The 57,671-nt window shown below is 68.0% G+C and carries 44 protein-coding genes and 1 pseudogene (1 of these 45 running past the window's edge); 17 read left to right on the top strand and 28 right to left on the bottom strand.

The features are described 5' to 3' along the window. A protein-coding gene (locus tag EAT51_RS18590) for a M14 family zinc carboxypeptidase (RefSeq protein ID WP_130518552.1) crosses the window boundary here: on the bottom strand, positions 1-1,372 show its 5' portion. It extends 401 nt beyond the left edge of the window; the window shows 1,372 of its 1,773 coding nt (coding positions 1-1,372); the start codon lies at positions 1,370-1,372; its stop codon lies beyond the left edge, outside the window. 157 nt (positions 1,373-1,529) lie between these two features. On the opposite strand from EAT51_RS18590, the gene EAT51_RS18585 reads away from it, so the two are divergent. Genes EAT51_RS18585 through gpmA form a run of 3 tightly spaced genes read left to right on the top strand, consistent with a single transcriptional unit; the run spans position 1,530 to position 4,553 of the window. Continuing rightward, entirely contained in the window at positions 1,530-3,104 is a 1,575-nt protein-coding gene (locus EAT51_RS18585; RefSeq protein ID WP_130518550.1) for a POT-type proton-dependent oligopeptide transporter, read from the top strand. A 35-nt stretch (positions 3,105-3,139) separates the two neighbouring features. After that, positions 3,140-3,745 (top strand): rhomboid family intramembrane serine protease, encoded by a 606-nt coding sequence (locus tag EAT51_RS18580; protein WP_130518548.1) that lies wholly within the window; start codon positions 3,140-3,142, stop codon positions 3,743-3,745. 58 nt (positions 3,746-3,803) lie between these two features. Beyond that, positions 3,804-4,553, top strand: coding sequence for a 2,3-diphosphoglycerate-dependent phosphoglycerate mutase (gpmA, locus tag EAT51_RS18575; RefSeq protein ID WP_130561894.1), 750 nt, complete (start codon positions 3,804-3,806; stop codon positions 4,551-4,553). 761 nt (positions 4,554-5,314) lie between these two features. Here gpmA and EAT51_RS18570 read toward each other — a convergent pair. Beyond that, positions 5,315-5,527: a hypothetical protein gene (locus tag EAT51_RS18570; RefSeq protein WP_130518544.1), complete on the bottom strand. Its 213-nt coding sequence runs from the start codon at positions 5,525-5,527 to the stop codon at positions 5,315-5,317. A gap of 212 nt (positions 5,528-5,739) precedes the next feature. Between EAT51_RS18570 and EAT51_RS20690 the strand changes: the two genes are divergently transcribed. After that, positions 5,740-6,012, top strand: a complete 273-nt coding sequence (locus EAT51_RS20690; RefSeq protein ID WP_228257996.1) for a GNAT family N-acetyltransferase — start codon at positions 5,740-5,742, stop codon at positions 6,010-6,012. 66 nt (positions 6,013-6,078) lie between these two features. Further along, the gene (locus EAT51_RS18560) at positions 6,079-6,915 is read left to right on the top strand and encodes a DUF3298 and DUF4163 domain-containing protein (RefSeq protein WP_228257995.1); all 837 of its coding nucleotides are present in this window, start codon (positions 6,079-6,081) and stop codon (positions 6,913-6,915) included. Positions 6,916-6,960: 45 nt separating this feature from the next. Here EAT51_RS18560 and EAT51_RS18555 read toward each other — a convergent pair whose 3' ends face one another. Continuing rightward, entirely contained in the window at positions 6,961-7,296 is a 336-nt protein-coding gene (locus EAT51_RS18555) for a DUF3175 domain-containing protein (protein ID WP_130518538.1), read from the bottom strand. Positions 7,297-7,533: 237 nt separating this feature from the next. Between EAT51_RS18555 and EAT51_RS18550 the strand changes: the two genes are divergently transcribed. Continuing rightward, a complete protein-coding gene (locus EAT51_RS18550; protein WP_130518536.1) occupies positions 7,534-12,039 on the top strand; it encodes a DEAD/DEAH box helicase in 4,506 nt (1,501 codons plus the stop codon). A gap of 65 nt (positions 12,040-12,104) precedes the next feature. Here the strand turns inward: EAT51_RS18550 and EAT51_RS18545 are convergent, their stop codons facing one another. The 7 genes from EAT51_RS18545 to EAT51_RS18515 form a co-directional block, all read right to left on the bottom strand. Then, positions 12,105-12,554, bottom strand: coding sequence for a GNAT family N-acetyltransferase (locus EAT51_RS18545; RefSeq protein WP_130518534.1), 450 nt, complete (start codon positions 12,552-12,554; stop codon positions 12,105-12,107). Positions 12,555-12,679: 125 nt separating this feature from the next. Next, entirely contained in the window at positions 12,680-12,907 is a 228-nt protein-coding gene (locus EAT51_RS18540; protein ID WP_205965180.1) for a hypothetical protein, read from the bottom strand. Positions 12,908-13,097: 190 nt separating this feature from the next. Continuing rightward, positions 13,098-13,628, bottom strand: coding sequence for a hypothetical protein (locus EAT51_RS18535; protein ID WP_130518530.1), 531 nt, complete (start codon positions 13,626-13,628; stop codon positions 13,098-13,100). A gap of 436 nt (positions 13,629-14,064) precedes the next feature. Beyond that, positions 14,065-14,424 carry a hypothetical protein gene (locus EAT51_RS18530; RefSeq protein WP_228257994.1) on the bottom strand — a complete coding sequence of 120 codons (360 nt, stop codon included), beginning with the start codon at positions 14,422-14,424 and terminating at the stop codon, positions 14,065-14,067. A gap of 124 nt (positions 14,425-14,548) precedes the next feature. Beyond that, positions 14,549-14,791, bottom strand: coding sequence for a hypothetical protein (locus tag EAT51_RS18525; RefSeq protein ID WP_130518528.1), 243 nt, complete (start codon positions 14,789-14,791; stop codon positions 14,549-14,551). Between the two features lie 84 nt (positions 14,792-14,875). Further along, positions 14,876-18,367 carry a transcription-repair coupling factor gene (gene mfd / locus EAT51_RS18520; protein ID WP_130518526.1) on the bottom strand — a complete coding sequence of 1,164 codons (3,492 nt, stop codon included), beginning with the start codon at positions 18,365-18,367 and terminating at the stop codon, positions 14,876-14,878. Between the two features lie 83 nt (positions 18,368-18,450). After that, positions 18,451-19,032 (bottom strand): GNAT family N-acetyltransferase, encoded by a 582-nt coding sequence (locus tag EAT51_RS18515; protein WP_130518524.1) that lies wholly within the window; start codon positions 19,030-19,032, stop codon positions 18,451-18,453. A gap of 775 nt (positions 19,033-19,807) precedes the next feature. On the opposite strand from EAT51_RS18515, the gene EAT51_RS18510 reads away from it, so the two are divergent. Beyond that, the gene (locus EAT51_RS18510) at positions 19,808-22,099 is read left to right on the top strand and encodes a TonB-dependent receptor (RefSeq protein ID WP_165422724.1); all 2,292 of its coding nucleotides are present in this window, start codon (positions 19,808-19,810) and stop codon (positions 22,097-22,099) included. A 3-nt stretch (positions 22,100-22,102) separates the two neighbouring features. On the opposite strand, the gene EAT51_RS18505 is transcribed toward EAT51_RS18510, so the two are convergent. Continuing rightward, positions 22,103-22,960 carry a 23S rRNA (adenine(2030)-N(6))-methyltransferase RlmJ gene (locus tag EAT51_RS18505; RefSeq protein WP_130561891.1) on the bottom strand — a complete coding sequence of 286 codons (858 nt, stop codon included), beginning with the start codon at positions 22,958-22,960 and terminating at the stop codon, positions 22,103-22,105. A 35-nt stretch (positions 22,961-22,995) separates the two neighbouring features. Here EAT51_RS18505 and creB point away from each other — a divergent pair, with 35 nt between their 5' ends. Together creB and creC are read left to right on the top strand one after the other, a co-directional pair. Beyond that, a complete protein-coding gene (gene creB / locus EAT51_RS18500) occupies positions 22,996-23,679 on the top strand; it encodes a two-component system response regulator CreB (RefSeq protein ID WP_323052894.1) in 684 nt (227 codons plus the stop codon). A gap of 3 nt (positions 23,680-23,682) precedes the next feature. Further along, entirely contained in the window at positions 23,683-25,122 is a 1,440-nt protein-coding gene (creC, locus tag EAT51_RS18495) for a two-component system sensor histidine kinase CreC (RefSeq protein WP_130561889.1), read from the top strand. 133 nt (positions 25,123-25,255) lie between these two features. Here the strand turns inward: creC and EAT51_RS18490 are convergent, their stop codons facing one another. The 9 genes from EAT51_RS18490 to EAT51_RS18450 form a co-directional block, all read right to left on the bottom strand. Continuing rightward, positions 25,256-26,335 carry an SAM-dependent methyltransferase gene (locus tag EAT51_RS18490; RefSeq protein WP_130561888.1) on the bottom strand — a complete coding sequence of 360 codons (1,080 nt, stop codon included), beginning with the start codon at positions 26,333-26,335 and terminating at the stop codon, positions 25,256-25,258. 253 nt (positions 26,336-26,588) lie between these two features. Continuing rightward, positions 26,589-27,371, bottom strand: coding sequence for a DUF1295 domain-containing protein (locus EAT51_RS18485; protein ID WP_130518512.1), 783 nt, complete (start codon positions 27,369-27,371; stop codon positions 26,589-26,591). Then, positions 27,368-28,663 carry an SAM-dependent methyltransferase gene (locus tag EAT51_RS18480; RefSeq protein WP_130518510.1) on the bottom strand — a complete coding sequence of 432 codons (1,296 nt, stop codon included), beginning with the start codon at positions 28,661-28,663 and terminating at the stop codon, positions 27,368-27,370. The genes EAT51_RS18485 and EAT51_RS18480 overlap by 4 nt, the downstream gene beginning before the upstream one ends. Continuing rightward, positions 28,660-29,463 carry a DUF1365 domain-containing protein gene (locus tag EAT51_RS18475; protein WP_228257993.1) on the bottom strand — a complete coding sequence of 268 codons (804 nt, stop codon included), beginning with the start codon at positions 29,461-29,463 and terminating at the stop codon, positions 28,660-28,662. Before EAT51_RS18475 ends, EAT51_RS18480 begins: the two co-directional genes overlap by 4 nt. A gap of 68 nt (positions 29,464-29,531) precedes the next feature. Then, positions 29,532-30,779 carry an NAD(P)/FAD-dependent oxidoreductase gene (locus EAT51_RS18470; protein ID WP_130518506.1) on the bottom strand — a complete coding sequence of 416 codons (1,248 nt, stop codon included), beginning with the start codon at positions 30,777-30,779 and terminating at the stop codon, positions 29,532-29,534. Continuing rightward, on the bottom strand, positions 30,776-31,774 hold the full coding sequence (locus tag EAT51_RS18465; RefSeq protein WP_165422723.1) for an acyl-CoA desaturase: 999 nt from the start codon (positions 31,772-31,774) through the stop codon (positions 30,776-30,778). Before EAT51_RS18465 ends, EAT51_RS18470 begins: the two co-directional genes overlap by 4 nt. Positions 31,775-31,819: 45 nt before the next feature. Next, positions 31,820-32,623 (bottom strand): anti-sigma factor, encoded by an 804-nt coding sequence (locus EAT51_RS18460; RefSeq protein WP_130518504.1) that lies wholly within the window; start codon positions 32,621-32,623, stop codon positions 31,820-31,822. Further along, complete coding sequence (locus EAT51_RS18455) at positions 32,620-33,189, bottom strand: sigma-70 family RNA polymerase sigma factor (RefSeq protein WP_130518502.1); 570 nt, start codon at positions 33,187-33,189, stop codon at positions 32,620-32,622. The genes EAT51_RS18460 and EAT51_RS18455 overlap by 4 nt, the downstream gene beginning before the upstream one ends. 79 nt (positions 33,190-33,268) lie before the next feature. Then, complete coding sequence (locus EAT51_RS18450; protein ID WP_130518500.1) at positions 33,269-33,649, bottom strand: DUF4345 family protein; 381 nt, start codon at positions 33,647-33,649, stop codon at positions 33,269-33,271. 339 nt (positions 33,650-33,988) lie between these two features. Between EAT51_RS18450 and EAT51_RS18445 the strand changes: the two genes are divergently transcribed. Continuing rightward, complete coding sequence (locus EAT51_RS18445; RefSeq protein WP_130561887.1) at positions 33,989-34,420, top strand: hypothetical protein; 432 nt, start codon at positions 33,989-33,991, stop codon at positions 34,418-34,420. 71 nt (positions 34,421-34,491) lie between these two features. On the opposite strand, the gene EAT51_RS18440 is transcribed toward EAT51_RS18445, so the two are convergent. Then, positions 34,492-35,214, bottom strand: coding sequence for a pirin family protein (locus EAT51_RS18440; protein WP_130561886.1), 723 nt, complete (start codon positions 35,212-35,214; stop codon positions 34,492-34,494). A 122-nt stretch (positions 35,215-35,336) separates the two neighbouring features. On the opposite strand from EAT51_RS18440, the gene EAT51_RS18435 reads away from it, so the two are divergent. Continuing rightward, positions 35,337-36,239 carry a LysR family transcriptional regulator gene (locus EAT51_RS18435; protein ID WP_228257992.1) on the top strand — a complete coding sequence of 301 codons (903 nt, stop codon included), beginning with the start codon at positions 35,337-35,339 and terminating at the stop codon, positions 36,237-36,239. A 459-nt stretch (positions 36,240-36,698) separates the two neighbouring features. Here EAT51_RS18435 and EAT51_RS18430 read toward each other — a convergent pair whose 3' ends face one another. The 5 genes from EAT51_RS18430 to EAT51_RS18410 form a co-directional block, all read right to left on the bottom strand. Then, positions 36,699-39,818 (bottom strand): efflux RND transporter permease subunit, encoded by a 3,120-nt coding sequence (locus tag EAT51_RS18430; RefSeq protein WP_130561885.1) that lies wholly within the window; start codon positions 39,816-39,818, stop codon positions 36,699-36,701. A 7-nt stretch (positions 39,819-39,825) separates the two neighbouring features. Beyond that, positions 39,826-40,992, bottom strand: coding sequence for an efflux RND transporter periplasmic adaptor subunit (locus EAT51_RS18425; protein ID WP_130561884.1), 1,167 nt, complete (start codon positions 40,990-40,992; stop codon positions 39,826-39,828). 432 nt (positions 40,993-41,424) lie between these two features. Further along, a complete protein-coding gene (locus EAT51_RS18420; protein ID WP_130561883.1) occupies positions 41,425-43,929 on the bottom strand; it encodes a PepSY domain-containing protein in 2,505 nt (834 codons plus the stop codon). A 36-nt stretch (positions 43,930-43,965) separates the two neighbouring features. Further along, positions 43,966-46,080, bottom strand: a complete 2,115-nt coding sequence (locus EAT51_RS18415; protein WP_130561882.1) for a TonB-dependent siderophore receptor — start codon at positions 46,078-46,080, stop codon at positions 43,966-43,968. A gap of 209 nt (positions 46,081-46,289) precedes the next feature. Beyond that, the gene (locus EAT51_RS18410; protein WP_130518486.1) at positions 46,290-47,663 is read right to left on the bottom strand and encodes a chloride channel protein; all 1,374 of its coding nucleotides are present in this window, start codon (positions 47,661-47,663) and stop codon (positions 46,290-46,292) included. A 108-nt stretch (positions 47,664-47,771) separates the two neighbouring features. Here EAT51_RS18410 and EAT51_RS18405 point away from each other — a divergent pair, with 108 nt between their 5' ends. Continuing rightward, the gene (locus EAT51_RS18405; RefSeq protein WP_130518484.1) at positions 47,772-48,185 is read left to right on the top strand and encodes an H-NS histone family protein; all 414 of its coding nucleotides are present in this window, start codon (positions 47,772-47,774) and stop codon (positions 48,183-48,185) included. Between the two features lie 160 nt (positions 48,186-48,345). Further along, positions 48,346-49,383, top strand: a complete 1,038-nt coding sequence (pyrC, locus tag EAT51_RS18400) for a dihydroorotase (protein ID WP_130561881.1) — start codon at positions 48,346-48,348, stop codon at positions 49,381-49,383. A gap of 444 nt (positions 49,384-49,827) precedes the next feature. On the opposite strand, the pseudogene EAT51_RS18395 reads toward pyrC, so the two are convergent. Further along, a pseudogene (locus tag EAT51_RS18395) lies at positions 49,828-50,652 on the bottom strand (IS5 family transposase); the annotation flags it as partial. A gap of 23 nt (positions 50,653-50,675) precedes the next feature. Between EAT51_RS18395 and EAT51_RS18390 the strand changes: the two are divergent. Next, complete coding sequence (locus EAT51_RS18390; RefSeq protein ID WP_228257991.1) at positions 50,676-52,196, top strand: DNA methyltransferase; 1,521 nt, start codon at positions 50,676-50,678, stop codon at positions 52,194-52,196. A 1-nt stretch (position 52,197) separates the two neighbouring features. Here the strand turns inward: EAT51_RS18390 and EAT51_RS18385 are convergent, their stop codons facing one another. Continuing rightward, complete coding sequence (locus EAT51_RS18385; RefSeq protein WP_130518479.1) at positions 52,198-53,049, bottom strand: tyrosine-type recombinase/integrase; 852 nt, start codon at positions 53,047-53,049, stop codon at positions 52,198-52,200. Positions 53,050-53,476: 427 nt separating this feature from the next. Between EAT51_RS18385 and EAT51_RS18380 the strand changes: the two genes are divergently transcribed. Genes EAT51_RS18380 through EAT51_RS18370 form a run of 3 tightly spaced genes read left to right on the top strand, consistent with a single transcriptional unit; the run spans position 53,477 to position 57,592 of the window. Next, positions 53,477-54,589, top strand: coding sequence for a tyrosine-type recombinase/integrase (locus EAT51_RS18380; protein WP_205953553.1), 1,113 nt, complete (start codon positions 53,477-53,479; stop codon positions 54,587-54,589). A 1-nt stretch (position 54,590) separates the two neighbouring features. After that, entirely contained in the window at positions 54,591-56,099 is a 1,509-nt protein-coding gene (locus tag EAT51_RS18375; protein ID WP_228257990.1) for a site-specific integrase, read from the top strand. Next, positions 56,096-57,592, top strand: a complete 1,497-nt coding sequence (locus EAT51_RS18370) for a hypothetical protein (protein ID WP_228257989.1) — start codon at positions 56,096-56,098, stop codon at positions 57,590-57,592. Before EAT51_RS18375 ends, EAT51_RS18370 begins: the two co-directional genes overlap by 4 nt. Positions 57,593-57,671 lie beyond the last annotated feature (79 nt).

Here is a 57,671-nt window from a genome sequence, read left to right as displayed (position 1 = left end):
AGGTCTTGTCGAAGTCGATGCGCGTGGCGCGGTAGGCCTGCGCCGGCGCATCCAGCGCCGCGTCGAGGCGGCGGTACTGCAGCCCGTGCGCGCGCAGCCGCGGCTCGACCATCGGCGCCCAGGCGACCGGCACCAGGTAACCGGCGCGCGGCGCGGTGGTGGTCACCGCCGGCTCCATGGTGTCGCGCAGCGGGATGTGCCAGACCTGTGGGGTGTCTTCGTCGTAGCGGGTCATCAGCCCGCCGGAGACCTCCGAGGGCGTGCGCGTATAGGCATAGCCGAGGAAATCGATCATGCGCGGGGTGTCGTTGGCCTTCCAGTCCAGCACCTGCGGCTGGCCGCCGAGCCGGGTGGCCGCCTCATCGGCCGCGGCCGCATCGCCGCGCCAGGCCGCGCCGTGCACGGCGGCCTGCTGCAGCACGGCGACGATGGCGTTGCCGGTGATCGCCACGCGCTGCGGATAGCGCAGCCAGGAGTGCGTCTCCACCAGCACGCCGAAGCGGTTGCGCAGTTGGAAGTAGCCGTGCGAGAAGCGCGGCGGATAGATCTCGTCGGCGAACCCGGCCGCCGGATTGTCGTTCTCGGCCAGCGAGGGATAGAACGGCAGGGCGTGCGAGCCCTGGCGGTCCAGCTGCGCGATCATCGCCGCGCGCAGCGCCTGGCCGTCGCGCTGCAGGGTGGCATCGCCCTCGTGCGAGGGCTCGACCTGCACCGAGATGTCGTGGCGGAACTTGGCCCCGTCGGTGACATGCAGGTCCATGGCGATCAGCGGGTCCCAGGCATCGACCAGGGCCAGCATCGCCTGCATCTCCGGCGCGTCGGCCTTCATGTAGTCGCGGTTGAGGTTGAGGTTCTGCGCGGTGGCGCGGAAGCCCATTTCTTCCGGGCCGCGCTGGTTGGGGCGATTCCAGGGTCCGAAGCGCTCGTGCCCGTCGGCGTTGAACACCGGTACGAACAGCCAGACCACCTTGTCCAGCGTGCCCTTGGCGCGCTTGCTCTCCAGCAGCTGGCGGGCGACGAGGAAGCCGGCGTCCTTGCCATCGATCTCGCCGGGATGGATGCCGCCCTGGATCAGCACCACCGGCAGGCCGCGGGCGCGGGCCGCGGCGGGATCGAGCGCGCCGCTGGTGGAGATGGCCATGGCGTGCAGCGGCCGGCCCTCGGGCGTGGTGCCGAAGTCGAAGCAGCGCACCGCCTGCGGCCAGCGCGCGGCGAAGGCGGCGCACAGGCGCCCCACTTCCTCGTAGCGGCCGGTCCTGGTGAAGCCGGAGGCTTCGGAGGCGCTGATCAGCGCCGCATCGCTGGGCGCGGCGGCGACCGGCGCCAGGGGACTCAACAGCAGACAGGCGAGCAGGGCGGGGCGCAGGCGCATCGGGACGGGCAGGGTTGGTGTAAGGGGCGGCCATCATGCCAGCGATGCCGCGCGCGCCGGCCCGCGCGCGCGGGTGGGGAAGGTCTGACAGGGTGGTCAGCCAAGCGCGCTGGGGCGCTCGCTAAGCTGGCGCACGATTTTTTGCCGTCGAGTTCCCATGCACGCCACCTCGCCCCCGGCCCGCCTGCCGCGCCAGATCCCCTTCATCATCGGCAACGAAGGCTGCGAGCGCTTCAGCTTCTACGGGATGCGCAACATCCTGACCTCCTTCCTGGTCGGCACCCTGCTGCTGCATGCGCCGGAAGCCGATCGCGCGGCGATGGCCAAGGACGTGTTCCACAGCTTCGTGATCGGGGTGTACTTCTTCCCGCTGCTGGGCGGCTGGCTGGCCGACCGCTGTTTCGGCAAGTACAACACCGTGCTGTGGTTCTCGCTGATCTATTGCGCCGGCCACGCGTGCCTGGCGATCTTCGAGCACGACCGGCAGGGCTTCTACACCGGGCTGTTCCTGATCGCGCTGGGCTCGGGCGGGATCAAGCCGCTGGTGGTGTCCTTCGTCGGCGACCAGTTCGACCAGTCCAACAAGCATCTGGCGCGCAAGGTGTTCGACGCCTTCTACTGGATCATCAACTTCGGCTCGTTCTTCGCCTCGCTGCTGACGCCGATCCTGCTGCGCAGCCATGGGCCGGCGGTGGCCTTCGGCGTGCCGGGGGCGCTGATGCTGATCGCTACGCTCGTGTTCTGGCTGGGCCGGCACCGCTACGTGCACGTGCCGCCGGCGGCGTCCGACCCGCACGCCTTCCTCAAGGTGGTGCGCAGCGCGCTGCTGGCCCGCGCGCGGGGGCAGGGCAGGCCCGGGCTGGCCCTGGCGGTGTTGGGTGCGGTGCTGGCCGTGGGCGCGCTGGCGGCCACGCCGGTGCTGGGCTTCGTGGCGGCCGCGTGCCTGGCGCTGGGGCTGGTGATCGCCTTCGGCGGGGCCGGGGCCTCGCTGCAGCTGGAGCGCGCGCGGGGCATTCATCCCGATGCGGCGGTCGATGGCGTGCGCGCGGTGCTGCGCATCCTGATCGTGTTCGCGCTGACCACGCCCTTCTTCTCGCTATTCGACCAGAAGGCCTCGACCTGGGTGCTGCAGGGACAGGCCATGCAGATCCCGCATCACCTGGCGTGGTGGCCGAGCTGGCTGGTCAAGGACGCCGCGCAGATGCAGGCGCTCAATCCGCTGCTGGTGATGCTGCTGATCCCGTTCAATGCGCTGGTGCTGTATCCGCTGCTGCGCCGGATCGGCATCGAGCCCACGCCGCTGCGGCGCATGGGCGCGGGCATCGCCCTGGCCGGCGTGGCCTGGGTGGTGGCTGGACTGCTGCAGCTGGCGCTGGATGGCGGCCACCCGGTGTCGCTGGCCTGGCAGACGCTGCCCTATGCGCTGCTGACCCTGGGCGAGGTGCTGGTCTCGGCCACGGCGCTGGAGTTCGCCTACAGCCAGGCGCCGGTGGCGATGAAGGGCGTGATCATGGCCTTCTGGTACCTGGCCACCACCTTCGGCAGCCTGTGGGTGCTGCTGACCAACGCCGGCGTGCGCAACGCCACCGTGACGGCGCACATCGGCGATACGGGCCTGAGCGAGGCGGCGTTCCTGATGTTCTTCTTCGCCGGGTTCGCCTTCCTGGCGGCGCTGGCCTTCGCCGGCTACGCACGGCGCTATCCGATGCAGGACAATTACCGGGCCGCCTGACCCGCGCGCGCCTTCGTCCCGCTTACAGGAACCGCATGATCACCCTGATCCTCATCGCCATCACCGTGGTCGTCTCGCTGCTGGCCTTGAACAACCGCCGCGTCGCCGACCGCCTGATCCTGTGGCCGCCGGCCATCGACAAGCTCCACCAGTACGACCGGCTGATCACGCATGGCTTCATCCATGCCGACTTCATGCACCTGTTCTTCAACATGCTCACGCTGTTCTTCTTCGGTCGGCAGATCGAGGGCTTCATGGAACAGCAGACCGGCACCTGGTGGGCGTATCCGCTGTTCTATCTGTCGGCGCTGGTGATGGCGATCCTGCCGACCTATCTGAAGCACCAGAAGGACCCCAACTACTTCAGCCTGGGCGCCTCGGGCGCGGTGTCGGCGGTGCTGTTCGCCTTCATCCTGCTGGCGCCGTGGTCGCAGATCCTGGTGTTCGTGATCCCGATGCCGGCCATCCTGTTCGCCGTGCTCTACGTGGTCTACAGCATCTGGATGGACCGCCGCGGTGGCGATCGGGTCAACCACAGCGCGCATCTGGCCGGGGCGGCCTACGGGATCATGTTCATGCTGATCATGGAGCCGCAGGTGCTGCAGCACTTCCTGGCCGAGCTGAGCCGCCCGCGCCTGTAGCCGCCCCGCGCTGGCCGTACAATCGGCGCCCCCTGACAGCTTCGCGGAGAACGACCCAGTGAGCCGAACCCTAGTCCTGCTGCGCCACGGCCAGAGCGAGTGGAACCTGTCCAACCGGTTCACCGGCTGGGTCGACGTGGATCTGACCGAGCAGGGCCGCGCCGAGGCGGCCGCGGCCGGCAAGCTGATGAAGGACGAGGGCCTGAAGTTCGACGTGGCCTACACCTCGGTGCTCAAGCGCGCGATCCATACGCTGCAGGGCGCGCTGAAGGAGATGGACCAGGACTGGCTGCCGGTGCACAAGAGCTGGCGCCTGAACGAGCGTCACTACGGTGCGCTGCAAGGCCTGGACAAGGCCGAGACGGCGGCCAAGCACGGCGAGGAGCAGGTCAAGATCTGGCGCCGCTCCTACGACATCCCGCCGCCGCCGATGGAGGCGGCCGATCCGGGCCATCCGGCGCAGGACCGGCGTTACGCCATGCTCGACCGCAATGCGCTGCCGGCGACCGAGTCGCTGGCCACCACGCTGGAGCGGGTGCTGCCGTACTGGCACGACGCCATCGCGCCGGCGCTCAAGGACGGCAAGACGGTGCTGGTGACCGCGCACGGCAACTCGCTGCGCGCGCTGTACAAGTACCTCAACCATGTGAGCAAGGAAGAAATCCTGGAGCTCAACATCCCCACCGGCATCCCGCTGCTGTTCGAGCTGGACGACCAGCTGCAGGTCAAGTCCTTCCGCTACCTGGGCGACCCGGAGGCGGCCAAGCGCGCCGCCGAGGCGGTGGCCAATCAGAGCAAGGCCAAGTAATAGCGAGCGCGCCGCTGAGGCGGTAACCCGGAGTAAGGCCGATAGTAGCGGTCCAGGGTGGGGCAGGTGGCAGCGGTCCAGGGTGGGGCAGGTGGCAGCGGCGGCGGCTTGGGTTGGCGGCGCGATCGTAAGCCAGTTTCTCCAGCAGGGTCGCTCCGCTCGACGCGGAGCGCGGCGGTTGCGCTTCGTGGCTTCGGAAGGGCAGCGGGCCGGCGGGCGGTGTCCGCTTTTCCCTCGATCAGGGCATCCTGCCCTGACTCGGGCGCTCGGCTTCCTGCCTCGCTAGGCGCGGTCACCGCCCGCCGGCCCGCTGCCGCGCGCGTCGGGTGCAGGTACTTCGGGTTGAAGAAGTCTTGATCTTTCGGGTCGCAGGCCTTGTTTGGCAGGGCTCCCACTTGTAGAGCGGAGCTTGCTCCGCTGCTTTTCGACCGGATCATCGGCAAGCCCCAGCGGAGTCCCCGAGATGGGATTGCCACAAGCTCCACTCTACAAGGATGCTGAGGCTTGATCCGAGAGACAGTTGTCCCACAGAAGCAGGGTTTCACCGAAGGAGGCTCCCGCTGAGGTGCGAGCCTCGGGCCATCCCAAGAATCGGCCAGGGGGCTGGCCGAGGGTCAGCACTCGGCTGGGTCGAGGCGGTTGGGGAAGCCTGTTCAGACTCGTGCTGACCGGCCACGCGCCCCGGAAAAGCACAAAAAAAAAACGGGCAACCCCCGTTGCCCGTTTCCAATGGTGAAACGCGAATCCGGTGGCGCGGCTGATCAGGACCCTGCCAGCGCGCTCTTGCTTTGATCGAACGGAACATCGTCGCTGCCATAGGACGAGAGCAGGCGCTCGTACACGGCATTGTTGAGCCGCTCGAACTCCCAGTCCTGGGTGTTGCCATTCACGGAAAGCTGATACAGGCCTTCGAGCAGGGTGAAATCGCTGGACGACACGCCCGCCACGCCGCCCGCCTCTTCGATCTGACTCATCGCACGTCCCCCTAGCTGATTCGTCGCTTGGTTCGTGGGGACTGCATATGCAGCTTCCGTGCCAAAATTCGACGCCGCGTGGCGGGGCGTCACGGGGCCGCATCCGCCTTCCAGGCGGCGCGAAAGTGACGCGCTGGGTCAGACCCTGCCATGCGCCGGTCTCACGCCGGGCGTGGCAGGCTGTGCGTCCTCTCAGCCAAGGTCAGCGCCCCGTGCCCGACGTCCAACATGATCCCGCCGCCGGTAAGTTCTTCCTGGACAAGGACGGCCAGCAGGCCGAGGTGGAGTATCGCCGCCACGGGGCGCAGATGGTCATCACCCACACCTTCGTACCCGACGCGCTGCGCAACCGCGGCCTGGCCAGCGAGCTGGTGCGCGCGGCGCTGGACCTGGCCAGGAACGAGGGTCTGAAGGTCGTCCCGGTGTGCAGCTACAGCGCGGACTTCCTGCAGCGCCATCCCGAGTACGCCGATCTGCGGGCCTGAAGGCCCGCCCTGCAGGCCCGCGCGCCGCTACACTCCTGCCGTTTTTTGCAAGAAGGAATGACTTCCATGGGTACAGGAAAGACCATCGTCCCCGCACTGCTGGTGGCGGGCCTGCTGGCCGCATGCAGCCCGTCGTCGACACCGCCCCAGGCCAACGCGCCGGCCAACGGAACGACACCCGCCAGCACCGCGCCTGCCGCCTCGCCGCCGCCGGCCCAGGCCGCGCTGGCTGACGTGGCCGAATCCGACCCGCGCTATGTCATCGGCATCAGCTATCCGCCGCAGATCAACCAGTACCCGGGCCTGGCCAAGGCCGTCGGCGATTACGCCGGGGCCGCGCGCCAGGGGCTGATGGAGGCGGTGAAGGACCTCGGCCAGGAGAAGCCGACCGCGCCATACGAGCTGTCGCTGGCCTTCGACATGGTCGCCAACACGCCCGAGGTGGTGGCGGTGTCGGGTAACGGCAGCCGCTATACCGGTGGGGCGCACGGCGAGCCGCTGGTGGCGCGCTTCACCTGGCTGCCGCAGCGGCAGACGCTGCTCACCACCCAATCGCTGCTGACGCAGGGCAAGGGCCTGGAGGCGGTCAGCAGCTATGTGCGCGAACAGCTGCATACCGCCGCCTCGCTGCGCAACGACGATCCCGGCATGTCGCCGGAAGACCGCGCCAGCCTGCTGCAGTCGGCCACCCAGATGATCGACGAGGGCACCGCGCCCAAGCTGGAGAACTTCCGCCTGTTCCAGCCGGTGATGAACGCCGACGGCAAGATCACCGCGCTGCGGTTCGTCTTCCCGCCGTATCAGGTCGGGCCGTACTCGGACGGCACCCAGACCGTGGACGTGCCCGCGCAGGTGCTCGCGCCCTATCTGGCGCCGGAAGACGCCGGGCTGTTCGTCAAGTAAGAGGAGGGCGGGCCCCGCGCTGCGGATCGCCCGCGCCGCTTTGGATCAGGCGGCCGCCTTGCGCGGCTTGCCGTAGAGCGCCCGCAGTTCGTCCTTGGCGCGCTCCAGGATGTCCAGCCGCTGCCGGGGCAGGGTGCTGCCGGCGCGGTTGATGTAGAAGACCAGCATCGACATGGCCGAGCGGAAGGGCGGCGCCTTGCGCCGGGTGCTGGCCTCGGCCGCACGCTTCAGCGCGTGGGCGATGTCCTTCGGGTCGTCCTGCTCGAAAACGCCGGGCTTGAGGTCCAGCGAATGGCTGGTTTCGGTGACGTGCTGTGACCAGCGGGGGTCCTGGTGATGCTCTTCTTCCTGGGATGGGTGGGCGTGTTTCAGCGTCATCATCGTTCTTGCTCCTGTTCGCGCTCAGTCGGGGGATGCCGGGGCGCAGCACGTAGGACGCTATCGATGAGGACCTAAAGAAAACGCGAACTGACTGTTGCGAAAGTCTTTGCGTTGCGTGGGGTTCCGAGGCACCTGTCCCATTTCTTGCTCTGCATCGCATCACAGGCCGGCCTTCCGGGCGTGTTGACCGCCGCCCTGGATGTCCCCATCTTGGGTTCACGCTTCCGTGCGAACGCCATGCCCGCCTTGTCCTTCCATCCCGCCGTCCAGCGCTGGTTCGCCGGGGCGTTCCCGTCGCCGACGGACGCCCAGGTTCAGGCCTGGCCGGCGATCCAGTCCGGCCGGCACACGCTGGTGGCCGCGCCGACCGGGTCGGGCAAGACGCTGACCGCCTTCCTGGCGGCGCTGGATGCGCTGGTGCGCGAGGGCGTGGCGGCCGGCGGCGCGCTGCCGGACGAGACCCGGGTGCTGTACGTCTCGCCGCTCAAGGCGCTGTCCAACGACATCCATCTGAACCTGGAAGCGCCGCTGGCCGGCATCCGCGCCGAACTGCACGCGCTGGCGCTGCCCGATGTGGCCATCCGCACCGCCGTGCGCACCGGCGACACCCCGCAGCGCGAGCGCGCAGCCGCGCGCAAGCTGCCGCCGCACGTGCTGGTGACCACGCCCGAGTCGCTGTACGTGCTGCTGGGCAGCGAATCGGGCCGCGCCTCCCTGCGCCACGTGCGCACCGTCATCGTCGACGAGATCCACGCCGTGGCCGCCAGCAAGCGCGGCAGTCACCTGGCGCTGTCGCTGGAGCGCCTGGCCCACTTGTGCCAGTCCCCACCGGTGCGCGTGGGCCTGTCGGCCACGCAGAAGCCGATCGAGGAAGTCGCACGCTTCCTGGTCGGCAGCCGCCATGTGCACGGCGACACGCCGGACTGCGCCATCGTCGATATCGGCTACACGCGCCAGCGCGATCTGGCGCTGGAACTGCCGCCCACGCCGCTGTCGGTGGTGCTGTCCGGCGACCAGCTGCAGCAGATCCACGAGCGCATTGCCGCGCTGGTGCGGGAGCACCGCACCACGCTGGTGTTCGTCAACACCCGGCGCATGGCCGAGCGCGTGACCCGGCATCTGGGCGAGCTGCTGGGCAAGGACGCGGTGGCCGCGCACCACGGCAGCCTGGCGCGCGAGGCGCGGCTGCTGGCCGAACAACGCCTCAAGGCCGGCCAGCTGCAGGTGCTGGTGGCCACTGCTTCGCTGGAGCTGGGTCTGGATATCGGCGATGTGGACCTGGTCTGCCAGATCGGCTCGCCGCGCTCCATCGCCACCTTCCTGCAGCGCGCCGGGCGCTCCGGCCATGCGGTCGGCGGCACGCCCAAGGCGCGGCTGTTTCCGCAGTCGCGCGATGAGCTGGTCGAATGCGCCGCGCTGCTCGATGCCGTGCAGCGCGGCGAACTGGACGCCCTGCATCTGCTCGAGGCACCGCGCGATGTGCTGGCCCAGCAGATCGTGGCCGAGACCGCCACCCAGGACTGGGACGAGGACGCCTTGTTCGAACTGGTGCGTGGCGCCTGGCCCTATGCGCGGCTGACGCGGGAGGCCTTCGACGCGGTGGTGCGCATGCTCTCCGAGGGCTTCGCCACCCGCAACGGCCAGCGCGCCGGCTACGTTCACCGCGATGCGGTCAACGGCCGCCTGCGCCAGCGCCGCGGCGCGCGCATGACGGCGCTGACCAGCGGCGGCACCATCCCCGAGACCGGCGACTACAGCGTGCTGCTGGAACCGCAGGCGCAGACCATCGGCACGGTCAACGAGGACTTCGCGGTCGAGAGCCTGGCCGGCGACGTGTTCCAGCTGGGCAATACCAGCTATCGCATCCTGCGCGTGGAGCCGGGCCGGGTGCGGGTGGAGGATGCGCGCGGCGCCGCGCCCAATATCCCGTTCTGGCTCGGCGAGGCGCCGGGCCGCACCGACGAACTCTCACAGGCGGTCTCGCGCCTGCGCGCGGAGGTGGGCGAAGCGGCCGAGCAGGGCGGACGCGAGGCCGTGCTCGCGCTGCTGCGCACGCAGCTGCGGCTCGACGCCGAAGCCGCGCGACAAATCGCCGATTACCTGGTCGCCACGGCGACCGCGCTGGGCGCGCTGCCGACCCAGCAGCAGCTGGTGATGGAGCGCTTCTTCGACGGCAGCGGCGGCACCCAGCTGGTGATCCACAGCCCCTACGGCAGCCGGCTCAACCGCGCTTGGGGCCTGGCGCTGCGCAAGCGCTTCTGCCGCACCTTCAACTTCGAGCTGCAGGCCGCGGCGACCGAGGACGCCATCGTGCTGTCCCTGTCCACCAGCCACAGCTTCCCGCTGGAGGAGGTCTGGCACTACCTCAAGTCCGGCAGCGCGCTGGAGGTGCTGGTGCAGGCCCTGCTGGATGCGCCGCTGTTAGGCGTGCGCTGGCGCTGGAACGCGACCAACGCCCTGGCGCTGCCGCGCTTCACCGGCGGCCGCCGGACCGCGCCGCAGCTGCAGCGCATGAAGTCCGAGGATCTGCTGGCCACGGTCTTTCCCGACCAGGTCGCCTGCCTGGAGAACATCGTCGGCGAACGCGAGGTCCCCGACCATCCTCTGGTCGCGCAGACGCTGGAGGATTGCCTGCACGAGGCGATGGACGCGCAAGGCTGGCTGGCGCTGCTGCGGCGCATGGAAAGCGGCCAGGTGCGCCTGCTGGCGCGCGATCTGACCGGCCCCTCGCCGCTGGCGGCCGAGGCGCTCAACGCGCGGCCCTACGCCTTCCTCGACGACGCGCCGCTGGAGGAGCGCCGCACCCAGGCCGTGCAGTCGCGCCGCTACGGCGACCCGGAAACGGCCGATGACCTGGGCCGGCTCGACCCCGAAGCCATCGCCGCCGTGCGCGCGGAGGCCTGGCCGCAGGCGCGCGACGCCGACGAGCTGCATGAGGCGTTGAGCGGCCTGGGCGTGCTGACGCCAGCGGAAATCCAGGCCAACCCCGGCTGGACCGGCTGGTTGCAGCAGCTGACGCAGGCCGGCCGCGCCGCGCGGCTGGTCGATGCGCAGGGGGCGCCGGGGCTGTGGATCGCTGCCGAGCGCCTGGCCCAGTTCGGCCCGCTGTACGCCGGCGCCGTCCCTGAGCCGGCCATCGCCGCGCCGCGCGGCTACGAAGTGGAGGACTGGCAGCCCGAGCCGGCCTTGCGCGAGCTGCTGCGCGCACGTCTGTCCGGATTCGGCCCGCTGCCTGCGGCCGTGATCGCGGCGGACCTGCAGCTGCCGCTGACCCAGGTGCAGGCCGGCCTGCTGGCCCTGCAGTCCGATGGCTTCGTCATCGCCGGCCGCTTCACGCCCGGCGCCGCGCAGGACGAGTGGTGCGAGCGCCACCTGCTGGCGCGCATCCATCGCTACACGCTGGGTCGACTGCGGCGCGAGATCGAGCCCGTCCCGGCGCGCGACTACGCGCGCTTCCTGTTCCGCTGGCAGCATCTGGATGCCGAGTCGCGCGTGGCCGGCCCCGAGGCCCTGGCCGGCGTCCTGGCGCAGCTGGAAGGCTATGAGGCGCAGGCCGCGGTCTGGGAGCACGAACTGCTCACGGCGCGGGTGCGCGACTACACACCTTCGTGGCTGGACGAGCTGTGCAGCGCCGGCCGCACCCTGTGGACGCGCCTGCGTCCGACGCCTGGGGTGCTGTCGTCCGAGACCTCGTCCTCTTTCGGTTCGTCATCCCCGCGAAGGCGGGGATCCAGCGCCTTGCGCGCGAACGCGGGCAAGGCGCAAAGGCCGGCGACCGGCACCAGTCCGTCGCTGCGCGCCACACCCATCCTGCTGCTGCCGCGTCGCACCGCCGCCCACTGGACGCGGCTTGCACCGAGCGGCGAGGGCGAGGCCGCGCTGGGCTCGCGGGCGCAGCGGGTGGCCGACTATCTGGCGATGCATGGCGCCTCGTTCTTCGACGAGATCGCCGAGGGCACGCGGCTGCTGGCCACCGAACTGGAAGACGCCCTGTCCGAACTGGTCGCCCGCGGCCGCGCCCACTGCGACAGCTTCGGCGGCCTGCGCGCGCTGCTGGTGCCGGCCTCCAAGCGCCCGTCCGCGTTGTCGCGCAAGCGCCGGCGCGTGCCGCTGTTCGGCATCCAGGACGCGGGCCGGTGGGCACTGGTGCGCAGCGCGCCGGAGGCCGAAGCCGACGACGCACAGGCCCGCGCCCTGCAGGCCGAGGCCCGCACGTCCTCGGTCGAACACATCGCCCGCGTGTTGCTGCAGCGCTATGGCGTGGTCGCCTGGCGCCTGCTCGAACGCGAGGCCACCTGGCTGCCGCCCTGGCGCGAACTGTCCCGCGTCTACCAGCGCCTGGAAGCGCGCGGCGAGATCCGCGGCGGCCGCTTCATCGAAGGCCTGAGCGGCGAACAGTTCGCCCTGCCCGAAGCGATCGGCCTGCTGCGCGACACCCGCCGCCGCCCGCACGAGGGCACGCTGCTGGCCCTCTCGGCCTGCGACCCCGCCAACCTGCTCGGCACCGTCCTGCCCGGCGAACGCATCCCGCGCGTGCCCGGCAACCGCGTGGTCTACCGCGACGGCGTGCCGATCGCGACCTGGGCCAGCGACCGCTTCGAGGCGCTGGTCGAACTGGACGCCGATGCGCGCGCTGCGCTGGCGCTGATGACCGGCACGGGTTCTGCGATTCAAAGCGGGAGGTCTGGAGCAGCAGAAGGAGAGGTCGGATCGATTCTCTCGCTGCTCGACAAGCGAACCTGACCTCGCCTGTAGCGCCCACATCCCTGGCCTGAAACCGAGCCGCACAGCGACGGTGGTTAGAGTGGCTATGCGGCGCTCGGACTGGCCTCATCCAGATGCAACAACGGGAATGGTAACCCTTGGGCATCCAAGGGGGAGCGGCCAGAGACGACAAACCCATTGGAGAGGTAAAACGCGACCGCGTGCGGATTCTGCTCGTTGACGTCTACCTTTAGGGCGCCTTTCAGCTTTCTCGCATGCTCAAGCATGACCTTTCCACCGCCGCGCCGAAAGCTGGTAGGAGCAATGAACAATGCCTCCACTTTGTTGTCGTCCAACCCCATGAAGCCGATCGGCGATGACGCCTCGTCGCACAGGATCCAGACTTCAAGCCCCGGCAAGGCATGATCGCGCACGAGGGGAAGCAGCGATTGGATGTCTTGCTCCGACAGGAAATCGTGCGACGCGCGCACCGATTGCTCCCAGATGCCAAGGAGCGATGGATGGTCTTCTGGCTGCGCTTTACGGATGTTCATTTGGTAATGCTCTTTATATGGCGGCGTCTGCCGCGCCCAGCGTCGTATGGTAGATGGATACCAATGTCCGCAGAGCTTCCGTGGGAAGGAATCGGATTCAGGCGCAAAGTTCCTGTGCGGGAGCCTCAGGGTTCCTGATCATCCCACTGCACCGGAACGTACTTGATCTCATGGTCGTTGTAAGCGGCCACGACGGCACGGCCACGCCCGCCACCCCACTGGATGGATTGCGTCGCGTACTTGTAGCCAGGCGCCAGCTGCTGTCGTGCCCGCGCAACGGCCCTGCCGGCAGCTGCGCCATGAAGTGCCAGATGGAGTAAGACCGCCATCAGGATGGCGAGCGCCAGGCCCACACCGAAAGTGAAGGAACGCGAGGCCACCTGGCTGCAGCCCTGGCGCGATTGACTGGTACCAGTTCAGCGATTCAAAGTGGGAGAAGCGGAGTGCCGGTCGCCCACGCTATCTCGCTTCTTTAAGCTGCTTAAGGAATGAACTTGGCTCCGTTACCGCATGCATGAACTTTTAGGCGCACCTTCGGGCAGGTTAGAGGCCCATCATGCCGATGAAGTCGAGCGCCACGTTTGATGGCTTGCCTTGGCCGCGATTTATAACTCCTTTTACGAGAATAGAATTGGTTAAGGAGATAATGCTGCCTGGCTTGCCGCTAACCTTCCTTTCATTAAGAAGGTTCGGATTTTTTGCTCTCGCGATCCAGATTAGCAAAGTTTCAAGGCCATCTATGCCTTTTATTGATGCATTGCCTATTGGGCACAAGAACGTAATGGATGGTGATCCTCTTCGTCCGAACATCGCGGCGGCGTACTTGCGCAGCTTGTCTTTTTCCATTGATTCGATTCCCAACGGCTGCTTTTTTGCAAGCCCAACATACCAAGGGACTGGGTTGCCTCCGCCACCCAGTAGAGAAAATACATAGACACCGCAATAGCCGCTATCTATAGATTTTTTTACTTGCGTAATACTTGAAGGGCTAAGTGTCCGGATAAGGCCATGTGTGCCAGGTACATCTGTCGTAGTTAGATCAATTCTCTTGCTGACTTCAAAGACGGCACTCATCTGGACTCCGCGAACGAGTGATGTTGGATAGCGACCAACGCCTGAGTGGAGCTGACCTGCAAAGCGGACTCAGTAACGCGGTCAGGTTCATTTTTCAGGTGTCGCGAGGGGCTAGCGTGATTGATGGTCTGGCTCTGATTCGGCGAGGCGCTGGGTGTCGGTCGGGCTGGCACAGCTGGGGATAGTAATAATGAACCCGGCCCAATTACAAAATGCGCGCGGTTGAGGCGACTTATACATATATGGAGTGAGAGAGTCATCAAAAATACTCTTTCGTAGTGATTGAGATAACCCCCAAAGGGCATTGCGCAGGTGGTTGAACTCCCCGCACGCATCAGCGTCCAGCTGAAGCGCAAGCACCGCGCAAACTTTTAAGTCAACCAGCGCCGCGAAGCGGTGTCGGCTTGAATGAACTAGTAGGTGCGCGGTCGCGCATCTACATGAGCCAGCTGAAATCAGAATTTATGTGGGTTCCAGCCGTTTCAAGTGTGGCTCTTTCACCATGGACAATGAGCGTGAACGGCCCTACACGAGGATCGCTGCCTTTGTAGTCAAGAACTAGTCTCTTGCTGCGTACGTCGAAAATTTTCACCAGAAAATTGTCGCGCAGAACAACGCCCTTCGAGTCTCCTGGCTTGTGGAAAGTGATGCTTGCTACAACTGGCTGATCGGCGTGTCCAATCTCAAGGTCCAACCAATAGCCTCGACCCTCGAACGACAAGGATGAAGTCGCACGCCCTGTCGCGCAGATCGCCATAAGAGCAACGAAGAGGACTAAGTGTGCGAGCAACTTCATGCGAGCACCCGGGTCTAAGTTAAGTCGCGCCGCGAAGCGACGTCAGGACGGAATGATCAGGTCCTGCCGACAGTACGAGGAGGGCCGAGGCTGACACGCAGGCAGCTTCGGGGTCTCCAAAGGCTCAGCGCGCTCCCAGCGTGCCCTCGGTCGTGGCGCGTTCGGTGCGGCGTCGATCCAGGGCGCGAAATAGAACCAGCCCGATGGCCGCGTAACCCATGTCACGCACTGCCTCGCCAATGGCCGACCCGACGCGGTAGCCCATGGTGAATGCATCATCGGCGAAGTGTGTGGCCGGTGCGCCGAGCGAATGGATCAAAAGGGCAGCCACAAACACAGCCAGCAGGATCAACGGTTCGCGCTTCATGATTCCAACTCCTTGGAAAAGACCCCGGCACGACGCCGGGGCCGACGACGCCAATCTACCTCAGTTTGCGGGCTCGGTGCAGCATCACCCCGCCGGCGCCAGCGCCGCCATCAATCCCTTGGCCGCATTGAACCGGTCGGCCGGCTCAGGCAGGGGCAGCTTGATCTTCAGCTTGTCCGGGCCGTCCATGGCGTAGATGCGGGGCTGTTTCTGGATCAGCTGGATGACGGTCATCGGGTCGATCTTGGGTTTGGCCTCGAACACGATGCGCCCGCCGGTTTCGCCCAGTTCCAGCTTGCGGATGCCCAGCGCGTCGGCGCTGAGCTTGAGTTCGGCGGTGGCGAACAGGTGCTTGACCGGGTCGGGCAGCAGGCCGAAGCGGTCGATCATCTCGACCTGCAGCTCGCGCAGTTCGTCCACGTCGCGGGCGCTGGAGATGCGCTTGTACAGGGTCAGGCGGGTGTGCACGTCGGGCAGGTAGTCCTCGGGGATCAGCGCCGGCACGTGCAGGCCGATCTCGGCGCCGCGGGCCTCTTCGCCCACGTCCACGTCGGGCAGGTGGCCGCGGCGGATCGAGCGCACGGCGCGGTCCAGCAGTTCGGTGTACAGGCTGAAGCCGATCTCGGCCATCTGGCCGCTCTGGTCCTCGCCCAGCAGTTCGCCGGCGCCGCGGATCTCCAGGTCGTGGGTGGAGAGCATGAAGCCGGCGCCCAGTTCGTCCATCGAGGAGATCGCTTCCAGCCGGCGCCGCGCGTCGTCGGTCAGCGAGCGGGTTTCCGGCGCCACCAGATAGGCGTAGGAGCGGTGATGCGAGCGGCCGACGCGGCCGCGCAGCTGGTGCAGCTGGGCCAGGCCGAAGCGGTCGGCGCGGTTGATGATGATGGTGTTGGCGTTGGGGATGTCGATGCCCGACTCGATGATGGTCGAGCACAGCAGCACGTTGAAGCGCTGCTTCTGGAAGCCCAGCATCACCTGTTCCAGCTCGCGCTCGGGCATCTGGCCGTGGGCCACGCCGATGCGCGCCTCGGGCACCAGCGCCTGCAGGTCGCGCTGCATGCGGCCGATGCTCTCCACGTCGTTGTGCAGGAAGTACACCTGGCCGCCGCGGGCGAGCTCGCGCTGGAAGGCCTCGCGCAGCAGCGCTTCGTCCCAGACGGTGACGAAGGTCTGCACCGCCATGCGGTTGGCCGGCGGGGTGGCGATGATCGACAGGTCGCGCAGGCCGGCCATGGCCATGTTGAGCGTGCGCGGGATCGGCGTGGCGGTCAGGGTGAGCAGGTGCACGTTGGCGCGCATGGCCTTGAGCGCCTCCTTCTGGCGCACGCCGAAGCGCTGCTCCTCATCGACGATCACTAGCCCCAGGTCCTTGAACTTGACGTCGGCCTGCAGCAGGCGATGGGTGCCGACGATCACGTCCAGCTGGCCCTCGGCCACCTTGGCCAGTTCGGCCTTGATCTCCTTGGTCGACTTGAAGCGCGAAAGCACCTCCACGCGCAGCGGCCAGTCGGCGAAGCGATCGCGGAAGTTGCGGTAGTGCTGCTCGGCCAGCAACGTGGTCGGCACCAGCACGGCCACCTGCTTGCCGGCGCTGGCCGCGGCGAAGGCCGCGCGCACGGCGACCTCGGTCTTGCCGAAGCCCACGTCGCCGCAGACCACGCGGTCCATCGGCTGGCTGCTGGCCAGATCGCGCAGCACCGCCTCGATGGCCGCGTGCTGGTCCGGCGTCTCCTCGAAGGGGAAGGTCGCGGCGAACGGCTCGTACATGGACCGGTCCACGTCCAGCGCCAGGCCGGCGCGGGCCTGGCGGCGGGCCTGGATCTCCAGCAGTTCGGCGGCCACGTCGCGCACCTTCTCCGCGGCGCGGCGCTTGGCCTTGGTCCAGGCCTCGCCACCGAGCGAATGCAGCGGCGCGGTCTCCACCGAGGCGCCGGAGTAGCGGCTGATCAGGTGCAGCTGGGCCACCGGCACGTACAGGCGGTCGCCCTTGGCGTATTCGATCTCCACGTATTCGGCCGGCATGCCGCCGGCCTCCAGCGTGACCAGGCCGCGGTAGCGGCCCACGCCGTGGTCCTCGTGCACGATCGGCGCGCCCTCGGACAGCTCGCCCAGGTCGCGGATGATCGCCTCGGGTTCCTTGCCGCTGCGGCGCCGGCGATGCGGCTGGTTGGCGCGCTCGGGGAACAGCTGGCGCTCGGTCAGCACCGCGATGCGCGGGGCCTCCAGGGCGAAGCCGTCTTCCAGCGGCGACACGGCGATGGCGAACTTCAGCGGCGCGGCCTCGCCGTCGCTGGCAGCGCGTCCGCCGAGGAAGGCGGTGAAGTCGGGCACTACCTGCGGCTTCAGCCCGGCCGACTGCATCACCTCCAGCAGCGCCTCGCGGCGGCCGGCCGAGTCGGCCGCCACCAGCACGCCGCCGGGGTAGCCTTCGATGAACTGGCGCAGCGCGTGACCGGCGGGGGCGTCGCGCGGGGCCAGGGGCAGCGGCGGCAGTGTGACGTCGCCCAGCGGCGCGGCGTCCTCCACGCGCGGATGGTTCGGGCCGCACAGCTCCACGCGCGGGCGCTGGTTGAGCAGCTCGCGCAGCGGGTTGGGCGCCAGGTACAGCTCCTCGGGCGGCAGCACCGGGTGCTCGACATCGTGCCGGCGCTGTTCGTAGCGCGACTGCGCCTGCAACCAGAACGCGTCGGCGTTGGCCAGCGCGGCATCGGCCAGCACCGGCAGCGCCTTGTCGCCCACGTAGTCGAACAGGGTGGCGGTCTGCTCGTAGAACAGCGGCAGGTAGTACTCGATGCCGGCCGGCGCCAGGCCGGACTTGAGGTCCTGGTAGAGGCTGCTGCGGCGCGTGTCCACGTCGAAGCGCTCGCGCAGGGCGTTCATCGCCTTCTCCACGCTGCGCGGGTCCAGCGGTACCTCGCGCCCGGGCAGGATGCGGATCGCCTCGGTCTTCTCCAGCGAGCGCTGGGTCTCCGGGTCGAAGGCGCGGATGGTGTCGATGCTCTCGTCGAACAGCTCGATGCGCAGCGGCGCCTTGGCGCCCATCGGATAGACGTCCAGCAGGCCGCCGCGCACGGCGAAGTCGCCCGGGTCCTGCACCTGCGGCACGTTGCGGTAGCTGGCCGCTTCCAGCCGGCGCTTCTCGGTGTCGAAGTCCAGCTTCTCGCCGACCCTGTAGTCGAAGCTGCTGCCGGACATGCGCGCCACCGGCGCCAGGCGCTGCATCAGGGTCTGCACCGGCACCACGACGATGCCGCGCCCCAGGGTGGGCAGGCGGTTCAGCGCGGCCAGGCGCTGGGAAACGATGTCCGGATGCGGGCTGAAGCGGTCGTAGGGCAGGGTTTCCCAGTCCGGGAACGGCAGCACCGGCAGCGCGGCGTCGGGGCCAAGCAGGGTGTGCAGGTCCGATTCGATCTGGTGCGCGGCGTGGTTGTCCGCGGCGATGGCCAGCAGCGGGCCATCGTGGGCGCGCGCGGCCTGGATCAGGTACCAGGCCAGGGCGGTCGGGGAGGCGGGGGCGCGCCACCAGGCGCGCGCGTGGCCGGCGCGAGGCAGCGGCGGGGAGGGGACGGGCTTACTCATCAGCCCACCATTTTAACGTGGCCGGCAAGCCCGGCCGCGTGAGGCGGCCGGTACGCTCGGAGCGCTCGGCGGGGCGAGGCGCTTCAGGCCGGGCTGGTGGTCTCGGCGGGCAGGCGCCCGTCGGCGGTGTCCAGGTCCAGCACCACGCGCACCAGCCCCTGGGCCGGGCGCTCGGGCAGGACGCGGAAGCCGAGCGAGCGCACCAGCTGCAGCATGGGCTGGTTGTCGTGCTGCACATCGCCGAGCAGCTGCCGCAGATTGCGGCCGCGCGCCCATTTGACCAGCCTGCGCATCAGGTGACGGCCCACGCCCTGGCCGGCGATGAAGCGGCTGACCAGCACGGCGTACTCGGCCTGCTGGCCGTCGGGCAGCACCCGGGCCCTGGCCACGGCGCCGACCAGGGCCTCGCCGGGAGGCAAGGGCTCGGCCGCCACCAGGGCGAATTCGGTTCTTGGGTCCGGGCTGCACAGGCGCGCGGCCTGGTCCGCCGGAAGTTCGGCCATGGTCGTGAGAAAGCGCTGGCGGATCTCGATCGGTTCCAGCAGCTCGAATGCACCACGGATCGGCGCCGCATCCTCTTGCCGGATGGGGCGGATCAGCAGTTCGCGGCCGTCACGCAACCGGAAGTTCTCATGCCACGGCGGCAGTCGCTTTTGCCCGCTCATGGAAGCGATGCTGGCACGGGCCGGGTGAAGTCCGGATTGACATGGGTGATGACGAAGCGGACAGGGTGGGGCACATGGAAAGCGGGGGCTGTGCGTGTCGGTGACATGGCTTGGACACGGGGTGGTCGCCTGGCTGAAACCCGGGTGCCGGTGAGACCCAGGGCGTTGGGCGGTTCGCGCGAACGTCCATGGGTTCCCGCGTTCGCGGGAACGACGAGGGTGGGGTTCGAAGCTCGATGACCGGGGTGAGCTTCCGAGCTTGATGGTCATGGTGAGCTTTCAGGCTTGATGGGCGTGGCCAGGCAAGCTTGATGACCGTTGCGCGACGCGACCGGCGCTGACACGGCATGGACACAGCTTCGCCACTGCCGTCATCTGCCGTGGCCACGACAACGACGGCAGCGAAAACCTCGGCCGTCATTCCCGCGAAGGCGGGAATACAGCGTCTTGCGCTTTGCCGCGTGAAAGTCCCTGGATTCCCGCGTTCGCGGGAATGACGAAGGTTGGGATCAAAGGTCTCGGACGAGCGCTGTCGGACGCCTGGCTTGCCGGTCGCCGTCAGACCCCCAGCTTGGTCCGAGGCCTCTGCTCATCATTCCCGCGAACGCGGGAATCCATGGACGTCCAAGCGTCGCATCAACCGGGTTCGCCTATCCGCGCGCCGCTGAACCTGCCGCACCGACATGGCACCCACACCCGACTGTCATCTGCCCGTCGTATTGCTGCAGCGCAGCGCCGATATCGTCGCTGGCCCTTGCATCTGCCTCATTTCCCCATGACATCACGCCTCGCGCTCGCCTCGCGGCTGCCGGTGGTCCTGACCGTGCTGGCCGCGCCGCTGCACGCCCAGACCACCGACGGCGCCGCTGCCACCGATCCTTCCAAGCCCGCCGAGCTGTCGCAGATCGTGGTGTACGGCGATGGCGCCGTGCGCGCCGAGCAGACCGTCTCGGCCCAGGCCATCGACCTGCTGGCGCCCGGCAGCTCGCCGCTGAAGGCCATCGCCCGGCTGCCGGGCGTGGCGCTGCAGTCCTCCGATCCGTTCGGCACCTACGAGCTGGGCACGCGCCTGTCGGTGCGCGGCTTCAACCAGAGCCAGATGGGCTATACGCTGGACGGCGTGCCGCTGGGCGACATGTTCTACAACACCTGGAACGGCCTGCACATCAGCCGCGCCATCGCCGCCGAGAACATCGACCGGGTGGTGTTCGCCCAGGGCGCGGGCGGGCTGGGCGTGGCCTCGACCAGCAACCTGGGCGGCAGCCTGCAGTTCTATTCGCGGCCGCTGGAGGACAAGGCCGGCGGCGAGGTGGCCGCGACGTACGGCAGCGATGCGACCACGCACGTCTTCGCCCGCGCCGAGACCGGCCAGCTGTCCACCGGCACCCGCCTGTCCATCTCCGGCGTCTACCACGACGCGGACAAGTGGAAGGGCAGCGGCACCCAGCCCGACCGCAAGCTCAACACCAAGTGGGAGCAGGAGATCGGCCGCGCCACGCTGACCACCTGGGTCAACTATTCGCTGCACCGCGAGCGCAACTACGCCGACCTCTCGCCGGCCACGCTGCGCACCATCGGCTACGACCTGGACTTCCTGGCGCCGGATTACGCCACGGCGATCCTGCTCTCGCAGGTCGATGCCAATCGCAAGGCCGCCGCGGCGCGCAAGCCGCTGCCGTTCCCGTCGGCCGGCACGCAGTTCCCGGCGCCGTACAAGACCGTCAACGACACCTACTACGACAGCGGCGGCATCCGCCGCGACTGGCTGGGCGCTAGCACGCTGGAAGTGCCGGTGGGCGACTGGCTCAGCCTGAAGGGCACCTACTACCGCCACACCGACAAGGGCTCGGGCGGCATCTATACGCCGGCGGTGTTCAGCCCCGACGGCTTCCCGCTGTCGGTGCGCACCACCGAATACGGCGTGGACCGCGATGGCGCGCTGCTGGAGGCCACCGCCACGCTGGGCGCGCACAGCCTGCAGGCGACCTACTGGTACGAGGACAACCGCGGTTCGACCGATCGCAACTACTACGCGGCCAGTCTGAGCCACCGCCCGGACGTGACCGACTTCCTGTCCAATCCGTTCCGCAGCGACTTCCTCACCGACCTCACCACCATCACCAACCAGGTCTCGCTGAGCGATCGCTGGTCGGTCAACGATCGGCTGACCATCGACGCCGGCTTCAAGGGCGCCAAGGTGCGCAACGGCATCGTCACCCGCGCCGGCACGCCGTTCATCAACGGCCATATCGAGGCCAAGGACTGGTTCCAGCCGCAGGTGGGTGCTGCCTGGCGCGTGGGCGGCAGCGAGTTCTTCGCCAACTATGCCGAGAACATGCGCGCCTTCCAGAGCTCGTTCCGCGGGCCGTTCGGCACCACCCAGGCCGGGTTCGAGGCGATCCGCGGCACGCTCAAGCCGGAGACCTCGCGCACGGTGGAAGGCGGCTGGCGCTTCGATGCCGATGCGCTGCGCGGCTCGCTGACGCTGTACCACGTCAAGTTCGAGAACCGCCTGCTGGCGGCCTTCAGCTCGGCCAACATCCTGGGCAATCCCAGCGTGTTGCAGAACGTGGGCAGCGTGACCAGCCAGGGCGTGGAGGCCGGCCTGACCTGGCGCATCGACCCGGCGCTGTCGCTGATCGGCTCCTATTCCTACAACGACAGCCAGTACGACGACGACACCGTCAACGGCACCACCACGGTGCCCACGCGCGGCGTGCGGCCGGTCGATACGCCGGAGCAGCTGGCCAAGCTGGAGCTCAACTACGACGACGGCACGCTGTTCGGCAACCTGTCCGGCGCCTACACCTCCAAGCGCAACGTGACCTACACCGGCGATGTCACCACGCCGGGCTACACCCTGGTCGATGCGACGCTGGGCTACCGCCTCGCAGGCGGGATCTGGGACAACAGCGAGATCCAGCTCAATGCCACCAACCTGCTGGACAAGCGCTACATCGCCGCGCTGGGCTCGGGGCAGTTCTTCAACACCGCCGCCTCGCTCAACAACACCATGCAGGCCGGCGCGCCGCGGCAGGTGTTCGTGACCCTGCGCAAGAAGTTCTAGGCTTCAGTCCGGCTGTCGCAGCCATTCCAGCCGGGTGGTCGCGCCGGCTTCGCCCAGGGCCTGCTGCAGCTGCGGCAGGCCCTGGGCGATGGCCTGCTCGAACTGCCAGGGGGCGTTGATCATCAGCATGCCGCTGCCGGCCAGGCGCAGCGGCGAATCGTCGGCGCGCACCTGCAGCTCGGCCAGCCAGACCGAACGCGCCGGCAGCGCCGCGGCCTTGCGCAGGAAGGGCTGTAGCGTGCGCCGCTGCTTGATCGGGTACCAGACCGCGAAGCTGGCGCCGGGCCAGCGGGTCAGGCCCTCGCGCACGGCGGCGATGATCTGCGGGTACTCGGCGTCCTGCGCTTCGTAGGGAGGGTCGATCAGCACCAGGCCGCGGCCGTACTTGACCTGGCCGATGCGCGGCGGCAGCAGGGCCTTGATCGCGCCGTAGCCGTCGCGCGCATGCACCGCCACGCGCGCGTCGCGGTGGAACAGCTCGCGCAGGGCCTGGGCCTCCTCGGGCTGCAGTTCGCAGGCGGCCAGGCGGTCGCCCTCGCGCAGGTGCTGGGCCACCAGCAGCGGCGAGCCGGGGTAGGCCACCAGCGCGCCGACCGGGTTGTGCGCCTGGACCGCGCGCAGATAGGCCTCGATGCTGGGGTGCAGCTGCGGCTGGCCGAACAGCTTGAACACCCCGTGCTCGGCCTCGGAGGTCTTGCGCGCCTCCGGCGAGGCCAACAGGTAGTGGCCGCGTCCGGCGTGGGTGTCGAGCACGAAGTAGGGGCTGTCCTTGCGGTTCAGCGCCTCCAGCAGGTTGACCAGCACCATGTGCTTGAGCACGTCGGCATGGTTGCCGGCGTGGAAGGCGTGTCGATAGTTCATGCGCGCAAGGATAGAGCGCGCGGCAGGGCGCGGCTATGCTGCGCGGCATGCCCAAGGTCCTGGTCGTGGAAGACGAGCCCGCCATCGCCGACGCGGTGCTCTATGCGCTGCGCAGCGAAGGCCTGCAGGCCGAGCACGTGGCGCTGGCGCGCGAGGTGGCGCCGCGCGTGCGCGGCGGCGGCATCGACGTGGTGGTGCTGGACGTGGGCCTGCCCGACGGCAGCGGCTTCGAGGTGTGCCGGCAGCTGCGCGCCTTCAGCCAGGTGCCGGTGCTGTTCCTGACCGCGCGCAACGACGAGATCGACCGCGTGCTGGGCCTGGAGCTGGGCGCGGACGACTACGTGGCCAAGCCGTTCTCCCCGCGCGAGCTGGTCGCGCGCGTGCGCGCCCGCCTGCGCCGGCCGGCCAGCGCGGCGCCGGCCGAGCGCGCGCAAGGGGCGTTCAGCATCGACGACGAAGGCCATCGCATCCGCTTCCGCGACCAGCCGCTGGACCTGACCCGCTACGAATACGCGCTGCTGGCCGCGCTGCTGCAGCGTTCTGGCGCGATCCTCAGCCGCGCCCAACTGATGGACCGCGGCTGGGACCGCGATGCCGACAGCGCCGATCGCACCGTGGACACGCATATCAAGACCCTGCGCGCCAAGCTGCGCGCGGCCGGCGCGCAGCCCGATCCGGTGCGCACGCATCGCGGGCTGGGCTATTCGCTGGAGCTGTAGCCGATGAAGCTGGGCCTGCGGCTGTTCCTCGGCTTCTTCCTGATCACTGGCCTTGCGGCGTTCTTCGTCATGCGCGTGTTCGTGGCCGAGGTCAAGCCGGGCGTGCGCCAGGCGATGGAGTCCACGCTGGTGGACACGGCCAACGTGCTGGCGGTGATGGCCGCCGACGACCTGGCCGCCGGGCGCATCGGCACGGGGCGGTTCGCGCGCGAGATGGACACCGCCTTCCAGCGCGAGGTCGATGCGCACATCTGGCAGATCCCGAAAAAGCGCATCGACTACCGGGTCAGCATCACCGATGCGCGCGGGGTGGTGGTGTTCGACTCGCGTGGACAGGACCTGGGCCGCGACAACTCGCGCTGGAACGATGTCTACCGCACGCTGCGCGGCCAGTACGGCGCGCGCTCCAGCCCCGAGACGCCGGGCGATCAAGTGAATACGGTGATGCACGTCGCCGCGCCGATCTATGCGCCGGGCGATGCGCCGCGGCGGCTGATCGGCGTGCTCACGCTGTCCCAGCCCAACCGCACCTTCGAGCCGTTCATCGCCGCCAGCCAGCGCAGCATCCTGCGCCGCGGCGGCTGGCTGGTGGGGCTGTCGGTGCTGATCGGCGTGCTGATGACCTGGTGGCTGGCGCGCGGCATCGGCCGGCTCAACCGCTATGCGCAGGCGGTCAGCGCCGGCCTGCCGGTGCCCCCGCCCAAGCCGCGGCGCGACGAGATCGGCGACCTGGGCCAGGCGCTGGAAACAATGCGCCGCAAGCTGGAGGGCAAGGACTACGTCGAGCAGTACGTGCAGTCGCTGACCCACGAGATGAAGAGCCCGCTGGCCGGCATCCGTGGCGCGGCCGAGCTGCTGCAGGAGCCGCTGCCGGAGGCCGAGCGCCAGCGCTTCGCGCGCAACATCCTGGACCAGCAGCAGCGCCTGACCGAGACCATCGACAAGCTGCTGGCGCTGGCCGAGGTCGAACAGCATGGCTGGCTGCAGACGCGGGCGCCGGTGGCGGTCGCCGAGCTGTTGGCGCAGGTGGCCGCGGCCATGGCGCCGCGCCTGCAGGCTGCGGAAGTGGCGCTGGAGGTGCAGGCCGAGGCGGGGCTGGTGGTGCAGGGCGATGCCTTCCTGCTGCGCCAGGCGCTGGCCAATCTGCTGGACAACGCGCTGGCGTTCTCGCCGCGGGGTGGGCGCATCATCTTGTCGGCAGGTTCCGCCGAGGGCACGGTGGTGCTGCGCGTGCGCGATGCCGGGCCGGGCGTGCCGGACTACGCGCTGGCGCGGGTGTTCGAGCGGTTCTATTCGCTGCCCGCGCCGGCCAGCGGGCGCCGCGGCACCGGGCTGGGGCTGCCGTTCGTGCGCGAGGTGGTGCGGCTGCACGGGGGGCGGGTTGCGCTGTGCAACGGTGAAGAGGGTGGGGCGGTGGCGACGGTGGAGTTACCTGTCGCTTGAGGGAGCGTTGAGCTGCGGCTGAGGGGTCTTCGCGAAGAGCACCCCCTCCCGGCCTCCCCCTTGCGCTTCGCGGAAAGGGGAGGGGCAGGTCGCTTGCGCTGGTCGCGCTAAGGGGAAGGGCGAGGCGATCGCGTCAGGCGGGCTTGCGGAAGCGGTAGTGGCCGACCATCCACTCGCTGCCGCCGGCGTAGCCGAACAGCTCGGCGCAGGCCATCCAGAACATGCGCCAGCGCTGGTACCAGCGGGCCGCCTCGGCCACGCCGTAGGTCTGGCGCATCAGGCCCATGATCTGGTCGCGGTGCGCGTCCTGGTTGGCCAGCCAGGCGTTGGCGGTCTTCTCGTAGTGGGTGCCGGGCAGCAGCCAGCGCTCCTCCAGGGTCAGCGCCTCCTGGAACTGCAGCAGCGTGTCGGCCGCTGGCATCAGCCCGCCGGTGAAGAAGTGCCGGCCCATCCAGTTGTCCTCGCCCTCGGTCTGGAACAGGTAGGCCAGCTCGCGATGGCAGAAGATGTGCACGAACAGCTTGCCGCCCGGCTTGAGCCAGCCGGCCACGCGCCCCATCAGCGTCTGGTAGTTGCGCATGTGCTCGAACATCTCGATCGACACCACGCGGTCGAACATGCCCTGCGGCAGCTGCAGCGTGTTGACGTCGCAGGTGATGACCTCGACGTTGAAGATCGCCCGCTCGCGGCAGCGCGCCTCGATGAACTCCTTCTGCGGGCGCGAGTTGGACACCGCGGTGATCATGGTCCTGGGATAGCGCTCGGCCATCCACAGCGTCAGCGACCCCCAGCCGCAGCCGAGCTCCAGGATGCGGCTGGCGTTGGCCAGGTCGGCGCGCTCGCCATACAGGCGCAGCATCTTCTCCTCGGCCTGGGTCAGCTCGGTGGTGTGCTCGTCCCACAGGCAGCTGCTGTACTTCAGGTGCTTGCCCAGGCACAGGCGGAAGAACTCCGGCGGGAGCTCGTAGTGCTGACGGTTGGCGGCCTGGGTCTCCACCGCGATGGCGTCCAGGCGCAGCGCGTCGAGCAGCGCCTGTTGGCGCTGGCGCACGGCTTCGGGGCCGCCGCGGCGTTCTTCCTTCAGGCGCTGCGCGCACTGGCGGCGGATGCCCAGGCGCAGCAGCGGATCGGGCAGGCGGCCGGATTCGGCCAGGCGCGTGGCGAGGCTCTCGCGCGAGGCATCGTGTTCGGGCAGGGGGCGGGCGGCGGACATCGGCAACTCCAGGGGGATTTAATGCGTGTGATGGGATCTGTAGCGAATGCGAGGCGCTAGGCAGCGCTGGTCTGCGTTGGTCGCCTTCTCCAAGCGGAGTGACCTTTCCAGCCGCGAACAAACCCAGCTACCGTCATTCCCGCGCACGCGGGAATCCAGGGACTTTCTGGCGGGCAAGCAAGGTCCATGGGTTCCCGCTTTTGCGGGAACGACGTGGTGTGGTTGGCAGCACTCATCCCGAAGTCCATGACGCCTAAGCCTTAGGCGGACGCGGGAAGAAGGCGCTGACCCGGCGCTGATAGCGCGCATAGTCCTCGCCGCGACTGCGCAGCGACTGGGCCTCGGTGAAGGGAATGCCGGTGAGCCGATAGAGAAAGGCCAGCATCAGCACCGGGCCGCTGAAGGCGGCCAGCACCCAGCCCCACGGCAGCCCGATCGCCAGCAGCACGTAGGCGAACCAGTGCACCCACTCGAAGAAGTAATTGGGATGGCGCGACCAGGCCCACAGGCCGGCGTCGCAGGTGCGGCCCTTGTGCGCGGGATCGCGCCTCCACGCGGCCAGCTGGCGATCGGCCAGGCTTTCGCCGGCCAACGCCACCAGCCACACCGCGATCCCGGCCGCGGTCCAGGCCGAGAACGCGGCGCCGGGGTTGTGCGCCACGATCCAGAACGGCAGCGACAGCAGCACGATCATCAGCGCCTGGGCCAGGAAGAACAGCAGGAACTTGCCCTGGTGGTCGTGCCAGTGCTGGCGCAGATACGCATAGCGGCCGTCCTCATGCGCATCGCCGAACACGCGCCGGCCCAGATGCCAGGCCAGACGCAGTCCCCAGGCCCCGCCCAGCAGCGCGACCAGCGCGCGCGGCAAGGCCGCACCGTTCGCCGCAAGGGCGTAGTACACCGCGCTGCCCGCCATGCCCGCGGCCCAGACCACGTCGACCACGCCGGCGTTGCGCGTGCGGCGCTGCCACAGCCAGGCCAGCAGCATGACCACCGCCGCCACCAGCAGCACATGCAGGATCAACCAGCCGTTCATGCGCCTGCCAACGCGTAGGGGTACTGCACGGCGCGTGCGCCGGGCCGCGTCAGCCACAGCTGTACATCGCCGATGGAGCGCTCCAGGAAGCCGGCCTCGCAATAGGCCAGGTAGAACACCCACATGCGGATGAAGCGCGCGTCGTAGCCCAGGGCGCGGACCTCGTCGAGCCGGCTGGTGAAGCGCGCACGCCAGGCGCGCAGGGTCAGCGCGTAGCTGGGGCCGATGTCTTCCAGGTTGAACAGGCGCAGGTCGCTGGCCTTGGCCATCGCCCCGGTCATCGCCGCGACCGAGGGGATGAAGCTGCCCGGGAAGATGTGCCGCTTGATGAAGTCCACCGAATCGCGCGCCTGCGCATAGCGATGGTCCTCAATGGTGATGGCCTGGATCAGCGCCTGGCCGTCGTGGGCCAGCAGATCGCCGACCTTGGCGAAGTAGGTGTCCAGGTACTGATGGCCGATCGCCTCGATCATCTCGATCGAGACCAGCCGGTCGAAGCGGCCCTCCAGGTCGCGGTAGTCGCCCATCAGCAGGGTGATGCGGTCCTGCAGCCCGGCCTGCGCGATGCGCTGCGCGGCCAGGTCGTGCTGCTCGCGCGAGATCGTGGTGGTGGTGACATGGCAGCCGTAGCGCCCGGCCGCATGCAGGGCAAAGCCGCCCCAGCCGGTGCCGATCTCCACCACCCGGTGCTGCGGCCCCAGCTGCAGCTTCTGGCAGATGCGGTCGAGCTTGCGGGTGGCGGCGACCTCCAGCGACTCGTCCTGATCCTCGTAGATGGCCGAGGAGTACATCAGGTTCTCGTCCAGGAACAGCGCGAACAGCGCATTGCCCAGGTCGTAATGCGCGGCGATGTTGCGCCGGCTGCCGCGGCGGGTGTTGCGCGTGCAGGCATGCAGCAGCTTCATCGCCGCACCGCCCAGGCGCGCGGTGCCGCTGTCCATGGCGTCGAGCAGGTCGCGGTTGCGCACCAGCAGGCGCATCAGCGCGACCAGGTCGTCGCAGTCCCACAGCCCTTCCATCCAGGCCTCGCCCGCGCCGACGCTACCGTTCAACGCGGCCATGCGCCAGAACGCCGGGTCGTGGACGCGCATGTGCGCGCTCAGCGGCGCGGGCTCGTCGACCTCGCAGTGGCCGAGCACGTGCATCTGGCCGGCCTCCTCGAGCACCAGCCGACCGCCGCGCAGCTGGCCCAGGGTGTCGAGCAGGCGGCGGCGCAGCAGGCGTTCGACGAACGAGCCGGAATCTGCCGGCGCGCTGGCGGACGGTGTGGTGGACGCGTCGAGGCGGGTCATGGGGCGGCCCTCTTGTCGGGATGGTCGTGGACGGGATTGCCGCGCAACCAAAGGCGCAGCGCATGCCAATGGATGCCGACGATCACCTGCAGGGTCATCAGCGGATAGCGCAGCAGCGCCGCGGCCATGTGGCGGCCGGTCATCGGCCGGCGCCGTAGGCTCAGGGTGGCGTCGAAGCGACGCGCGTTGCCGCCCTGCGGATCGGGCGGGCTCAGCACGTCCATGTGCACGCGCAGCGCACGCCCCGGCACATCGAAGCGCCAGCGGTAGTCGTGTTCCATCGCCATGAACGGCGAGACATGGAAGCGCTTGTCGAAGCGCCACTGCAGGAAGTCGCCATCGACCGTGGCCTGCGCCACCGGCAGCACATAGGCGTGGCGCTGCTTCCAAGGCGTATTGGTGATCTGCGCCACCAGCGTCTCCAGCGTGCGGCCATCCGCGGCGAAGCAGTAGTAGAACGTCACCGGATTGAAGCTGTAGCCGAAGGTGCGCAGGTGGGTGAGCATGCGGATCGGGCCGTGCGGCCGCTGACCGGTGCGCTCTTGCACCAGGTCCCGCACGGACTGATCCAGCGGCGCCGCGGCATTGCCGAGGAAATCCGCGCGCCGGAACTCGACCACATTGCGGCGCCCGCGCGACCACAGCCAGCGCCCGGCGAACACGCGGTCCAGCTCGTCCAGGTCCAGATAGGCCATGAACAGCGGCCAGGTGAAGGCATGCGGCCTGGGTGCGTGGCGGCGATGGCGCACGCGGCCCACGTACAGCGCGCTGGCCAGCGCGGTCGAGGCGGTATCGCGCACAAAACCATCGGCACACGTCCTTGCGTCGTGCACTTGGCCAGGGGCCGAAACGTTCTCGCGGGCGTGGCTCACGGCCATGGCGATCCCAATGCGCGGGCCACGTCCAGTCCGCTGCGCAGCCCGTCCTCATGGAAGCCGAAGCCCCAGCCGGCGCCTGCGTGCCACACTTGGCCGCGCCCCTGGATGCGCGGAAGCGCGGCCTGCGCGGAGACCGAGGCGGCGGTCTGGTGCGGATGGCGGTAGCGCATCCGGCGCAGCACGCGCGCCGGGTCGATGTGTGCGTCCTGGTTGAGGCTGACGATGAAGGGCACCGGCGCGTCCAGCGACTGCAGGGCGTTCATCCAATAGCTCACCGTGCAGGTATCGCCCTCCTGCTCGGGCAGGCGCGCATTCCACGCGGCCCAGGCGCGCCGATCGCGCGGCAGCACGCGCGCATCGGTATGCAGCACGGTGTCGTTGTCCTGGTAGGTGACCGCGCCGAGCACCGCGCGTTCCTCCTGGTCGGCGTCCTCCAGCAGCGCCAGCGCATCGTCGGCGTGGCAGGCCAGCACCACCGCATCGAAGTCCTGTTCGCCCGCGGCGGTCCACAGCCGCACCCCCTTCGCCTGGCGCTTGACGCCGTGCACGGGCGTGGCCAGCTGCACTTCCACACGCCAGGCTTTCTGCAGCGCCTGCACGTAGCGGTTGGAGCCGCCGCTGACCACGCGCCAGGGCGGGCGCCCGGTGAGCTGCAGCATGTGGTGGTTGTGCATGAAGCGCACCAGATGCCGCATCGGGAAGTCGAGGATCGTCCTGGCCGGCGAGGACCACAGCGCCGAGGCCATCGGCACGATGTGCGCGTCGCGGAAGGTAGCCGAGTAGCCGTTCGCCGCCAGGTATTCGCCCAGCGTCGGACCCGGCGCGGGCTCGGCCAACACCTGCGGCGCCTCCCGGTAGAAGCGGCGCAGGTCGCCCAGCATCCGCCAGAACGTCGGGTTGACCAGGTTGCGCTTCTGGCAGAACAGGCCGGCCAGCGTGCCGGCGTTGTATTCCAGCCCGCTGCGCGCATCGCTGACCGAGAAGCTCATCGTGGTCGGCTGCGAGGCCACGCCCAGCGTGTCGAACAGGCGCGTCAGCAACGGGTAGTGGAGCGGGTTGAACACGATGAAGCCGGTATCGACCGCGTAGTGCCGCCCGTCGATCTCGATGTCGTGGGTGTGCGTATGCCCGCCTAGATAGTCGCCGGCCTCGAACAGCGTCACCTGATGACGCTGCGACAGTCCCCAGGCCGCGCCCATGCCGGCGATGCCGCCGCCGACCACCGCGATGCGGCTCATCGCGCGCCCCGCGTGCGACGCAGCAGCCCCGGCGGCACCGGCTTGAGGTCGCGCACCAGACCCATCCACGACATCAGCTTCAGCCCGTACCAGGTGAGGTCCACCTCCCACCACACGAAGCCCTGCCGTGCCGAGCCGGGGAAGTGATGGTGGTTGTTGTGCCAGCCCTCGCCGAAGGTCAGCAGCGCCAGCAGCGCGTTGTTGCGGCTGTCATCGCGCGTCTCGAAGCGGCGCGAGCCGAAGCGGTGCGCCAGCGAGTTGATCGTGACCGTGGCATGGAACAGCACCACGGTGGAGACGAAGAACCCCCACACCAGCAGCTGCGGCCCGTCGGTGTGCAGCGACGGCGCCCAGCGCTCCAGCGCCATGCCCAGCGCGAACAGCCCGGCGGCCAGCAGCACCGGCAGCAGCAGGTCGAAGCGGTCAATGAAGCGCAGCTCGGGGAAACGGCGCAGATCCGGGATCGCGGTCCAGTCGGTGCGGAAACCGCGCGGGGTCAGGAACCAGCCCATGTGGCTCCACCAGAAGCCATGCTGGCGCGGCGAGTGCGGATCGTCCGGCGTATCGGTCACACGATGGTGGTGGCGATGGTGCGCGGGCCACCACAACGGGCCACGCTGCACGCTCATCGCGCCCAGCGCGGCGAACGCCGCCTGCACCGGGCGCGAGGTCTTGAACGCCTTGTGCGCGAAGTAGCGATGGTAGAAGGCGGTGATCGCGAACATGCGCGCCGCGTACAGCGCCATCGCGGTGGCGACGGCGAACCACGACCAGCCCACCCAGAACACGCCCAGGCACATCAGGTGCAGCACGATGAAGGGTACCGCGCGCAGCCAGTCGATGCGGTCGGCGCGGGCCGCATCGAGCGATGCGTCTTCGGCGGTGTCGAACCAGCGCCGCAGCGCCTGCCACCAGCGCGCGCGGGCGGCGGGCGGGGCAGGGGAGACGGGCGCATCGGCGAGGGCCGGGTCTGACACGAAGACTCCTTCAGGCATTGCGTGAGGAGATGTACGTCGCACGCACCCTCCCGGATGCAGCGGTCAGCTGCCCAGCGTCAGCGCGGTGATGGCGCCCTTGGCGACGACCGGTCCGGTCGCCACGCCGCCCGGCGCGCCGCCAGGCGGTTCCATCGTCACCGCCAGCAGGGCGTCGGCACGCAGCAGCTTGCGCATCGGCTCGGGCAGGACATGCTCGACCGGATGCTCGGGATCCATCACGCCCATCGAGATCGGCTTGCCGCCCTTGGGGATGATCCACAGCTCGGGCACGCGCCCGTCCTGGTGCATCGGCTGCATCGGCATGATGGTCATGCGGCCGTTGCGCGCGTCCATGGTCGCCACGTAGCCGGTGCTGCCGTCGTCCTGGGCCAGGGTGGAGACCATCTGCGGCATGCCGCTGGACGCGGGCGGCTGCTGCGCCACCGGCGGCGGCTGCGGGGCCGGCGGCACGCTGCGCAGGGTGGACACCAACGCCAGCACCGCCACCACGGCGGTGGCCAGACTGCCGATGCCGACGCTGCGCCACAGGCCCAGGTTGTTCCAGAAGCCGCTCGGCGCCGCCTTCGGCGCAGACGTCGCCGGCACGGGCTTGGCTTCCGGCAGCGCGAGGGCCGCGCGCAGGCGTGCCCAGACATAGTCCGGGACCGCGACCGGCTCCAGCTGTTCGAGCAGCGGCGCTAGATGCGCTTCCCACTGCGCCACCTCGGCGGCGAAGGCCGGATCGTGGGCGATGCGCGCCTGCACCTGCGCCCGCTGCGACTGGTCGAGTACGCCCAGCACGTACTCGCCAGCCAGCGGGCCGTGACCGGGCGGATCCTGCTCGAAGGGTTCGGCGTGGGTGTTCATCGTTCCAGGCACGCCTTGAGCTTGGCCAGACTGCGGCGGATCCAGCTCTTCACCGTGCCCAGCGGGGTCTGGCTGCGCGTGGCCAGCTCCTCGTAGGTGCAGCCCTCGAAGAAGGCGGTGCGGATCAGGGTGCGCCGCTGCGGTTCCAGTTCCTCCAGGCAGACGTCCAGGCCGTGGGCCTGCAGGGCGGCGTCGGCAAGCTGTTCGGCGCCGGGCGTGTCGTCGATCAGCTCAGGCCCCAGATCGATGGGGACCGACTGACGCTCGTTGCGCCCGGCGCGCAGGCGGTCGATCGCGCGGTTGCGCGCCAGCATCGACAGCCAGGTCAGCGCGCCGGCCTTGCCCGGATCGAACTGCACCGCCTTGCGCCAGACATTGGTATAGACCTCCTGCAGCACGTCCTCGGCCTCGCTGCGCTGGGTCAGCACGCGCAGGCACACGGCGTACAGGCGCGGCGAAGTCGCCTTGTACAGGCGCTCGAACGCAAGATGGTCGCCGCGGGCCGTGGCCAGCAGCAGCTGGTCGGCGTCGTCGGCCAGGATGTCGCGTTCGGGGAAATCCGCCATGCGGCGCGCGTCTTCTGAAGAGAGGGCGGAAGGTGCCGCAGATCCTACGGGGCTTCCCGTCAATGCGGTCTCGACACGTTCACCCAGCCCTGCTGCGCTGCCACAGGAACAGCCCAGCCGCGGCCAGCAGGAGCAGCCATTCGCCCACCACCAGCCCCAGGGTCGTGCCGCCCGGCAGCCCGTAGCGCGCGATGGCATAGGCACGCCAGGCCACAATGGGCGCATAGAACAGCAGGGCCAGGACCAGGCCGTTGCGCGGCTGCCGGCTGCGGGCGAAATAGGCGAACAGCAGCCCGATGCCGAACTCCATGCCGCCATAGACCGCCAGGAACTCGGTCTGCCCGGCCGGGGTGAGCGCGGTGAATCCCACCGCCTGCGCGGTGCTTTCCGGCGCCAGCGTGCACCACAGCGCCAGGGCGATGTAGAGCAGCGCGTTGAGCCACAGGTAGGCGTTGACCATGCCGCGTTTCCTCCGCAATTCAGATGGGCGTGCCGTCGCCCCGGCAGGGCAGGCGCGCTGACCATGACAGGCTCACTGCGCATGGCGCGTCAGCAGCATGGGGGCGCATGCCGAAGCCGGGATCGTGCATGCGTCCAACAAGGGCTTCAAGACGGGGGACATCGGCATCGGCTCCGGGGGCGACACCGAGGATTACGTCGGCGACGCCGGCGCGGATGCAGGGCGGCATCGTCCGACGCCGCCCTGCGGCGTTGTCCGATGGGCTTAGGCATTGCGACGCGCGAGCCTGAGGCCCTGCGGACACCGAGGGACGAGACGATGCGACACGGATGCGCACTGTTGTTGTTGCTGATGGGCCTGGCCGCCGGCGATGCCGGGGCACAGGCGATCTATCGCTGCGCCGCCGCGCAGGGCGCGGCCTACCAGGAGGCGCCCTGTGCCGGCCTTCCGCTGCAGACCTGGGCGCGGGCCGAACTGGTCGCCGTGCCGGGCCCGCGCCTGGACCGGGACGAGGCGCAGCACAGGATCGAGACGACGCGCGAGGCCTGGCAGGCCTCGCTGACCCGGGCGGAATCTCGCGCCGCATCGCGCATGCGCGCCTCGCGCAACGCCAGGTCGAGACCGGCGGCGATGCGTATCCCACGAGCCGACGCCTGCGCGCGTGCCCGCGCGGCGCGGGCGGCGGCCCATGCCCGCCGCGGCCTGCACTGGTCCTTCGACGATGCCTCGCGCTGGGATGCGGCGGTGTTCAAGGTCTGCCGCTGGGGCTGACGCAAAACGGCCCGCCGCGCGGCCCTTGGGGGGGCACACGCGGCGGGCCGCAGCGTTCACGCCTTCGGGCTTCAGTGCAGGCCCGGCACCTCGTTGGGGCGCAGGTCGAACACCAGGACCTCGGCGCCGCGACCACTGGCCAGGGTCAGCGTGCCGGCATCGCGCACGCGCACGCCGTCACCTTCGTTCAAGGCCTGGCCGTCCAGCTCGATCGAGCCGCGGGCCACATGCACATAGGCGTGGCGGTCATCGCCCAGCGTCAGCGACGCGCGTTCCTCGCCGTCGAACAGGCCGGCGTAGACGCGCGCGTCCTGGCGGATCTCCAGCGAACCCTGCGCACCGTCGGGCGAGATGATCAGCCGCAGCTGGCCGCGCTTCTCGGCTTCCGGGAAGGACTTCTCCTGGTAGCGCGGCGGCGCGCCGGTCACGTTGGGCACGATCCAGATCTGCAGGAAGTGCACCTTCTCCCGGTCCGAGCCGTTGAACTCGCTATGCGTCACGCCGGAGCCGGCGCTCATCAGCTGCACGTCGCCCGGGCGGATCACCGAGCCGCTGCCCATCGAGTCCTTGTGCGCCAGCGCGCCTTCCAGCACGTAGGAGAAGATCTCCATGTCGCGATGCGGATGGGTGCCGAAGCCCTGGCCCGGGGCGACGCGATCGTCGTTGATCACGCGCAGGTCCGAGAAGCCGATGAACTGCGGGTTGTAGTAGTGGCCGAAGGAGAAGGTATGACGCGAGTTGAGCCAACCGTGGTTGGCGACGCCGCGCTTGTCGGCCCGGATGATGTCGTGCATGGGGTACTCCTGGCGGGGTGTTCGGGATGGGGCGGTGGGGCCTGGCCTCACCGTGCGAGCATCCTACTGTCGCATCGTGGTGCTATAAATCCGTCTCGGATGGAAATACTGTCAACCAAGAGATGACAATCAACGCCCTCGAAGACATGCGCGTATTCCAGGAGGTGGTGGACGCCGGCAGCTTCACTGCCGCGGCCGAGCGCGTGGGCACTTCAAAGCAGCTGGTCAGCCGGCGCATCGCCGCGCTGGAAGCCCGGCTGGGCGTGCGCCTGCTCAACCGCACCACGCGCCGGCTGAGCCCCACGCCGCTGGGCCTGGCCTATCTGGAGCATGCGCGCGAGATCGTCGCCGCCGTCGACCAGGCCGAGATGGCCATCTGCCAGCAGGGCGGGGCGCGTCCGCGCGGCACCCTGCGCGTCAGCGCGCCGATGTCCTTCGGCACCCTGCATCTGGGGCCGGTGCTGCCGGCCTTCCTCGCCGACTATCCCGAGGTCAGCGTGGAGCTGGACCTCAGCGATCGCGCGGTCGACCTGGTGGGCGAGGGCTTCGACGTGGCGCTGCGCATCGGTGCGGTGGCCGAGTCCACGCTGGTGGCCCGGCGCCTGGGCGCGCTGCGCATGGTCACCTGCGCCAGTCCCGACTACCTGCAGCGCGCCGGCACGCCGCACCAGCCCACCCAATTGCGCGAGCACGCCTGCCTGCTCTACGGCCACGGCCGCACCAGCCAATGGCATTACCTGCGCGAAGGCCGCGCCCTGGCGGTGGAGGTCTCCGGCCGCCTGCACGCCAACAACGGCGAAGTGCTGGTACAGGCCGCGCTCGCCGGCCACGGCCTGGTCCATCTGCCGGCCTTCCTGCTCGACGATTGCCTGGCCGATGGCCGGCTGGTCCCGGTGCTGGAGGCGTTCGAACCGGCCCCCATCGCGATGAACGCCCTCTACCCCCAGCACCGCCAGGCCTCGCTGCTGGTGCGCGCCTTCGTCGACTTCCTCGTCGAACGCTTCGACCCGGCTCACACCTCGTAAGCCGCACCCCGGTCCAATCGGCATGAGCTGATTCGATCGGCACGCCCGTGCGATAGGTTCGTGGGCGGCATAGGCTTCTGCCCCCTCCCTTTCGCCGCAGGCGAAGGGGAGGGTTGGGGAGGGGTGCTCTTCGCGAAGAGCCTCACCCCCTCCCAGCCTCCCCCTTGCGCGTTCCGCGCAAAGGGGAGGAGCAGACCTCGAAGCTGCTGGACACGTGCGTCAAGTGAGTAGGCGCGAGAAGCCTTTGCCCCTTCCCTTTCGCCGCAGGCGAAGGGGAGGGCTGGGGAGGGGTGCTCTTCGCGAGGAGCCAGACCCCTCCAGCTCCAGCGCTTAACCGTGGCTGCGGGGATCCGCGTCCAAGCCAGGCCATGCCGCGACCTGAGCCAACCCCCTCCCGGCCTCCCCCTGCTGCGCAAGGGGAGGGGCAGACCCTGAGACCTCGATGCCAAGCCCGCGGGATCAGCCCTGAGCCTGCGCCTCTTCGACCTTCGGCTCGCGCCGCAGTCCGCGCACCAGCACGAAGAACAGCGGCACCAGCAGCACCGCCAGGACGGTGCCGGAGAGCATGCCGCCGATCACGCTGATGCCGATCTCGCGGCGGCTGGCCGCGCCGGCGCCGGTGGCGATGGCCAGCGGGATCACGCCGGCGACGAAGGCCAGCGAGGTCATCACGATCGGCCGCAGGCGCAGGCGGGCGCCTTCCAGCGCGGCGGCCATCGGCGTGCGGCCGGCCTTCTGCTCGGCCTCGGCGAACTCCACGATCAGGATCGCGTTCTTGGCCGACAGGCCGATCGTGGTCAGCAGGCCCACCTGGAAATAGATGTCGTTGGTGAACCCGGCCAGCGTGGTCGCCACCACCGTGCCCAGCACGCCCAGCGGGATCACCATCAGCACCGCCGCCGGGATCGACCAGCTCTCGTAGAGCGCGGCCAGGCACAGGAAGATGAAGGCGATCGAGGCTGCGTACAGGTACAGCGTCTGGTTGCTCGACAGCCGCTCCTGGTAGGACAGCCCGCTCCACTGCAGGTCGAAGCCCGGCTGCTGGTCCACCAGCGCCTGCATCCGGTCCATCGCCTCGCCCGAGCTGCGGCCCTCGGCCGCGCTGCCCTGCAGCTGCAGCGCCGAGAGCCCGTTGAAGCGCTGCAGCAGCTGCGGGCCGCGCGTCCAGTGGCTGCTGGCGAAGCTGGAGAACGGCGCCATCTGGCCGTTGTCGCCGCGCACATACCACTGGCCCAGGTCTTCCGGCACGGCGCGATAGGGCGCGTCGCCCTGGATGTAGACGCGCTTGACCCGGCCGCGGTCGATGAAGTCGTTGACGTAGGTCCCGCCCCAGGCCGCCGACAGGGTGGCGTTGATGTCCGACTGGGACAGGCCCAGTGCGCCGGCCTGGGCGTGGTCGATGTCCAACTGCAGCTGGGCCTTGTCGCCCAGGCCGTTCAGGCGCACCGAGGTCAGCGCCGGATCGTCGCCGGCCTGTTCCAGCACCGTGCGCTGCGCCTGGTCGAGGGCATCGCGCCCCTTGCCCTGCGCATCGCGCATCCACAGCTCGAAGCCGCTGGACTGGCCCAGGCCGCGCACGGCCGGCGGCGCGAGCACGTTGATCCGTGCGTCCTCATGAGCGCGGAAATACTTGTTGGCCCGCTCGATGATCGCCGCGGCGGTATTGTGGCGGTCGCGCTCGCCCCAGGGCGTCAGCGACAGGAAGCCCTGGCCCGCGTTCTGGCCGATGCCGGCGTTGTTGCGGCCCACCACCAGAAACACCGCCTCGACGTTGGCCTTTTCCTTGTCCAGGAAGTACTCGCTGATGCGATGGGCCAGCGCCTCGGTGGTGGCCATGGGCGTGCCTTCGGGCGTGGTGAACTGCACCGACAGCTGGCCCTGGTCCTCCACCGGCAGGAAGCTGGTCGGCATGCGCAGATAGAGCACGGCCATGACCACCACCACCACCGCGTACAGCGCCATCCAGCGCTTCGGACGGGTCAGCAGCACCCCCAGCCGGCGCTGGTAAGCGTGCTGGCTGCGCTCGACGCTGCGGTTGAACCACTGGAAGAACCGCCCCGGCCTGCGCTCCTTCTCCACCGGCTTGAGCAAGGTGGCGCACAGGGCCGGCGTCAGGGTCAGCGCGACCAGCGCCGACAGCGCCATGGCCGAGGCGATGGTGATCGAGAACTGCCGGTAGATGATGCCGGTGGAGCCGCCGAACAGCGCCATCGGCAGGAACACCGCGCCCAGCACCACGGTGATGCCGACCAGCGCGCCGGTGATCTCGCCCATCGACTTCTCGGTGGCCTCCAGCGGTGGCAGATGTTCCTCGTGCATGATCCGCTCGACGTTCTCCACCACCACGATGGCATCGTCCACCAGCAGGCCGATGGCCAGCACCATGGCGAACAGCGTCAGCGTGTTGATGGTGAAGCCGGTCAGCGCCAGCACGCCGAAGGTGCCCAGCAGCACCACCGGCACGGTGATCGCCGGGATCAGGGTGGCGCGCGCGTTCTGCAGGAACAGGTACATCACCACGACCACCAGCACGATGGCTTCGATCAGCGTGTGCACCACGCCTTCCACCGAGACCCGCACGAACGGCGTGTTGTCGCGCGGGTAGGCGACCTCCACGCCGGGCGGGAAGGTGGGCTTGAGCCGCTCGATCTCGGCGCGCACCGCATCGGCGGTCTCCAGCGCGTTGGCGCCGGAGGCCAGCGACACCGAGAAGCCCGAACCCGGATAGCCGTTGAGGAAGCTGCTGTTCTGGTAGTTCTCCGCGCCGATCTCCACCCGCGCCACATCGCCCAGGCGCACGCTGGCGCCGCTGGGCAGGGTGGTCAGGATGATCTGGCGGAACTGCTCGGGCGTCTGCAGGCGCGACTGCGCCGTGACCGTGGCGTTGAGCGACTGCCCGTCGATGGCAGGCAGGGCGCCCAGCTCGCCGGCGGTGACCTGGGTGTTCTGCGCCTGGATCGCGGCGCGCACGTCGCTGGGCATCAGCCGGTAGGCGTTGAGCCGGTGCGGGTCCAGCCAGACGCGCATGGCGTACTGCGCGCCGAAGACGTTGATCTCGCCCACGCCGTTGATGCGGCTGATCGGATCCTGCAGCGTGCTGACCAGGAAGTCGGCCACGTCCACGCGCGTCATCTTGCGCGTGGTGTCGTACAGGGCGACCACCATCAGGCTGTCGCCTTGCGACTTGGACACCGTGATGCCCTGCTGCTGCACTTCCTGCGGCAGGCGGTTGATGGCCTGGTTGACCGCGTTCTGCACCTGGACCTGGGCGATGTCCGGATCGGCGCGCTGGTCGAAGGTCACGCTGATGCGCGACTGGCCCGAGGACGAGCTGGACGAGGAGAAGTACAGCAGATGATCGATGCCCTTGAGCTGCTGCTCGATCACCTGGGTGACGCTGTCCTCCACCGTCTTGGCCGAGGCGCCGGTGTAGTTGGCCGCGATGTTGACCTGCGGCGGGGCGATGTCCGGATACTGCTCGACCGGCAGGGTGGCGATGGCGATCGCACCCATCGCCATGATGCAGATGGCCAGCACCCACGCGAAGATGGGCCGGTGGATGAAGAAGCGCGGCAGCATCGGGCGCTCAGCCCTGTCCGGCGCTGGCGGCGGCCTGCTTGACGCTCACCTTGAGGCCATCGCGCAGATTCTGGCGGCCGCCGGTGACGATGCGCTCCCCAGGCTTGAGGCCCTCGGCCACCAGCCAGCGGTTGCCGACCGCGCGCACGGTGGTGAATTGGCGCTGATGCACCACGCCGTCCGCGCCGACCACCCAGGCCTGGGCCTCGCCGCGCGGGGTGCGATCCACCGCCGCCTGCGGCACCAGCAGCGCCTGCTGGCGCACGCCCTGGCCGACCAGCGCCCGCACATACATGCCCGGCAGCAGCGTGCCGTCCGGGTTGGGAAAGCGCGCGCGCAAGGTGATGCTGCCGGTGGCCTGGTCCACGTCGATGTCGGCGAACTCCAGCGTGCCCGGCACGGCGTAGTCGCTGCCGTCGGCCAGCTTCAGCCGCACCGGCGTGGCCGCCGGCTGCACGCCGCCGGCTGCGACCGCGCGGCGCAGCGCCAGGTAGTCGGTGCTGGACTGGTTGATGTCCACGTTCATCGGGTCCAGCTTCTGGATGCGCGCCAGCGGATCGGCCTGGCCGGAGGTCACCAGCGCGCCGGGCGTGAACAGGGCGCGGCCCACGCGCCCGGTGATGGGCGCGGTGACCGTGGCGAAGCGCAGCCGGGTGCGCGCGGTGTCCAGCGCCGCGCGGCTGGCTTCGGCGTTGGCCGCGGCCTGCTTGTAGGCGGCATCCGCATCGTCCACCTCCTGCTGGGCGATCAGCTGGCTCTTGCCCAGCACCTGGTAGCGCTGGGCCTGCAGCCTGGCGCTGGCCAGCGCCGCCTCGGCCGTGGCCAGGTTGGCGCGGGCCTCGTTGCTGGCGGCCTGGTAGAGCGTGGGTTCGATCTGGAACAGCGGCTGCCCGGCCTTGACCGTCTCGCCTTCGGTGAACAGCCGCTTGAGCAGCACGCCCTCCACCTGCGGGCGCACCTCGGATTCTTCCGAGGCCACCGTGCGGCCGGCCAGTTCGGTCTCCAGCGCCAGCGTCTCGGGCTGCAGCGTCAGCACCGAGACCACGGGGGCGGACTTCGACGCGGGCGCCGGTGGGGCGCTGCAGGCGGACAGGGCCAGCACGATGGCGAACAGCGGTGCCGCCCAATCGAACGGACGAGGGGACGGAACGGTCACAAGGATCGGGGAGGTCATGCGCGGCAGGGCGAGGTGGGAGAGGCGCGCGGGCTCCCTGCCCGATGCGCTTGGGCCATCCTACTAGAAGGCCCGGCCTTCGCCATGACCTGCCGGCAAGGCGATGCGCATTTCGGTCCGTCTTGGTCTCGAGTCCTTGCCTGGCGGACGCACGCTTCGGCGGCAAGGCGCGGCGCGCTAGGGAACCCCGCACGGGTGCAGGAAGGCCCCCGACGTCGCGCGCCGGAACGCACAGGCTGATCCGGGTATCGGAATGACGATTACGTCAGCGCGGACCTGCAGTCGGATGCACAGCGCACCTGCACTTGCGAAACGGAGCCCTCCCACGCGACCGCTTGCAGCGACTTGCTGCCGCTGCGGGTCGCAAGGCCCAGCACCATTGCCGGCAGCCGGTGTCCTGACTCAGCGGGTCGCGGACAGCCGGTGTCGAACTCAGTACACGTCGCGGCGATAGCGGCCGGCGGCCAGCAGCTGGTCCAGGCCGTCCTCGCCCAGGATGCTGCGCAGGGCCTCGTCCACGCCGGCGGCCATGCCGTGCAGCGCGCCGCACACATACAGCGTGGCCCCGCGCGCGACCCAGGCCCGCACTTCCTCCGCCTGCGCGGCCAGCAGGTGCTGCACGTAGCGACGTTCGGCCTGATCGCGCGAGAACGCCAGATCCACGCGCGCCAGGTGGCCGCCGCGCTGCCAGGCGTCCAACGCCTGTTCGAAGACATGGTCGTGGGCGCGGGTGCGTTCGCCGAACACCAGCCAGTGGCCGTGCGAGCCGGCCGCCGCGGCCTCGTGCAGCAGGCTGCGCAGGCCGGCGATGCCGGTGCCGTTGCCGATCAGCAGCATGGGCCCGTCGACGCGATGGAAGCCGGGGTTGCGGCGCACGCGCGCCTGCACCGCGGCGCCTTCCGGCGCGTGCACGCACAGCCAGCCCGAGCCCGACCCATGGCGGCCATCGGGCCGCGTGGCCAGGCGCACGACCAGCTCGGCGGCGCCGTCGGAAGGGATCGACGCCAGCGAGTACTCGCGATGCGGCAGCGGCGGCAGGCCGTCGATCCACGCCTGCGCGTCGTGCACCGGGGCCATCGGCAGGTCCAGCTGCGGCAGGTCGCGCGCGGCGGCGGCGCTCGCCAGCGCCTGCGTCCGGCCATCGACCGTCACCGGCGTGGCGGCGTCCAGCCCGACATGCGCCAGCACGGCCGTGACATGGTCGGCGCCGTGCCGCGGCGCGATCTCCAGGATGTCGCCGGCCTGCCAGGACGCGTCGGCCGGGGGCTGCAGGCGCACGTGCCACATCGCCGCCGCGGCGCTGCCGGGATTGAGCCGCGTGCGGCCCAGCAGGCGCCAGGCCTGGAACGGCACGTCTTCCACCACGGGCTCATCGGCGGCCACGCCGGTGAGCTCGGCCAGCTGTCGCTGCCAGTGCTCCAGCGCCTGGCTGTCGTTGCGGTCCACCTCCACGCTGGGGAACAGCGCCCGCGCGCCTTGCGCATGCAGCCAGTGTTCGACCCGGCGCGAGAAGCCGCAGAAGCGCGCGTACTGGCGATCGCCCAACGCCAGCACGGCATAGCCCAGCTCGGGCAGGGCGTGGACCCGTTCGAGCATGCGCCGCTCGAACGGACGCGCGGTATCCGGCGCTTCGCCGTCGCCGAAGGTGCTGATCACGAACAGCGCACGCCGGGTCCGGGCCAGGCGCGCGGCGTCCAGGCGCGCGATCGGTTCGACCTGCACCGGCAGGCCGGCCGCCTGCAGCTGGCCGGCGGCGCGCCAGGCGAGTTGTTCGGCGAAGCCGCTCTGGCTGGCGAAGGACACCAGCCACGGCTCGCCATCGGCCTGCAGCAAGGGCAGGCGCGATGCGCGCGCGGCGCGTTTCCTGCGGCGCCGATCCAGGTACAGCATCCAGCCGGTGACGAAGAACAGGCTCATGCACAGGGCCGAGACCATCACGATGATCCGCCCCGGCAAGCCGAAGAAGCTGCCCGAATGCAGCGCGAACACGCTGGTCAGCACCTTGCGGCCCGCCGGCAGCGCGGCGTAGGGGCTGCGCTCCAGCACCGCGCCGGTGGCCGGGTCGAGCTGGTAGGTGTCGTAGGCGCGGTCGTGCGCGGCGCCTTCCAGCCTGACCCGTGCGGTCAGCGGGCGATCGCCCTTGGGCGCGAAGCGCAGGTCGAGGTAGCCACCCGCGCGCAGGGCGGGGACCGCCGCGTCGAGGCTGGCCTGCACCCGGGCCAAGTCGAGCCGGCCGAAGCCGGCCCCGCCGCGCGCGTCCTCGCGTTCGGCACCGCCCAGCAGCCTGCTGACCCCATCGCGGTACCAGTCGTAGGACCACCACAGCCCGGTCAACGCAATCAGCAAGTACACCACCAGCACCCAGGTGCCGATCACCGAATGCAGGCTCCACAGGAAGCTGCGGCCGCTGCGTTTCCACTCCACGGCCAGCCAGGTACGCGGGCTGCGCCACTGCCGGGGCCAGCGCAGGTACAGGCCGGACAGGCAGAAGAACAGCAGCATGAGCACGCAGGCGCCGGTGATCGCCTTGCCGGTCTCGCCGGCCGCCAGCCGCCGATGCAGGTCCTCGGCGAAGTCGAAGAAGCGCGCGCCGCGCGGCGCGTCGATCACCTGCCCGGTGTAGGGGTCGAAGTACAGCGACGTGCCGCCACGCCCATCGAAGCGCACCTCGGACGGATGCGTGCCGGTGGTGTCCACGCGCAGGCGCTGGATCGGCCCGCGCCGGACCTGCGACAGGCGCTCGACCAGCGTGGTCAGGGGCAGCGCCTGTTCGCCGGCGGCACGATGGCGCGCGACCTGGGCCAGCGGCGGGTTCATCGCGCGCAGCAGCTCGTCCTGGAAGGACAGGCTGGCGCCGGTGAGCCCCATCAGGGCCAGCACCGTGCCGGCGGTGATGCCCAGGAACCAATGGGTCTGGAACAGGAGCTTCTTGAGCACGTGGGGATTCCTGCGCGCCGATCGCCGAAAGGGGAGTTAGAAGCGCAGGCCGAGATTGAACATCGCGGTGCGGTCGTCGCCCATCGCCACTGCCGCGGCCAGGCCGCCGCTGTAGTAATGGGTGTCGAAGATGTTCTTCAGGCTGAAGGCGGCGTGCCAGTGCGGCGCGTCATAGGCCACGCCCGCATCGGCGACCACGTAGCCGGGCAACGTGTAGCTGTAGGCGAAGCGGTCGCTTTCCCCGCGCATGCCGCCGTTGACCGACCAGCGCGACCATGCGCCGGGCAGCTGGTAGCGCGCGAACGCCGTGGCGCTGTGCCGGGGCACGTTGTTGAGGCGGTTGCCGACCGTCGGCACCGCCTGGCCGCCGTCGTCGGTGATCACCGCGTCGGTGTAGGCATAGCCCGCGTTGAGGCTCAGGCCATGGCCCAGATCCGCGGCGATGCCGAGTTCGGCGCCCCGCGTGCGCTGCTCGCCGATGGCGATGCTGAAACCGTCGTTGAGCGGATCGCCCTGCAGCACGTGCTGCCGACGCAGGTCGAATAGCGCCGTGGTCAGCGTCGCACGGCCCTGCGCCAGGTCGATCTTCAGGCCCGCTTCCCATTGCCGGCCTTCCTCGGGCTCGAACCCGCGTCCGTCCACGTCGGTGCCGGTGTTGGGATAGAACGAGGTGGCGTAGCTCAGGTAGGGCCGCACGGCGGGCGTGAGGTCGTACATCACCGCCAGCGCGCCGGTGGTGGCGTCGGCCGGATCGCGTTCGACGCGGCCATTGGCGCGGTTGGTGGTCCGGGTGGTGGTGAAATCCCGGCGCAGGCCCGCACTGACCAGCCAGCGCTCGCCCAGGTGCAGCTGATCGCGCGCATAAAGGCCCAGCATCTCGACCCGCGTGCGGGTGTTGGTGCGGGGCGTGGCAGGGCAGCGGATGGGGCTGCCGTAGACCGGCGCGTACACGTTCAGCGCGGCGACAGTGCAGGTATAGGACAGCACGTCCTCGCGCGTATCCAGGTAATCCACGCCGAAGGTCAGGTCGTGGCGCAATGCGCCGGTGGCGACCTGCTTCCACGCATGCGTATCCACCGACAGGGTATGGCCATCGTAGGCCTGGTCCTGCGCGCCGCGGCGCAGGGTGCGCTGGTCGGCGTTCATCGCCGTATTGCTGACCAACTGGCCGGTGACCTCGAAGTCCTGCACGCGCAGATTCTGGTTGAGCGTCCATCCGTTGCCGAAGCGGTGGCTGAAGGCGTAGCCGATGCGCGACTGGCGCGCGCGGTAGGGGTCCTGTCCCGGCTCGCCGGTGAAGGTGTCGCGCGGGATCGGCCCATTGCGGCTGGGCAGGATCGACCCCACCAGCGGCAGGCCCTGCTGGCGCAGGTAGTCGCGGGTCTGATAGCTGGCCAGCAGGGTCAGATCGGTGTCCGGGCCCAGATCCAGCGACAGCGCCGGCGCGATGTGGCGTGCCCGGAACCAGACGTGGTCGGTGGCGTCGTCGCTGTTCATGGCCAGGCCGTTGAGGCGCAGCGCGGCCCTGCCGTCGGCCGACAGCGGCGTGTTGAGATCGAACGTGCCCTGCACCAAGCCGTGGCTGCCGATCGTGGTGTCGATATGGTCGAAACGCTCGGCCTGCGGACGCTTGCTGACCATGTTCACCAGTCCACCCGGCAGCACCAGCCCGTACATCAGCGAGGCCGGACCCTTGAGCACCTCGACCTGTTCGTAGCCGAACAACTGCTCGGCCACGCGACTGGACGCGGCGGTGCGCAAGCCATCGACGAACAGCGAATCGGAGGCGACCTGACCGCGGATGATCAGGTCGTCCCAGCCGCGTCGGCCGAAGGTGTTGCTGACCACGCCAGGGACGTTGTGCAAGGCATCGGCCAGGCTCTGCGCCTGCTGCGCATCGAGCAGGTCGCGCGTGACCACGCTGACCGATTGCGGTGACGCGCCGGGCGCCAATCCGGACTTGCCGACCTGAGCAGGCCCGCGGCTACGGAAGCCGCTCGTCGCCGTGCCGGTGACGCGCACGGTATCCAGTTCCCTGGCTTGGGGCGCGGCGTCGACCGCGGTGGTCTCGTCGCCGGGCTGGGCATGCAGGGCGAACGGCGCGCAGCTCAACAGGCACGCGCACAGGGAAGCGGAGCGGGGCAAAAGCATCGAGGGGATTCTTGAGAACGCGAATTGTTCTCAACAATGATAGGTGGCCCGCGGTACTGCTGCAATGCAGCGGCGTCTCGTCGCGGCCCGCCTGACAGGCCACGTGTAGATCTCCTGGAGAAAAGACCCGCTGCGCAACGCGCCGGAAGGCGTCGTCGCCCGAGGCCTCAGCGCGAGTGCAGGCAGCCGCGTGAGGTAACGACGATCGCTCAGGTATGCGCCGGCCGCGGCCCGTCTGCATCGTCGTCGTCGCGCCCGTCCTTCGCCGGCGGCACCGGCTCGGGCATCAGCGCCAGCAGGCGATCGGCCAGCGCCTTGTAGACCGGCTTGCGGCACACCAGCGCCGAGGCGCCGCGGGCGAGCAGGGCGGTGGCCAGGATCGGCAGCATCATGTCGCTGTTGTCGGTCAGCTCCAGGCAGATGATCGACGAGGTCAGCGGCGCCTGGGTCACGCCGGTCAGGTAGGCGCACATGCCCAGCAGCACCATCGAGGATGGGTCCACGCCCGGCAGCAGCAACGCCAGGTTGTGGCCAATCCCCGCGCCCACGGCCAGCGCCGGCGAGAACAGCCCGCCGGGGATGCCCGCCACGTAGGACACCAGGTTGGCGGCGAACTTCATCAGCCCGAACTCGTGCCCGACCACCGCATGGTCCTGCACCAGGCTGCGCGCCTGCTCGTAGCCGGTGCCGAACGCGCCGGCGCCGAAGACGATGCCAAGCAGCGCCAGCACCAGGCCGCAGCCGCCGGCGAACAGCACCGGATTGGCCGCGCGCATCCGGCCCAGCCAGCGCGGCCGGCCGTCCATCGCCGCCAGGATCATGCGGCTGAAGACCCCGCCCAGCAGCCCGGCCACGGCCCCGCACAGCAGCACCGCCAGCCAGCCCAGCCCCAGCGGCAGGGCGGCCTGCACCGTGCCGAAATAGGTGTAGGCGCCCAGCAGCCCCAGCGAGACCACGCCGCCGACGATCACCGCTGTCAGCAGCGTGCCGGAGAAGGTGTGCTCGAAGCGGCCCGACAGCTCCTCGATCGCGAACACCACGCCGGCCAGCGGCGTGTTGAACGCCGCCGCGATGCCGGCCGCGCCGCCGGCCAGCAGGAAGTGCGTGGCATCGCGCGGATCCTTGAAGCCCAGCGCTCGCCCGATCACATACATCAGGCTGGCGCCCACGTGCACCGTCGGCCCCTCGCGGCCGACCGAGGCCCCGCCGAACAGCGCCAGCACGGTCAGCGCCAGCTTGCCGGCCGAGACCCCCAGCGACAGATTGCGCCTGCGGAACTCGCGATCGGGCAGCTGCAGCGCGGCGATCACCTGCGGGATGCCCGAGCCGCGGGTCGGCTTGAGCGCCCCGTTGGTGAGCCAGGCCAGCGCGGCGAACACCGTCGGCGTCAGCAGCAGCGCCCACCACACCGAGTGGTGGATGACCCGCGAGAACAGCCCGAAGGCCGCATCGGCCGCCCGGGCGAAGATCAGGGCCACCACCGCCACCGCGACGGCACCGCCCCACAAGGCCACGCGCCGCATCCAGCGCTCCCGCGACCACAGCGGCGCCAGCGCGCCGCCCGCTTTGAATGGCTCGAACATGTGACCCAGTGTCGCATGCGACGGCGCGACAGCCCAAGGCTTGCACGCGCGGACAGGCATAATGCGCAGCCGGCAAGCCCTGCCTTTGATCCCTTTCGACACGAACCCATGACCGAAAAGAACACGCTGAACCTGGACGCCATCGCCCAAGCCAAGGCCAAGCTGGCCGAAGAACTGCGCAAGCTCGAGGCGCAGGAAGTCGAGCTGCGCCAGCAGGAGGCCACGGACGCGTTTTCCAACGTGATCAAGCTGCTGCAGACCTACGGCAGCCACTTCAACGCCAAGCAGAAGGCGGAGATCGCCGCCCTGACCGGCGCCAGCGAGCCGCGCGCCAAGAAGTCCGCCGGCTCCAGCACCCGCGGCACCACCGTGGCGCCCAAGTACTGGCTGCCGCACACCGGCGAGACCTGGACCGGCCGCGGCCGCACGCCCAAGGCCTTCGCCGCCTGGGAAGGCACCGCCGCCTACAACGAGTGGAAGGCGCGCCACCCCAAGGACAAGTTCCCGGCCTATCCGGGCTGAACCGCCCAGGCGGACGCTGCCATCGCTGCAACCCGACGCCCGCGCCCGCCGCGGGCGTCGCGTTTTGAGCGGCGGCGAGGGCAGGGCCGGAGCAGGGCAGTGCCGAGGGCGTGCGCTACCATGCCGCGCCCCGCAATGCGACCTTGAAGACGAACGCGCCATGACCGCCACGCGCCTTGAACTGACCCGCCCCGACGACTGGCACCTGCACCTGCGCGACGGGCAGGCCCTGGCCTCGGTGGTGGGACATACCGCGCAGCGCTTCGCGCGCGCCATCGTCATGCCCAACCTCAAGCCGCCAGTGGCCACCGTGGCCCAGGCCGAGGACTACCGCGCGCGCATCCTGGCCTGCCTGCCGGCCGGGTCCGGCTTCCAGCCGCTGATGACCCTGTACCTGACCGAGGACACCGCGCCGGAGGAGATCGCCCGGGCCAAGGCCAGCGAGCACGTGTTCGCGGTCAAGTACTACCCGGCCGGCGCGACCACCAACTCGCAGTCCGGCGTGCGCGACCTGGCGCGCGTGAACGCGGTGCTGGAGGCGATGGAGAAGCACGAGCTGCCGCTGCTGCTGCATGGCGAGGTGACCGACCCGGCCGTGGACATCTTCGACCGCGAACGCGTGTTCATCGAGCGCCACCTGCTGCCGCTGCAGGCTCGCTTCCCCGGCCTGCGCATGGTGCTCGAGCACATCACCACCAAGGACGCGGTGGACTTCGTCACCGACGCCCCGGCCAACGTCGGCGCCACCATCACCGCCCACCACCTGCTGCTCAACCGCAACGCCCTGTTCGAAGGCGGCATCCGCCCGCACAACTACTGCGCCCCCATCCTCAAGCGCGAGACCCACCGCCAGGCCCTGCTGCAGGCTGCCACCAGCGGCGATGCGCACTTCTTCCTCGGCACCGACAGCGCCCCGCACCCCCGCGGCGCCAAGGAAACCGCCTGCGGCTGCGCCGGCCTCTACACCGCCCACGCCGCCATCGAGCTGTACGCCGAAGCCTTCGACCAGGCCGGCAAGCTTGACCAGCTGGAAGCCTTCGCCAGCTTCCACGGCCCGGATTTCTACCGACTGCCGCGCAACCAGGAGCGGATCATGCTGGAGCGCAAGGCCCGGACCGTGCCCGACACCTATGCGCTGGCGGATTCGGTGGTGGTGCCGATGCGGGCGGGGGAGGGGGTTGAGTGGTCGCTGGCGTAGGTAGTGGGTTGAATGATCCCCAATAGCTTCTGCAAGATGTTCCCGAGCGAGAGTTAACCGTGTTGCCTTGCCGACCTTAATAGCTCCAATCGGATAATTTGAATGTCTATCAGGGATGGGGAGGCGAAAGTATCGACTGGTCGATAGTCTTGTGATCAGGGGCTAGTGCTCCTCTTCGTCCAATTCTGGTCGCTGACCTTGTCGGCTCGAGTTGGCTCGAGCTAGCCCGCCACATGGGCGCTGCCTAATGTGTGCAATCTGGCCTGCTTTCAGCCGCCATCCCATCAACGCTATGATCTAGATTCAGGGAGGCGCCAAGCGCAGTCTTAGGGAAGGTCTGATCAACACCGTTGTAGGATGAGGCAAGCTACATCGAGCACGTTGACGACGCTTAAACCCTCGGTTTTTCGCCGTTTCCGGCGCATTTCCAGGGTATTCCCCGGGTTACAGGCGCACCATCCCCACGACAGGCATCAACTGCTTTCGCTTCAGCCACAGGTTCGACAGCGCAAACAGCATCAGCACCTGCGCGGTGTTCTTCGCCAGTCCCCGATAGCGCACCTTGACGTAGCCAAACTGGCGCTTGATCACCCGAAACGGGTGCTCCACCTTCGCACGCAGGCTGGCCTTGGCGTGCTCCCAGCCTTTGGCCCACTTCAATTCGCGCTTGCTCTTGATTTGCTTCAGCTTCGAGGGCTTCTCCGCGATCAGGTAGCGTAGCTTGCGCTTGCTCGTCATCTCCTCGCGCTTCTCCAGCCCGGTGTAGCCGCTGTCGCCGCACACCGTGTCTTCCTTGCCATGCAGCAGCTTGTGCGCTTGCGTGATGTCCGCCACGTTGGCCGCCGTGCATTCCACGTGGTGCACCAGGCCGGACTCATCGTCCATCCCGATGTGTGCCTTCATCCCGAAGTAGTACTGGTTGCCCTTTTTGGTCTGGTGCATCTGCGGATCGCGCTCGCCGTCCTTGTTCTTGGTCGAACTGGGCGCAGCAATGATCGTGGCATCCACGATCGTGCCGCCTCGCAGGCTCTGCCCCTTGCGTGACAGGTGCGCGTTGACCCGGTTGAACAGCTTGCGCGCCAAATCGTGCTGCTCCAGCAAGTGGCGGAAGTTGAGAATCGTGGTCTCGTCCGGCACCTCATCCAACCCGCCGATCTTGGCGAAACGGCGCATCGACACCGTGTCGTACAGGGCTTCTTCCGCCGCCGGATCGCTCAGTGCGTACCACTGCTGCAAAAAGTGGATGCGCAGCATCGTCTCCAGCGGATAAGCAGGGGTGGTGGCCCCATGGGATGACGCAAGCGATCTACGCGCGGTCTCCGGTCGGCTATATCACCAAGTACGCCTCCAAGGGCGAGACAAAATCCGGCGCTCACCTCCCGCACAAGGCGCGCCTGTGGGGCTATGGCGGGCTGTTGATGTCTGAGCGTGGCGATGTGGCCTGCCTTGAAGTGCTTCGCGCGATACCAGAAGGTTCGGTCGATGCGATCGTGACCGACCCGCCCTACGGCATCGCATTTATGGGCAAGCGCTGGGACTACGACGTGCCCAGCACTGAGATATGGGCCGAGTGCCTACGCGTTTTGAAGCCAGGCGGTCACCTTCTGGCCTTTGCCGGAACCCGCACGCAGCACCGCATGGCGGTACGCATTGAGGACGCCGGCTTCGAGATCCGCGACATGATCGCCTGGGTGTACGGCAGCGGCTTTCCGAAGTCGCACAACGGGGTTTGGGGCGGCACGGCCCTCAAGCCGGCCCTGGAGCCGATCACCATGGCCCGCAAGTCTCTGAATGGGACTGTCGCCCTTAATCATGCCTCGCATGGAACTGGCGGCCTGAACATAGATGCCTGTCGCGTGGATGGAATCGTTCAATCCAATGCAGGGAACATTGGCTTTGGATCAGGTCGGATTGATGGCTACATCAAGGGCACTGGCCGGGAGTATCAAGCCAACGGAAGGTGGCCGGCAAACCTGATCCATGACGGCAGTGAGGAGGTCTTGGAAGCGTTCCCGAACGCACCCGGTCAGCTCGCGAACACAAGCGCAAACCATGCCGCTTGCAAGACCCAGAACGTCTATGGCGCAATGCGCCGCGGACGCGGCGAGGAACCTAGTGCCGACTCGTCGAACGAGGGGGCGGTTGGTTTCAAGATGAGGCCCGGCATTCGTAGGCTCGATGGCGGAAGCGCGGCGCGCTTCTTCTACTGCGCCAAGGCGTCCAGGCTCGACCGAGACGAAGGGCTTGAAGCACTGGCGCGGCAAGCCGCCGGAATGGTCAGCAATACGTCGGGACAGCACATGACGAGGCGTGATGAGGGCTACGAGGTTGCCCCGCGGGCAAACCATCATCCGACCGTCAAGCCGACCGACCTAATGCGATACCTGTGCCGTCTAGTCACGCCAGCGGGCGCTGTCGTATTGGACCCCTTTATGGGGAGTGGTAGTACCGGGAAGGCCGCCTTGCTGGACCGTTTTTCGTTCATCGGGGTGGAGCGCGACGAACAGTACTTCAACATCGCGCTCGCGCGAATTTCTGCTGCGCTCCACGAGACGGACCAGGACGACCGCTACCTGCGCAAAGGCTCGCTGGTGACCATCGAAGGGAAACTGCGCACCGAGCGATGGCAGGCCAGCGACGGCAGTGATCGTTACAGCGCATGGATCTACTGCGACCCGCGCGGCTTGACGCTCCACGGGGGCAGGGAGCATGCCCGCACGGGGGTCGAGCACCAGGGCAGGTCCTCAGCGCCGCCGGGGCGAGCACCGGCGCAGCCTCAACCGGGAGACGTCGACGATGACATCCCGTTCTGAGTCAGGAGATTATGCGCAGTGCGCGAGGGTGGAAGCCGGCCGCGCGCTTGAGCATGTCGAAATCCGCGCCCAGGTACCGCATCGTCGTGGACAGGTCGGCGTGCCCCAGCATCTGGCTGATGGCCGCCATGTCGCACCCGTTGCGCAGCAGCTCCGTGGCAAACGCGTAGCGAAGCTGGTGAGGATAGTGCCCGGTCCAGGGTTTGCCGGTGCCGGGCCGGATGCGGTCGAGCCCGCACGCGGTCCCCAGCGCTCGACGCGCATGCCGGTTGACGATGACCCAGACCGAGCGGCCGTCGCGCAGCGGCTTGCCATGGCGCGTGACGAAGAGCGCCGCGCGCTTGCCGGCGCCGACCGTCGCCCGTTGACGCAGATAGGCTTCCAGCAGCCCATGCCAGGCCCCGCCATATGGCACCAGCCGGTCCCGGCCACCCTTGCCCTCGACGTACAGGAAACCATCCAGGCGCACGCTTCCCAGCTGCAGCCTGGCCAGCTCGCCCGCCCGCAGACCGCATTGGTAGAGCGTGGCGATGATGAGGTGGTCCCTGAGGCCCACGAACGTCGACAGGTCGGGCTGCGCCAGCAATACGCCCACGTCGTGATCACACAGGTGGAACACCGGACGCGGGCTGACCGGTCGCGTCTTGGGCCACGCGACCGGCACCCAGCAGGTCGGGTCCACGGTTCGGCGCCAGCCGTACCAGCAGCGCAACGCGGCCACGTCCAGTTTCAGCGTCGCCGGCGCGAGTTGGTCGCGCCGGTGGGCTACGAAGCGCAACACGGGGTCCATGTGAAGCGGCACGCGGTCGGCGAAGGCGACGTATCGGCTGACGATCGACAGATACGTGGCCACGGTGCGCGGGCTTCGCCGCTGGCCACGAAGGAACCACCGGAAGTCCTCGAGCGACTGGGGGTCAACCGGACAATAAGAACGGGTTATATCTACCAACGGTAAAAACCCTCCATGTACAAGCAAGGGAAATCCATCGTCGGATCAATGAGTTAGGGGTCATGTGAGATCGCCACACCCGCGATCTTACATAATATACATTATGCGAAAATCTAGTACTTCTGCCGGTGTTGCGTGGAAGTCCTAGATTGGAGCCTCCGTCCGCAACAGAGCCTTTGTTCGATGGTACATATAGTGTTGCTTCCTCAACAGGAAACAGCCTTTGCTCAACGTGCTTACGGATTCTCAGGTTCCAGCCTCACTACGGGGCGCCTTACTCGTTGACGATGTTCACAGGCTGCCTCGTTACTGGGCTAGCGTCTGGGCGTTGATGTCCAACCATGACCTCGCCGCATCTAGCCAGGTAAAGAAGCTTCGGTACATCGAGAGTTTGTACGGCCATGCGGATCGTCAGTTCGGCGCCCACGCGCTGGATGACGCCTTGGGCCACCTGAACGAGGTCGTGCTCGCCGAGATCCTAGAGTCCTGGTTCATATCGATCCGCAATCAACCTTCCGTTGGTCCTGCGGACGAATCACGTTGGCGCACCGGCTTAGCATTTGTCGGGTCCGTGGTCACCTGGTTGTCCAAGTCAACGTTGCCAACCGACCGTCTCCGGCAGATTGAAGCTCGCCTGCATCGCCTATCCCACCTGTATGGACAGCTCCACGTCCGCAGGAGCCGCCAACCGAGTCAGATCCGTTCATTGCCGGCGAGCGTGATCAAGGCGCTCTACGAAATGCTAGACCCGGCATCGGCCACCAATCCTTTTGCACGACAGCACACGCGATGGCTCGCCTTCATTTCCTTTCTGCTGATGCTCCATCAGGGGCTTCGACGCGGCGAGCTCCTGTTGCTTACCGCGGACGTGATCAAGGACGGATTTGATGAAGGGCAACAGAGGTCTCGCTGCTGGATGAATGTGCAAGAGAGCCTGTATTCCGATGAGGGCGATGATCCGCGGTATTCCAGACCCAGCATCAAGTCGGCGAACTCTATCCGCCAACTGCCGGTGAGCGAAGCCATCGCGGGGTTAGTACAGACCTATGTTGAAAATTATCGAGGTAGGCCAGGTCACGCCTTCCTGCTGAACACACAGCAGGATAGTCCACTGTCCACTGAATCCTTGACGAAGATGTTCCTGAAAATTTCCGCGGCCCTATCCCCCTCCGTTCTCCCTGAGCTGATGGAGCGGAGCGGAAAACATTCAGTCACACCCCACGACCTTCGTCATACGTGTGCCGTAGTGCGACTGAATCAACTTCTTCACCATGGGGACTCAATGGATGAAGCACTGCAGAAGCTCCGGGCATTCTTCGGCTGGTCGCGAGAATCACAGATGCCCGTTCGCTATGCAAGAGCGGTGTTCGAAGACCGTCTATCGTCGGTTTGGAACAACGCATTTGACGACCGAGTAGAGGTTCTGAGAGCAATTCCTTCCTGATATGCAACGTGATCATCATCGTCGGCTCGACGCGTCAACGCTGAGCGAAGTCGCTGCGCAGCTTCCGCCATTGCCGCCCGTGATTAGGTGCTACGACGATTTCGATGACACGACTCGTTCCATTCGAAGTCCTGCGACAGCCAACCGCTTCGCAGTTCATGCGAATGGAAGCGTTGTCAACATCGAGTTCGCTCTGGTTGAAGAGGCCTTTGGAAGCCTTCTTAAACACGTATTTCTGCACATCATTGGAGAGGGCTTCGCGCCGAGAACCGCCGCAATGTACACGCTCGGAGGGAAACACTTTGGAAGCGAAGATCTTGCTGGGCTTTTGGGCTCTGGACCCACAGGAATATCTTCCGTATGGACGGCCCTCCTCGCGAAGACCTTGCCTAGAGACGCCTACTCCTGCGCAAAATCGATCCTCAAACTGCTCTGCCAACATCGCATCAATGGCTGGTCAGACTCCTATCACGATGTCATATCTGCTCTGCCCCTACCCTTCAAGGACAAGTATGCCGTCGTCCGATCGGGTGAAGCCTTTATTTCGGTTGACGATGAAGCTGCGGTAGTTAGGTTTCTAGATGAAGCGGCGATCCGGGCAAAGAAATCGTTGCTGGCTCTTGTGGATGTTCAAGACGCAGCGATGTTGCTTTGTGCTTATCAGTTCGCAATGCGACCTGTTCAGATTGCAATGCTCACGTTTCGTGACGTAAAAGTTCGTCGAGAAGATGTTGGCATGCTCGCATCTGTCCACATCGCATTCCGGATGGCGAAGCAGCGGAGTTCCAGTGCCGCCAAGCCGATGCTTAGGCGCGTGAAACGCGAGTGGACCCCACTCTTCGTCGAGATCGATCGACACTTTCAGGCTAGTGGCGGTGATGCGGGCGCTAGGGTGTTCGGCGCCACATCCGCTAATGAAGCAAGTCGTCGCATCAGCTCTCTACTTCGCGATCTTCTAGAACTGGGCGCGACTGCCGTCAATCTGCGTCACACAGCCGCTCAACGCCTCGTTGACGCCGGCGCAAGCCAAGAGGAACTGGCCGAGTTCCTTGGGCACTCGGATGTAACGACTGCGCTTGTGTACTACGAAACATCGGCCAACCAGGCTGAACGGGTGAACAATGCGCTGGGAATCTCCGAGATCTATCAGCGCGTGGCTCGAATTGCCCACGATCGGTTTATAGGTCCGGAAGAGCTCGCGCAATTGAAGGAGTCCCAGCAGATCGGCGGAGCGCCACATGGTGTTCCGATCGCTGGAATCGGTGGGTGCACCTCCGGGCAGGCTGCGTGTCCCTACAACCCGATCTTGTCCTGCTATGGCTGTAGGAAGTTCATGCCGATTCACGACGTTCAGATGCAATCGAGAGTTCTAGCCGACTTTCGGGTTGTGGCGCGGTTCTTCCATGACTCATCTCGTGGCGACGCGGCTTCGCCAGCCTATCTGCAGCTTGAACGGACAATCGCTGAAGTTCAGGCAGTGGTTCTCGAACTCGAAGGTTCGCCGTCTTGAATCCTCACTTCTCAGGTTTCATCCAGCTCGGCAAAGAGCTCGCCTCGACGCATGGAGTCGCCTGGGAGATTCCGCTGGACCAAAGCGGCACCGCGATCAAAGGACATGAATGGGATCTCACTACGCTAGCAGGGGGCGTTACTCCCAAGCATCGCTTGCGCCACTTCAGTTCGGAAGGTTCGGCACTTGATGCGCTCAACGCAGCTCGCTCTTCCAACGGGATGCCGGCTCTGTCTGCTCGCACTTTGTCGCCGGCATGGCAGGACCTCATCAAAGCTGCAGTCATGGAACAGCTGTTTGTTCGCCGCAACTCGTTCGGTCACGTCGCCAACAATGTGGCACGCCCCTTGCGCGTGATCGCTACATGCGCGGGAGACGCCGAGCCATGGAGTGTCACTGTTGATGAGATGGCTCTCGCGGTTCGTACCGGCAACAGCATCCAGGCATCGGGCAAGCTTGGCGATTTGATCGCGGGGCTGACCAAGGTGCTATTTGATACCAACCACTTGGCCGACGTGGGACCGCTCTACCCTGCCCTCGCCACCGCACGTCTCCAGCCTAGAGCCACTCGACGGTCGAAATTTCTCAATTCTCAAGAGGAGATTCGGCACAACCTGGAAGATCGCAAACGCGCTGAGCGCCTACCCGAACGTCGCGCTTTCTGGGAGCTGGTCCGGATCGTCATGACCGAGCAGCCACTGACCTTCATGGACGAACTGCGCTTTTCAGCCATTCGCATCATGATCCTGACGGGCTTTCGAATTGGAGAGGCCACGCTCCTTCCCGCTGAGTGGCGGACGGACCGGCACTACTACGACTCGAAGCAGCGGCCTGCAGGGGAGCTAGGTGGGTACTCCAAATCGCTCATGATCCGGCACTTCGCCGAAAAGCAGCAGGCAAAGAATGCCGATAGCAAGGTGCTCGTCGCCAAGACGCATTACGTTCCCCAGATGTTCGAGGAGATTGTGAGCGAGACCCTGGCCCGTGCTGCGGCAATCACCAGCCCGCTACGAAGCACGCTGAGGAAGCAGACTGAAACAGGGCGTGTTCTGCCAGACTTCGCGCTCAGTGAGCTGGTGCCGACCACGCAAATCTACCCTCGCCTTTCCGGAAACGCCTTCTGGCTAGACCTGGCCGAGGACAAGAAGCAGTATTGGATGCGGAAGTGCCGCCAGAACTATTCTGCTGATTGCTTCGACGATCTCCAGAAAGTTCAAGAGAGCTTGAACGCTAGTTTTCAAGGTGAAATGAGTGCGACCGCTCGCATGTACTTTCGCCGGATGGCGGGATTCGAGGGCAAAGATGGTGGCGCATTGGTGCTGAGAGACGTTGAAGGCAGGGCGGTCTCACCCAACGGAAGGCGCGACATGAGCAAGGTCTTCGTGAGAATCGGAGATCTTGAAAAATTACCTTCGTGTCGCGGCCGGCTCAAAGTTGCCGGACACTGGACCGACCAGAGTTCCATAGACACTCAGTCGCCGCTCTGCGCGTAGCGCTTTTCGAACTCTACCGGTGACATGCCGCCAGCGGAACCATGCCGGCGAATCGGGTTGTAGAACATCTCGATGTAGT

The organism is Pseudoxanthomonas winnipegensis, from assembly GCF_004283755.1.
GTDB lineage: Bacteria > Pseudomonadota > Gammaproteobacteria > Xanthomonadales > Xanthomonadaceae > Pseudoxanthomonas_A > Pseudoxanthomonas_A winnipegensis.
Note: the sequence above shows the minus strand (reverse complement) of the source record. Positions and strands in the feature narration are given on the sequence as shown.

Bases quoted from the DNA above. Each gene is read 5' to 3' on its own strand.
- EAT51_RS18465 (WP_165422723.1), bottom strand. From the start codon at position 31,774: ATGCCTGAAGGAGTCTTCGTGTCAGACCCGGCCCTCGCCGATGCGCCC.
- EAT51_RS18425 (WP_130561884.1), bottom strand. From the start codon at position 40,992: ATGACCTCCCCGATCCTTGTGACCGTTCCGTCCCCTCGTCCGTTCGAT.
- EAT51_RS18560 (WP_228257995.1), top strand. From the start codon at position 6,079: ATGGGTACAGGAAAGACCATCGTCCCCGCACTGCTGGTGGCGGGCCTG.
- EAT51_RS18390 (WP_228257991.1), top strand. From the start codon at position 50,676: ATGACGCAAGCGATCTACGCGCGGTCTCCGGTCGGCTATATCACCAAG.
- EAT51_RS18470 (WP_130518506.1), bottom strand. From the start codon at position 30,779: ATGAGCCGCATCGCGGTGGTCGGCGGCGGCATCGCCGGCATGGGCGCG.
- creB (WP_323052894.1), top strand. From the start codon at position 22,996: ATGCTGCGCGGCATGCCCAAGGTCCTGGTCGTGGAAGACGAGCCCGCC.
- EAT51_RS18455 (WP_130518502.1), bottom strand. From the start codon at position 33,189: ATGGCGGATTTCCCCGAACGCGACATCCTGGCCGACGACGCCGACCAG.
- EAT51_RS18490 (WP_130561888.1), bottom strand. From the start codon at position 26,335: ATGTCCGCCGCCCGCCCCCTGCCCGAACACGATGCCTCGCGCGAGAGC.
- EAT51_RS18375 (WP_228257990.1), top strand. From the start codon at position 54,591: ATGCAACGTGATCATCATCGTCGGCTCGACGCGTCAACGCTGAGCGAA.
- EAT51_RS18435 (WP_228257992.1), top strand. From the start codon at position 35,337: ATGACAATCAACGCCCTCGAAGACATGCGCGTATTCCAGGAGGTGGTG.
- EAT51_RS18410 (WP_130518486.1), bottom strand. From the start codon at position 47,663: ATGTTCGAGCCATTCAAAGCGGGCGGCGCGCTGGCGCCGCTGTGGTCG.
- EAT51_RS18545 (WP_130518534.1), bottom strand. From the start codon at position 12,554: ATGAACATCCGTAAAGCGCAGCCAGAAGACCATCCATCGCTCCTTGGC.
- EAT51_RS18570 (WP_130518544.1), bottom strand. From the start codon at position 5,527: ATGAGTCAGATCGAAGAGGCGGGCGGCGTGGCGGGCGTGTCGTCCAGC.
- EAT51_RS18405 (WP_130518484.1), top strand. From the start codon at position 47,772: ATGACCGAAAAGAACACGCTGAACCTGGACGCCATCGCCCAAGCCAAG.
- EAT51_RS18555 (WP_130518538.1), bottom strand. From the start codon at position 7,296: ATGATGACGCTGAAACACGCCCACCCATCCCAGGAAGAAGAGCATCAC.
- EAT51_RS18450 (WP_130518500.1), bottom strand. From the start codon at position 33,649: ATGGTCAACGCCTACCTGTGGCTCAACGCGCTGCTCTACATCGCCCTG.
- EAT51_RS18480 (WP_130518510.1), bottom strand. From the start codon at position 28,663: ATGACCCGCCTCGACGCGTCCACCACACCGTCCGCCAGCGCGCCGGCA.
- pyrC (WP_130561881.1), top strand. From the start codon at position 48,346: ATGACCGCCACGCGCCTTGAACTGACCCGCCCCGACGACTGGCACCTG.
- EAT51_RS18580 (WP_130518548.1), top strand. From the start codon at position 3,140: ATGATCACCCTGATCCTCATCGCCATCACCGTGGTCGTCTCGCTGCTG.
- EAT51_RS18505 (WP_130561891.1), bottom strand. From the start codon at position 22,960: ATGAACTATCGACACGCCTTCCACGCCGGCAACCATGCCGACGTGCTC.
- creC (WP_130561889.1), top strand. From the start codon at position 23,683: ATGAAGCTGGGCCTGCGGCTGTTCCTCGGCTTCTTCCTGATCACTGGC.
- EAT51_RS18510 (WP_165422724.1), top strand. From the start codon at position 19,808: ATGACATCACGCCTCGCGCTCGCCTCGCGGCTGCCGGTGGTCCTGACC.
- EAT51_RS18380 (WP_205953553.1), top strand. From the start codon at position 53,477: ATGTCCAACCATGACCTCGCCGCATCTAGCCAGGTAAAGAAGCTTCGG.
- EAT51_RS18440 (WP_130561886.1), bottom strand. From the start codon at position 35,214: ATGCACGACATCATCCGGGCCGACAAGCGCGGCGTCGCCAACCACGGT.
- EAT51_RS18525 (WP_130518528.1), bottom strand. From the start codon at position 14,791: ATGAAGCGCGAACCGTTGATCCTGCTGGCTGTGTTTGTGGCTGCCCTT.
- EAT51_RS18515 (WP_130518524.1), bottom strand. From the start codon at position 19,032: ATGAGCGGGCAAAAGCGACTGCCGCCGTGGCATGAGAACTTCCGGTTG.
- EAT51_RS18460 (WP_130518504.1), bottom strand. From the start codon at position 32,623: ATGAACACCCACGCCGAACCCTTCGAGCAGGATCCGCCCGGTCACGGC.
- EAT51_RS18585 (WP_130518550.1), top strand. From the start codon at position 1,530: ATGCACGCCACCTCGCCCCCGGCCCGCCTGCCGCGCCAGATCCCCTTC.
- EAT51_RS18485 (WP_130518512.1), bottom strand. From the start codon at position 27,371: ATGAACGGCTGGTTGATCCTGCATGTGCTGCTGGTGGCGGCGGTGGTC.
- EAT51_RS18550 (WP_130518536.1), top strand. From the start codon at position 7,534: ATGCCCGCCTTGTCCTTCCATCCCGCCGTCCAGCGCTGGTTCGCCGGG.
- EAT51_RS18535 (WP_130518530.1), bottom strand. From the start codon at position 13,628: ATGAGTGCCGTCTTTGAAGTCAGCAAGAGAATTGATCTAACTACGACA.
- EAT51_RS18430 (WP_130561885.1), bottom strand. From the start codon at position 39,818: ATGCTGCCGCGCTTCTTCATCCACCGGCCCATCTTCGCGTGGGTGCTG.
- EAT51_RS18530 (WP_228257994.1), bottom strand. From the start codon at position 14,424: ATGAAGTTGCTCGCACACTTAGTCCTCTTCGTTGCTCTTATGGCGATC.
- EAT51_RS18415 (WP_130561882.1), bottom strand. From the start codon at position 46,080: ATGCTTTTGCCCCGCTCCGCTTCCCTGTGCGCGTGCCTGTTGAGCTGC.
- mfd (WP_130518526.1), bottom strand. From the start codon at position 18,367: ATGAGTAAGCCCGTCCCCTCCCCGCCGCTGCCTCGCGCCGGCCACGCG.